Annotated in this window: 51 protein-coding genes and 1 pseudogene (2 of these 52 only partly in view); 22 read left to right on the forward strand and 30 right to left on the reverse strand. The window is 70.9% G+C overall.

The genetic code is table 11. The features are described from left to right. On the forward strand, positions 1-805 hold the final stretch of the coding sequence (locus IE198_RS25375) for an NHL domain-containing thioredoxin family protein (protein WP_189890489.1). The gene continues 989 nt to the left of window position 1, outside the view; 805 of the gene's 1,794 nt are visible here — the last part of the coding sequence; the start codon falls outside the window, past its left edge; the stop codon is at positions 803-805. Between the two features lie 262 nt (positions 806-1,067). Here IE198_RS25375 and IE198_RS25380 read toward each other — a convergent pair whose 3' ends face one another. Together IE198_RS25380 and IE198_RS25385 are read right to left on the reverse strand one after the other, a co-directional pair. After that, positions 1,068-2,363: a M18 family aminopeptidase gene (locus IE198_RS25380; RefSeq protein WP_189890492.1), complete on the reverse strand. Its 1,296-nt coding sequence runs from the start codon at positions 2,361-2,363 to the stop codon at positions 1,068-1,070. Positions 2,364-2,553: 190 nt separating this feature from the next. Then, positions 2,554-4,380, reverse strand: a complete 1,827-nt coding sequence (locus tag IE198_RS25385) for an acyl-CoA dehydrogenase (RefSeq protein ID WP_189890494.1) — start codon at positions 4,378-4,380, stop codon at positions 2,554-2,556. A 131-nt stretch (positions 4,381-4,511) separates the two neighbouring features. Between IE198_RS25385 and IE198_RS25390 the strand changes: the two genes are divergently transcribed. The 4 genes and pseudogenes from IE198_RS25390 to aspS all read left to right on the forward strand — a co-directional run bounded on the left by IE198_RS25390 (position 4,512) and on the right by aspS (position 8,967). Next, complete coding sequence (locus IE198_RS25390) at positions 4,512-4,964, forward strand: SseB family protein (protein ID WP_100108162.1); 453 nt, start codon at positions 4,512-4,514, stop codon at positions 4,962-4,964. A gap of 188 nt (positions 4,965-5,152) precedes the next feature. Next, positions 5,153-5,854, forward strand: a pseudogene (locus tag IE198_RS25395) (pirin family protein); the annotation flags it as partial. A gap of 47 nt (positions 5,855-5,901) precedes the next feature. Further along, positions 5,902-7,029 carry an AI-2E family transporter gene (locus IE198_RS25400; RefSeq protein ID WP_189890496.1) on the forward strand — a complete coding sequence of 376 codons (1,128 nt, stop codon included), beginning with the start codon at positions 5,902-5,904 and terminating at the stop codon, positions 7,027-7,029. A gap of 165 nt (positions 7,030-7,194) precedes the next feature. Further along, positions 7,195-8,967, forward strand: coding sequence for an aspartate--tRNA ligase (aspS, locus tag IE198_RS25405; protein WP_189890498.1), 1,773 nt, complete (start codon positions 7,195-7,197; stop codon positions 8,965-8,967). 191 nt (positions 8,968-9,158) lie between these two features. Here aspS and metG read toward each other — a convergent pair whose 3' ends face one another. After that, positions 9,159-10,766: a methionine--tRNA ligase gene (gene metG, locus IE198_RS25410; protein ID WP_189890500.1), complete on the reverse strand. Its 1,608-nt coding sequence runs from the start codon at positions 10,764-10,766 to the stop codon at positions 9,159-9,161. Positions 10,767-10,877: 111 nt separating this feature from the next. Further along, the gene (locus IE198_RS25415; protein ID WP_189890503.1) at positions 10,878-12,635 is read right to left on the reverse strand and encodes a VWA domain-containing protein; all 1,758 of its coding nucleotides are present in this window, start codon (positions 12,633-12,635) and stop codon (positions 10,878-10,880) included. A gap of 274 nt (positions 12,636-12,909) precedes the next feature. Between IE198_RS25415 and IE198_RS25420 the strand changes: the two genes are divergently transcribed. Then, the gene (locus IE198_RS25420; protein ID WP_189890505.1) at positions 12,910-14,967 is read left to right on the forward strand and encodes a PhoX family protein; all 2,058 of its coding nucleotides are present in this window, start codon (positions 12,910-12,912) and stop codon (positions 14,965-14,967) included. Positions 14,968-14,979: 12 nt separating this feature from the next. On the opposite strand, the gene IE198_RS25425 is transcribed toward IE198_RS25420, so the two are convergent. Together IE198_RS25425 and IE198_RS25430 are read right to left on the reverse strand one after the other, a co-directional pair. Beyond that, complete coding sequence (locus IE198_RS25425; protein ID WP_189890507.1) at positions 14,980-15,939, reverse strand: hypothetical protein; 960 nt, start codon at positions 15,937-15,939, stop codon at positions 14,980-14,982. Positions 15,940-16,031: 92 nt separating this feature from the next. Continuing rightward, complete coding sequence (locus IE198_RS25430) at positions 16,032-17,507, reverse strand: APC family permease (RefSeq protein ID WP_189890509.1); 1,476 nt, start codon at positions 17,505-17,507, stop codon at positions 16,032-16,034. Positions 17,508-17,709: 202 nt separating this feature from the next. On the opposite strand from IE198_RS25430, the gene IE198_RS25435 reads away from it, so the two are divergent. After that, complete coding sequence (locus IE198_RS25435; protein WP_189890511.1) at positions 17,710-18,114, forward strand: RNA-binding S4 domain-containing protein; 405 nt, start codon at positions 17,710-17,712, stop codon at positions 18,112-18,114. A gap of 58 nt (positions 18,115-18,172) precedes the next feature. Here IE198_RS25435 and IE198_RS25440 read toward each other — a convergent pair whose 3' ends face one another. The 3 genes from IE198_RS25440 to IE198_RS25450 form a co-directional block, all read right to left on the reverse strand. Beyond that, positions 18,173-20,134: an FUSC family protein gene (locus IE198_RS25440; RefSeq protein ID WP_189890513.1), complete on the reverse strand. Its 1,962-nt coding sequence runs from the start codon at positions 20,132-20,134 to the stop codon at positions 18,173-18,175. Between the two features lie 79 nt (positions 20,135-20,213). Next, the gene (locus IE198_RS25445) at positions 20,214-20,483 is read right to left on the reverse strand and encodes a DUF2630 family protein (RefSeq protein WP_189890515.1); all 270 of its coding nucleotides are present in this window, start codon (positions 20,481-20,483) and stop codon (positions 20,214-20,216) included. Positions 20,484-20,555: 72 nt separating this feature from the next. After that, a complete protein-coding gene (locus IE198_RS25450; RefSeq protein WP_189890517.1) occupies positions 20,556-21,554 on the reverse strand; it encodes an endonuclease/exonuclease/phosphatase family protein in 999 nt (332 codons plus the stop codon). 195 nt (positions 21,555-21,749) lie between these two features. Here IE198_RS25450 and IE198_RS25455 point away from each other — a divergent pair, with 195 nt between their 5' ends. From IE198_RS25455 to IE198_RS25470, 4 genes are all read left to right on the forward strand, one after another. Further along, positions 21,750-22,154, forward strand: coding sequence for a hypothetical protein (locus IE198_RS25455; protein WP_189890519.1), 405 nt, complete (start codon positions 21,750-21,752; stop codon positions 22,152-22,154). A 94-nt stretch (positions 22,155-22,248) separates the two neighbouring features. Further along, positions 22,249-23,220, forward strand: a complete 972-nt coding sequence (locus IE198_RS25460) for an ATP-binding cassette domain-containing protein (protein ID WP_189890525.1) — start codon at positions 22,249-22,251, stop codon at positions 23,218-23,220. After that, positions 23,217-24,074, forward strand: coding sequence for an ABC transporter permease (locus IE198_RS25465; RefSeq protein ID WP_189890528.1), 858 nt, complete (start codon positions 23,217-23,219; stop codon positions 24,072-24,074). The genes IE198_RS25460 and IE198_RS25465 overlap by 4 nt, the downstream gene beginning before the upstream one ends. A gap of 131 nt (positions 24,075-24,205) precedes the next feature. Continuing rightward, positions 24,206-25,300 (forward strand): MerR family transcriptional regulator, encoded by a 1,095-nt coding sequence (locus tag IE198_RS25470; protein WP_189890530.1) that lies wholly within the window; start codon positions 24,206-24,208, stop codon positions 25,298-25,300. A gap of 19 nt (positions 25,301-25,319) precedes the next feature. Here the strand turns inward: IE198_RS25470 and IE198_RS25475 are convergent, their stop codons facing one another. From IE198_RS25475 to IE198_RS25495, 5 genes are all read right to left on the reverse strand, one after another. Continuing rightward, positions 25,320-25,769: a universal stress protein gene (locus IE198_RS25475; protein ID WP_189890532.1), complete on the reverse strand. Its 450-nt coding sequence runs from the start codon at positions 25,767-25,769 to the stop codon at positions 25,320-25,322. 45 nt (positions 25,770-25,814) lie between these two features. After that, positions 25,815-26,429 carry an FMN reductase gene (locus tag IE198_RS25480; RefSeq protein ID WP_189890534.1) on the reverse strand — a complete coding sequence of 205 codons (615 nt, stop codon included), beginning with the start codon at positions 26,427-26,429 and terminating at the stop codon, positions 25,815-25,817. Next, on the reverse strand, positions 26,426-27,526 hold the full coding sequence (locus IE198_RS25485) for an LLM class flavin-dependent oxidoreductase (RefSeq protein WP_189890536.1): 1,101 nt from the start codon (positions 27,524-27,526) through the stop codon (positions 26,426-26,428). The genes IE198_RS25480 and IE198_RS25485 overlap by 4 nt, the downstream gene beginning before the upstream one ends. 99 nt (positions 27,527-27,625) lie before the next feature. Further along, entirely contained in the window at positions 27,626-28,432 is an 807-nt protein-coding gene (locus tag IE198_RS25490) for a bestrophin-like domain (RefSeq protein ID WP_189890538.1), read from the reverse strand. Positions 28,433-28,478: 46 nt separating this feature from the next. After that, positions 28,479-28,646 carry a hypothetical protein gene (locus IE198_RS25495; RefSeq protein ID WP_189890540.1) on the reverse strand — a complete coding sequence of 56 codons (168 nt, stop codon included), beginning with the start codon at positions 28,644-28,646 and terminating at the stop codon, positions 28,479-28,481. Positions 28,647-29,298: 652 nt separating this feature from the next. On the opposite strand from IE198_RS25495, the gene IE198_RS25500 reads away from it, so the two are divergent. From IE198_RS25500 to IE198_RS25515, 4 genes are all read left to right on the forward strand, one after another. After that, complete coding sequence (locus IE198_RS25500; protein ID WP_189890542.1) at positions 29,299-31,353, forward strand: NADPH-dependent 2,4-dienoyl-CoA reductase; 2,055 nt, start codon at positions 29,299-29,301, stop codon at positions 31,351-31,353. A gap of 165 nt (positions 31,354-31,518) precedes the next feature. Then, entirely contained in the window at positions 31,519-32,403 is an 885-nt protein-coding gene (locus tag IE198_RS25505; RefSeq protein ID WP_189890544.1) for a septum formation family protein, read from the forward strand. An 88-nt stretch (positions 32,404-32,491) separates the two neighbouring features. Beyond that, positions 32,492-33,058 carry a PadR family transcriptional regulator gene (locus IE198_RS25510; RefSeq protein WP_189890546.1) on the forward strand — a complete coding sequence of 189 codons (567 nt, stop codon included), beginning with the start codon at positions 32,492-32,494 and terminating at the stop codon, positions 33,056-33,058. Positions 33,059-33,085: 27 nt separating this feature from the next. Next, positions 33,086-33,268 carry a hypothetical protein gene (locus IE198_RS25515; RefSeq protein WP_189890548.1) on the forward strand — a complete coding sequence of 61 codons (183 nt, stop codon included), beginning with the start codon at positions 33,086-33,088 and terminating at the stop codon, positions 33,266-33,268. Positions 33,269-33,278: 10 nt separating this feature from the next. On the opposite strand, the gene IE198_RS25520 is transcribed toward IE198_RS25515, so the two are convergent. From IE198_RS25520 to IE198_RS25530, 3 genes are all read right to left on the reverse strand, one after another. Beyond that, on the reverse strand, positions 33,279-34,142 hold the full coding sequence (locus IE198_RS25520; protein ID WP_229834315.1) for an SAM-dependent methyltransferase: 864 nt from the start codon (positions 34,140-34,142) through the stop codon (positions 33,279-33,281). A gap of 113 nt (positions 34,143-34,255) precedes the next feature. Continuing rightward, positions 34,256-34,801: a potassium channel family protein gene (locus IE198_RS25525; protein WP_373299972.1), complete on the reverse strand. Its 546-nt coding sequence runs from the start codon at positions 34,799-34,801 to the stop codon at positions 34,256-34,258. 151 nt (positions 34,802-34,952) lie between these two features. Then, positions 34,953-35,732 carry a DUF72 domain-containing protein gene (locus IE198_RS25530; RefSeq protein WP_189890549.1) on the reverse strand — a complete coding sequence of 260 codons (780 nt, stop codon included), beginning with the start codon at positions 35,730-35,732 and terminating at the stop codon, positions 34,953-34,955. 217 nt (positions 35,733-35,949) lie between these two features. Between IE198_RS25530 and IE198_RS25535 the strand changes: the two genes are divergently transcribed. The 5 genes from IE198_RS25535 to IE198_RS25555 all read left to right on the forward strand — a co-directional run bounded on the left by IE198_RS25535 (position 35,950) and on the right by IE198_RS25555 (position 44,137). Beyond that, a complete protein-coding gene (locus tag IE198_RS25535) occupies positions 35,950-37,647 on the forward strand; it encodes a ricin-type beta-trefoil lectin domain protein (RefSeq protein ID WP_189890550.1) in 1,698 nt (565 codons plus the stop codon). 144 nt (positions 37,648-37,791) lie between these two features. Further along, complete coding sequence (locus IE198_RS25540; RefSeq protein WP_189890551.1) at positions 37,792-38,214, forward strand: SseB family protein; 423 nt, start codon at positions 37,792-37,794, stop codon at positions 38,212-38,214. Then, positions 38,214-38,861 (forward strand): hypothetical protein, encoded by a 648-nt coding sequence (locus tag IE198_RS25545; protein ID WP_189890552.1) that lies wholly within the window; start codon positions 38,214-38,216, stop codon positions 38,859-38,861. The genes IE198_RS25540 and IE198_RS25545 overlap by 1 nt, the downstream gene beginning before the upstream one ends. A gap of 3 nt (positions 38,862-38,864) precedes the next feature. After that, positions 38,865-43,607: a putative T7SS-secreted protein gene (locus tag IE198_RS25550; RefSeq protein ID WP_189890553.1), complete on the forward strand. Its 4,743-nt coding sequence runs from the start codon at positions 38,865-38,867 to the stop codon at positions 43,605-43,607. 2 nt (positions 43,608-43,609) lie between these two features. After that, a complete protein-coding gene (locus IE198_RS25555) occupies positions 43,610-44,137 on the forward strand; it encodes a hypothetical protein (protein ID WP_229834317.1) in 528 nt (175 codons plus the stop codon). Positions 44,138-44,166: 29 nt separating this feature from the next. Here IE198_RS25555 and IE198_RS25560 read toward each other — a convergent pair whose 3' ends face one another. The 3 genes from IE198_RS25560 to IE198_RS25575 form a co-directional block, all read right to left on the reverse strand. Then, the gene (locus tag IE198_RS25560; protein WP_189890554.1) at positions 44,167-44,376 is read right to left on the reverse strand and encodes a DUF5988 family protein; all 210 of its coding nucleotides are present in this window, start codon (positions 44,374-44,376) and stop codon (positions 44,167-44,169) included. Positions 44,377-44,483: 107 nt separating this feature from the next. Next, positions 44,484-45,602, reverse strand: a complete 1,119-nt coding sequence (pstS, locus tag IE198_RS25565; protein ID WP_189890555.1) for a phosphate ABC transporter substrate-binding protein PstS — start codon at positions 45,600-45,602, stop codon at positions 44,484-44,486. A gap of 406 nt (positions 45,603-46,008) precedes the next feature. Next, positions 46,009-46,368: an ArsR/SmtB family transcription factor gene (locus tag IE198_RS25575; protein ID WP_189890556.1), complete on the reverse strand. Its 360-nt coding sequence runs from the start codon at positions 46,366-46,368 to the stop codon at positions 46,009-46,011. A 152-nt stretch (positions 46,369-46,520) separates the two neighbouring features. Between IE198_RS25575 and IE198_RS25580 the strand changes: the two genes are divergently transcribed. Further along, a complete protein-coding gene (locus IE198_RS25580; protein WP_189890557.1) occupies positions 46,521-47,882 on the forward strand; it encodes an NAD(P)-binding domain-containing protein in 1,362 nt (453 codons plus the stop codon). A gap of 36 nt (positions 47,883-47,918) precedes the next feature. Here the strand turns inward: IE198_RS25580 and IE198_RS25585 are convergent, their stop codons facing one another. Then, positions 47,919-48,188, reverse strand: coding sequence for a hypothetical protein (locus IE198_RS25585; RefSeq protein WP_189890559.1), 270 nt, complete (start codon positions 48,186-48,188; stop codon positions 47,919-47,921). Positions 48,189-48,725: 537 nt separating this feature from the next. Next, positions 48,726-49,064, reverse strand: a complete 339-nt coding sequence (locus IE198_RS25590) for a helix-turn-helix domain-containing protein (protein ID WP_189890561.1) — start codon at positions 49,062-49,064, stop codon at positions 48,726-48,728. Positions 49,065-49,730: 666 nt separating this feature from the next. On the opposite strand from IE198_RS25590, the gene IE198_RS25595 reads away from it, so the two are divergent. Continuing rightward, entirely contained in the window at positions 49,731-50,105 is a 375-nt protein-coding gene (locus tag IE198_RS25595) for a GvpU-like protein (protein ID WP_100108196.1), read from the forward strand. Positions 50,106-50,247: 142 nt separating this feature from the next. Here IE198_RS25595 and IE198_RS25600 read toward each other — a convergent pair whose 3' ends face one another. From IE198_RS25600 to IE198_RS25635, 8 genes are all read right to left on the reverse strand, one after another. Continuing rightward, positions 50,248-50,556 (reverse strand): SCO5918 family protein, encoded by a 309-nt coding sequence (locus IE198_RS25600; protein ID WP_189890563.1) that lies wholly within the window; start codon positions 50,554-50,556, stop codon positions 50,248-50,250. 6 nt (positions 50,557-50,562) lie between these two features. Beyond that, positions 50,563-51,006, reverse strand: coding sequence for a CBS domain-containing protein (locus tag IE198_RS25605; RefSeq protein WP_189890565.1), 444 nt, complete (start codon positions 51,004-51,006; stop codon positions 50,563-50,565). Between the two features lie 46 nt (positions 51,007-51,052). After that, the gene (locus tag IE198_RS25610; protein WP_189890567.1) at positions 51,053-52,570 is read right to left on the reverse strand and encodes a DEAD/DEAH box helicase; all 1,518 of its coding nucleotides are present in this window, start codon (positions 52,568-52,570) and stop codon (positions 51,053-51,055) included. 369 nt (positions 52,571-52,939) lie between these two features. After that, a complete protein-coding gene (locus tag IE198_RS25615) occupies positions 52,940-53,143 on the reverse strand; it encodes a cold-shock protein (RefSeq protein ID WP_004986771.1) in 204 nt (67 codons plus the stop codon). 539 nt (positions 53,144-53,682) lie between these two features. Then, on the reverse strand, positions 53,683-53,856 hold the full coding sequence (locus tag IE198_RS25620; protein ID WP_189890569.1) for a hypothetical protein: 174 nt from the start codon (positions 53,854-53,856) through the stop codon (positions 53,683-53,685). Between the two features lie 25 nt (positions 53,857-53,881). Further along, complete coding sequence (locus IE198_RS25625) at positions 53,882-54,307, reverse strand: hypothetical protein (RefSeq protein WP_189890571.1); 426 nt, start codon at positions 54,305-54,307, stop codon at positions 53,882-53,884. Next, a complete protein-coding gene (locus IE198_RS25630; RefSeq protein ID WP_189890573.1) occupies positions 54,307-55,773 on the reverse strand; it encodes a phytoene desaturase family protein in 1,467 nt (488 codons plus the stop codon). Before IE198_RS25630 ends, IE198_RS25625 begins: the two co-directional genes overlap by 1 nt. Then, positions 55,770-57,076: the 3' portion of an ABC transporter ATP-binding protein gene (locus IE198_RS25635; RefSeq protein ID WP_189890575.1), read on the reverse strand. The gene runs 412 nt beyond the window's last position; only the last 1,307 of its 1,719 coding nucleotides appear in the window; its start codon lies beyond the right edge, outside the window; its stop codon occupies positions 55,770-55,772. Before IE198_RS25635 ends, IE198_RS25630 begins: the two co-directional genes overlap by 4 nt.

Below are 57,076 nucleotides of genomic sequence, written 5' to 3' on the forward strand. Positions count from 1 at the left end.
TGCGACCGAGGCGTGGTTCGCGCAGCCGTCGGGGCTCGCGGCGACCGAGGACCGGCTGTGGATCGCCGACTCCGAGACATCGGCGGTGCGCTGGATCGACCGTGATCTGGTCGTCCACACCGCTGTCGGTACCGGGCTCTTCGACTTCGGGCACCGGGACGGCGAGGCCCGGCAGGCGCTGCTGCAGCACCCGCTGGGCGTGACGGCGCTGCCCGACGGCTCCGTGGCGGTGAGCGACACGTACAACCACGCACTGCGCCGTTTCGATCCGGCCAGCGGTGAGGTGACGACCCTGGCCACGGATCTGCGGGAGCCCAGCGACGCGGTGCTCGACGGCGAGGACATCGTCGTCGTGGAGTCGGCGAGGCACCGGTTGACCCGGCTGCGGCTGCCCGAGGAGGCAGTACGCGTCGAGGCCGTCGCCCACCGCACGCAGCGTGCCGCGACCGACGTGGCGCCGGGCACGCTGAGACTGGATGTCGTCTTCGAGGCTCCGACGGGGCAGAAGCTGGACACCCGCTACGGCCCCTCGACGCGGCTGCTCGTGTCGTCGACGCCGTCGGAGCTGCTGCGCTCCGGCGACGGCGCGGGGACGGACCTGAGCCGTGAGCTGGAGATCGACGCGGCGGTCGGGGAGGGCGTGCTGCACGTCTCCGCGATGGCTGCGTCCTGCGACGACGATCCGGACAACCAGTACCCGGCCTGCCATGTGCACCAGCAGGACTGGGGCGTTCCGGTGCGGGTCACCGACGGCGGCGCGTCCCGGCTGCCGCTGGTGCTGGCGGGGATGGACCGGGAGCGGTAACACCTGGCCGGGCCCTCGCCGGGGTGGTGGGCCAGCGTGCCTCGGCCGCCTCGGCGATGCCCTTCATCAGGTCTTCCCTGTTCATGCACGGCGTTCATGCACGGCTGGATCTCGACATGTGCGCCGAGTTCTTGGAAGAGCGGTTCTCCGACCGTGTCGTGCCGGGTGGCCCGCCGCCGCCCCGGCGTCGACCGCACCGGGGGCGGCGGCATCACTTCCCGCGCCGCCCCGGCGGAGCACCTGCCTGCCGGCCCTCGAGGAATCAGCCCTCGAGGAAGGCGACCAGCGCGTTCGCCAGCAGATACGGGTCGTCGGCGCCGCAGAGTTCGCGGGCGCTGTGCATCGACAGGATCGCGACGCCGATGTCCACGGTGTGGATGCCGTGGCGGGCGGCGGTGATGGGGCCGATGGTGGTGCCGCAGGGCATCGCGTTGTTGGAGACGAAGGTCTGCCACGGCACCCCGGCCTTCTCGCAGGCCGCGGCGAACACTGCCCTGCCGTGGCCGTCGGTGGCGTACCGCTGGTTGACGTTGACCTTGAGGATGGGGCCGCCGTTGGCGCGGGGGTGGTGCGTGGGGTCGTGCCGCTCGCTGTAGTTGGGGTGCACGGCGTGGCCGGTGTCGGAGGAGAGGCAGACGGTGCCGGCGAAGGCGCGGGCCCGGTCCTCGTGGCTGCCGCCGCGGGCGAACACCGAGCGTTCCAGTACGGAGCCGAGCAGCGGGCCGTCGGCGCCCGTGTCCGACTGGGAGCCGTTCTCCTCGTGGTCGAAGGCGGCGAGCACGGGGATGTACGGCAGGTCGGAGGAGGCGGAGACCACTGCCAGCGCGGCCGTACCGGCGTGCACGGAGATGAGGTTGTCCATCCGGGGGCCGGCGACCAGTTCGCGGTCGCGTCCCAGATAGGCGGGCGGCTCGATCGAGTGCGGCATCAGGTCCCAACCGGCGATCTCGCCGTCCGCGAGGCCGGCCTCCTCCTCGAGGAAGCGGATCAGGTCGCCTTCCTCGACGTCGCCGAGTCCCCAGATCGGCTGCATGTGGCGCTGCCGGTCGAGCTTGAGGCCGTCGGTGTTGACGGAGCGGTCGAGGTGGACGGCGAGCTGCGGCACGCGCAGCAGTGCCCGGTCGACGTTCACCAGCCGGTGGGTGCCGTCGCGCAGGGTGAGCCGGCCGGCGAGTCCGAGGTCGCGGTCGAGCCAGGTGTTGAGGAGGGTCCCGCCGTAGACCTCGACGGCGATCTGCCGCCAGCCGTGGGCGCCGGTGTCGGGGAGGGGCTTGACGCGCAGGTTCGGCGAGTCTGTGTGGGCGCCGACGATACGGAAGGGGGTGTGGGGGGAGGCGCCCTCCGGCACGTACCAGGCGATGAGCGCGCCACCGCGCTGCACGTACTTGCCGCCGGCAGTCGCGTCCCAGGCGTCCGTCTCCAGCACCTGTCGGAAACCGGCCTTCTCGAGCCGCTGGGTTGCGGCGGCGACTGCGTGGTACGGCGTGGGTGCGGCCGTGAGGAAGGACATCAGGTCGTCGGTGTGGCCGCGATCGAAGCGGGCAGGTTCGCTGCTCATGAAGTTCACCTTAACGAGGGGGGCGAGTCGCCCGGTTGCCGATCAGTGACACCTGGTCCACGGGGTGTCGGCGGTGGCCGGAAACGGTCCCGTCGTCGGCCGGGCACCGGCCAGGGTACCGAGGGGACGCAAGAGGGCCGCCCTTCCGGACGAGTCCGGAAGGGCGGCCCTGTGTGCAGGCGGGCGACGACTAGAACGCGGCCTCGTCCAGGTCCATCAGCGAGCCGTCGACCGTCTCGGCGAGCGTGCGCTCGACCGAGACGCCCGGCAGGACGTTGGCGGCGAAGAACTTCGCGGCCGCGATCTTGCCCTGGTAGAACGGCACGTCCTTGGCGGAGGCGGTCTCCAGCTTCTCGGCGGCGACGGCCGCGCCGCGCAGCAGCAGGTAGGCGACGACCACGTCACCGGAGGCCATCAGCAGGCGGGTGGTGTTGAGGCCGACCTTGTAGATGTTCGTGACGTCCTCGCCGGTGGCGATGAGGTCGTTCGTCATCGTGCCGACGATCGCCTCGAGGTCCACGGCGGCCTTGGCGAGTGCGTCGCGGGCACCGGCCAGCTCCTCGCCGCCGGTGCCGACCGCGAGGAACTTCTTGATCTCCTCGGAGAGGGCGTTCAGCGCCTGGCCCTGGTCGCGGACGATCTTCCGGAAGAAGTAGTCCTGACCCTGGATGGCGGTGGTGCCCTCGTAGAGGGTGTCGATCTTGGCGTCGCGGATGTACTGCTCGATCGGGTACTCCTGCAGGTAGCCGGAGCCGCCGAAGGTCTGCAGGGACTGGGCCAGCTGCTCGTACGACTTCTCGGAGCCGTAGCCCTTGACGATGGGGAGCAGCAGGTCGTTGAGGGCGACGAGGGCCTTGGCGTCCTCGCCTGCGGCCTCCTTGACGGCGATCTCGTCCTGGATGGAGGCGGTGTAGAGCACCAGGGCGCGCATGCCCTCGGCGTACGCCTTCTGCGTCATCAGGGAGCGGCGCACGTCGGGGTGGTGCGTGATGGTGACCTTGGGGGCGGTCTTGTCCGCGAAGTTCTTCAGGTCCGGGCCCTGGACGCGCTCCTTGGCGTACTCCAGTGCGTTCAGGTAGCCGGTGGAGAGGGTGGCGATGGCCTTCGTGCCGACCATCATTCGGGCGAACTCGATGATCATGAACATCTGGCGGATGCCGTCGTGCTTGTCGCCGATCAGCCAGCCCTTGGCGGGGTGCTGGTCGCCGAAGGTCATCTCGCAGGTGTTGGACGCCTTGAGGCCCATCTTGTGCTCGACGTTCGTCGCGTAGACGCCGTTGCGCTCGCCCAGCTCACCGGTCTCCCAGTCGAAGTGGTACTTGGGCACGAGGAAGAGGGAGAGGCCCTTGGTGCCCGGACCGGCCCCCTCGGGGCGGGCCAGCACGTAGTGGAGGATGTTCTCCTCCATGTCGTGCTCACCCGAGGTGATGAAGCGCTTCACGCCCTCGATGTGCCAGGAGCCGTCCTCCTGCTGGATCGCCTTGGTGCGGCCGGCACCGACGTCCGAGCCGGCGTCCGGCTCGGTGAGGACCATGGTGGAGCCCCAGCGCTTCTCGACGGCTATCTCGGCGATCTTCTTCTGCGCCTCGTTGCCCTCGTCGAAGAGGACGCCGGCGAAGGCCGGGCCGGAGGAGTACATCCAGACGGCAGGGTTCGAGCCGAGCAGCAGCTCCGCGTAGGACCAGATCAGGGAGCGGGGCGAGACGGTGCCGCCGATCTCCTCGGGCAGGCCGAGACGCCAGTACTCGGAGTCCATGAAGGCCTTGTAGCTCTTCTTGAAGCTCTCGGGGACCGGGGCCGTGTTGGTCGCGGGGTCGAAGACCGGCGGGGTGCGGTCGGCGTCGGCGAAGGACTCGGCGAGCTCGTTCTCCGCGAGGCGGGCGATCTCCTCGAGGATCGACTTGGCGGTGTCGACGTCCATCTCCGCGAACGGGCCGGTGCCGTAAAGCTTGTCGCGCCCGAGGACCTCGAAGAGGTTGAACTCGATGTCGCGGAGATTCGACTTGTAGTGCCCCATGGCGACGGCTCCGTAAAGATCGGAAGTTGGATTTCTCATCCACGTACCAGCAAGTAGCTACGATGATGCTACCCGTCGGTAATAAGATGCAAGCCCTCTGGTGGCATCTGTGACTCGTTACTCTTGCGGGCATGTACGGCTACGACCAGACCCCGGGCGCTCAGCAGCAGCAGTACGTGCCCCAGCAGCCCTCCTACGGGGAGCAGCCGCTGTACCCCGAGCCGTCGCCGCCGTCCCTGGCGGACGCGGTGCGGGCCTTCACGACGGGGTCGATGTCGGCCGAGGACTTCCAGCAGATCTTCGCGACGTCCAAGGTCTACTGCCCGCGCGGCGAGAACCCGGGCTTCCTGGCGCTCCACAACACTCAGCAGCCGGTCATCCCGATGTTCACCACGCTCAAGGAGCTGCGCAGATACGCGGGCAAGGAGTCGAAGTACTTCGTGATCACCGGCGCCGAGGTGATCGACCTGCTGCCCACGGGGTACGGATTCGTGCTCGACATGGAGGGGGACCATCGGATGGTCTTCGACGCGAAGGCGGTCGAGCAGATGGTCGACTTCGCGATGCGCCGGATGTACGGCTGAGCGCCGACAGCCGGCAGGCCCTTGTTCTCGCGCCCGGGAGGAATTCCTCCCGGGCGTTCGTCGCTGCAGGTGGCAAGAAGTTCATTGTTCAACTAAACTCGTCGAACAAGGAGGTCCCGCCATGCCCGCAGTGACTGTCGAGAACCCGATCACCCTGCCGCGCGTCGCCGCGCCCGCAGAGGCCGTGCCGCGGGGTCACCTACCTGATCGACGGCACCTTCGTGCACCAGGACAGCAACGGCGGCGGCGGGACCATCCGCAACGGCGACACGCAGTGGATGACAGCAGGCAGCGGTCTGCTGCACATCGAGGCGCCGCCGGAGTCGCTCGTCGTGTCCGGCGGGCTGTTCCACGGGCTGCAGTTGTGGGTGAACCTCCCCGCGAGCGACAAGATGATGAACCCGCGTTACCAGGACATCCGCGGCGGCCATGTGCGGCTGCTGACCTCCCCGGACGGCGGTGCGCTGCTGCGGGTGATCGCCGGTGAGCTGGACGGCCACGAGGGTCCGGGCATCACGCACACGCCGATCACGATGATCCACGCCACTCTGGCGCCGGGTGCCGAGATCACCCTGCCGTGGCGCGAGGACTTCAACGGTCTTGCCTACGTCCTCGCCGGCCGCGGTGCGGTCGGGCAGGAGCTGCGGCCGGTGCGGACGGGGCAGACGGCCGTCTTCGGTGACGGCGGTTCGCTGACCGTCCGGGCGGACGAGGCGCAGGACTCGAACACGCCCGACCTGGAGGTCGTGCTGCTCGGCGGCCGTCCGATCCGTGAACCGATGGCGCACTACGGCCCGTTCGTGATGAACACCCAGGCGGAGCTGAAGGAGGCCTTCGAGGACTTCCAGAAGGGTCTGCTCGGCACCGTCCCCGCGGTCCACGGCATGTGAGCGAGCACGCGCCGACGGATTGACGATCCGTCACCCATGCGGACCGGATGGGCGGGACGGGTGGTGACGGCCGTGGTCGGGTGGGAGCTGTGCCCCCGTCGAAGCCGCTGCTGCCCGAACCCGCGAAGCGCCTCGCCGCCTGGTGCGTCGTCGCGCTTCTGGTGACGGGGGTCGCGGGCGTCGGGGTCTGGCTCGTCGTCAGGTTCCAGACCGCCGTGACGCCCGTGCTCCTCGCACTGCTGGGAACCGCGCTGCTCGGACCGCTGTACCGGCGGCTGGTACTGATGAAGGTGCAGCGGTCCCTGGCCGCCGGGCTGACCTGCGCCGCCGTGGTGGCCGTCGTCGGCGGTGCGATCTACATCATCGTCAACGCGCTGATCGAGACCGGCGACCAGATCATCGCGTCCCTTCGGCAGGCCGCCTCCGACCTGTCCCGGCACTTCGGAGCCGCCGGGACCTCCCTGGACGACCTCGCCTCGAATGCCAGGGGACTGCTCGGCAAGTTCGGCGGAACGGCCGCCTCCGGGGTGATCTCCGGGCTGAGCGTGGTGAGCGAGATGATCGCGATCGCCGTGCTGGCGCTGCTGCTGATCTTCTTCTTCCTGCGGGACTCCGACCGGGCCGTCGGAGCGCTGCGCTCCCTCGCTCCCGGTGACGCCGGTGACCTGGTCGAGGCGATCGGGCGCCGTGCCTTCGGCGGCGTCGAGGGCTTCATGCGCGGCACGACGTTCATCGCGCTGATCGACGCGCTGTGCATCACGGTCGGGCTGCTGATCCTGCGGGTGCCCGGCGCGATCGGGCTCGGGGCGCTCGTCTTCGTCGGCGCGTACATCCCCTACCTCGGGGCGTTCATCTCCGGCGCGGTCGCCGTCCTCGTCGCCCTCGCCGACCGGGGGTTCGTCATCGCGCTGTGGGTGCTCGGAGTGGTGCTGGCCGTGCAGGTGCTCGAGGGGCACGTGCTCCAGCCGATGATCCAGAGCCGTACGGTCCATATGCATCCGGCGGTGGTACTACTGGCGATCACGGCGGGGGCGAGCCTCGCGGGCATCCTCGGGATGCTGCTCGCCGTGCCGGTGACCGCGGCCGCGTTCGGTGTCGTCCGCGAACTGCGCGCCCGCTACGGCCCCGCCGGCACCCCGGGCCGCTCCGGGCCGGCCGGCGCGCCCGACTCGTAGAGGTCGAGCCGGATCACTTGCCCTCGCCCCCGGACCCCCACGCGACGGGACGCTGCCGGACACCGTCGGCGGGTGTCGCGTCTATGTCAATGGGCCGGGCGGGGGCCGGGCGGTAACCTTGCACAGGTTGTGCCCACCAAAATCGCTAAGACTGGATGAACGACGATGCATCGGTACAGGTCCCACACCTGCGGCGAGCTCCGCGCCTCTGACGTCGGAGCCGACGTCCGGCTGAGCGGCTGGCTGCACAATCGCCGAGACCTGGGCGGCATCCTCTTCATCGATCTGCGCGACCACTACGGCATCACGCAGCTCGTCGCCCGGCCCGGCACCGCGGCCGCCGAGGTCCTCGACAAGCTGACGAAGGAGACCGTGGTCCGCGTCGACGGCAAGGTCGTCTCCCGCGGTGCGGAGAACGTCAACCCCGAGCTGCCCACCGGCGAGATCGAGATCGAGGCAGCCGAGGTCGAGGTCCTCGGCGCCGCCAAGCAGATCCCGTTCACCATCAACGCCGACGACGGCGTCAACGAGGAGCGCCGCCTGGAGTACCGCTTCCTCGACCTGCGCCGCGAGCGCATGCACCGCAACATCATGCTGCGCACCGCCGTCATCTCCGCCATCCGGCACAAGATGACCGCCCTCGGCTTCAACGAGATGGCGACCCCGATCCTCGCCGCGACCTCCCCCGAGGGCGCCCGTGACTTCGTGGTGCCGTCCCGCCTCAACCCGGGCAAGTTCTACGCGCTGCCACAGGCCCCGCAGCAGTTCAAGCAGCTGCTGATGATCTCCGGATTCGACCGCTATTTCCAGATCGCGCCGTGCTTCCGCGACGAGGACGCCCGCGCCGACCGCTCGCCCGGCGAGTTCTACCAGCTCGACGTCGAAATGAGCTTCGTCGAGCAGGAGGACGTCTTCCAGCCGATCGAGAAGCTGATGACCGAGATCTTCGAGGAGTTCGGCGGCGGCCGCCACGTCACCTCCCCGTTCCCGCGGATCCCGTTCCGCGAGGCCATGCTGAAGTACGGCTCCGACAAGCCGGACCTGCGCGCCAAGCTGGAGCTCGTCGACATCTCCGACGTCTTCGAGGCGTCCGAGTTCAAGGCGTTCGCCGGCAAGCACGTCCGTGCGCTCGCCGTGCCGGACACCGCCGACCAGACCCGTAAGTTCTTCGACGGCCTCGGCGACTACGCCGTCGAGCAGGGCGCCAAGGGCCTTGCCTGGGTGCGCGTCGGTGAGGACGGCGGCCTGACCGGCCCCATCGCCAAGTTCCTCACCGAGGAGAACGTCAAGGTCCTCACCGAGCGTCTGGGCCTTGCGCCCGGCCACGCGGTGTTCTTCGGTGCCGGTGACTTCGACGAGGTCTCGAAGATCATGGGAGCGGTCCGCGTCGAGGCCGCCAGGCGCGCCGGCCACTTCGAGGAGAACGTCTTCCGCTTCTGCTGGATCGTCGACTTCCCGATGTACGAGAAGGACGAGGAGACCGGCAAGATCGACTTCTCGCACAACCCGTTCTCGATGCCGCAGGGCGGCCTGGAGGCCCTGGAGACCCAGGACCCCCTGGACATCCTGGGCTGGCAGTACGACATCGTCTGCAACGGCGTCGAGCTCTCCTCCGGTGCGATCCGGAACCACGAGCCCGAGATCATGTTCAAGGCCTTCGAGATCGCGGGCTACTCCCGCGAGACGGTCGAGCAGGAGTTCGCCGGCATGCTCCGCGCCTTCGAGTACGGCGCCCCGCCGCACGGCGGCATCGCCCCCGGCATCGACCGCATCGTGATGCTCCTGGCGGACGAGCCGAACATCCGGGAGACGATCGCCTTCCCGCTGAACGGCAACGCCCAGGACCTGCTGATGGGCGCGCCCTCCGAGCTGGACGAGGCCCGTCTGCGCGAGCTGAACATCCAGTTGCGCAAGCCGGTCGCCAAGTCCGGCGAGTAGCACGCGCACAAGGGCCCTGGAACCTCGCGGTTGCAGGGCCCTTCGTCGTGTCCGGGCGGTGGCGGTGACGGAGGACGCGGAGGCACCGGTCCGCCGACCGTGGGGGCGGGTCCGTCCTGGTGACCGGATTCAAGCGGAAGGGGCCGCCCGGCGTACGGCCGGACAGCCCCTCACGCAGGCCCGAGGAGGACCTAGTCCTTCTTCGGCTCCTCCAGACGTGGGAACAGCACCGCGCCCTTCGTGACCGTGGCGCCGGCAGGGAGCCTGCCCCATTCGCCCGCCTCCTGGACCCTCTGGTCCTCGAGCGCGCCCAGCGCGGCCTCGGCGCCCAGCGAGTCCCACAGCTTCTGGGAGGTGTCGGGCATCACCGGGTTCAGCAGGACCGCGACGGCGCGCAGCGACTCGGCGGCCGTGTACAGGATGGTCGCGAGGCGGGCCCTGCCCTCCTCCGACTCGTCCTTGGCGACCTTCCACGGCTCCTGCTCCGTGATGTAGCCGTTGACCTGCTTCACGAAGTCGAACACCGCCAGGATGCCGCCCTGGAAGTCCAGCTCCTCGCCGATCTTCCGGTCCGCCTCCGCGACGGCCTTCGCGAGACCGTCCTGGACCGCCTTCTCCGCGTCACCCGCGGCCGTCGCCTCGGGCAGCGCACCGCCGAAGTACTTGCCGACCATCGCCGCGACGCGCGAGGCGAGATTGCCGTAGTCGTTGGCGAGCTCGGAGGTGTACCGGGCGGCGAAGTCCTCCCAGGAGAACGAGCCGTCCTGGCCGAACGCGATCGCGCGCAGGAAGTACCAGCGATATGCGTCCACACCGAAGTGCGAGGTCAGGTCCTGCGGCTTGATACCCGTCAGGTTCGACTTCGACATCTTCTCGCCGCCGACCATCAGCCAGCCGTTGGCGGCGACCTTGCCGGGCACCGGCAAGCCCTGTGCCATCAGCATCGCGGGCCAGATGATGGCGTGGAAGCGCAGGATGTCCTTGCCCACGAGGTGGACGTTCGCGGGGAAGGTCTCGTCGAACTTGGCCTGGTTGGAGCCGTAGCCGACGGCCGTCGCGTAGTTGAGGAGCGCGTCGACCCACACGTAGATGACGTGCTTCTCGTCCCACGGGACCGGGACGCCCCAGTCGAAGGTCGACCGCGAGATGGAGAGGTCCTGCAGACCCTGCTTGACGAAGTTCACCACCTCGTTGCGGGCGGACTCGGGCTGGATGAAGCCCGGGTTCGCCGCATAGAAGTCGAGCAGCTTCGGACCGTACTCGGAGAGCTTGAAGAAGTAGTTCTCCTCCTTGAGGATCTCCACCGGCTTCTTGTGGATCGGGCACAGCTTGGTGCCGTCCTCGGCCTCCACGAGGTCACCGGGGAGCTTGTACTCCTCGCAGCCCACGCAGTACGGGCCCTCGTATCCGCCCTTGTAGATCTCGCCCTTGTCGTACAGGTCCTGCACGAACTCCTGCACACGGTCCGTGTGCCGCTTCTCCGTGGTGCGGATGAAGTCGTCGTTCCCGATGTTCAGGTGCTCCCAGAGAGGCTTCCAGGCCTCCTCCACGAGCTTGTCGCACCACTCCTGGGGCGTGACGCCGTTCGCCTCCGCGGTGCGCATGATCTTCTGACCGTGCTCGTCCGTGCCGGTGAGGTACCACACCTTCTCGCCACGCTGACGGTGCCAGCGTGTGAGCACGTCGCCTGCGACGGTCGTGTAGGCGTGGCCCAGGTGAGGAGCGTCGTTGACGTAGTAAATGGGGGTCGAGACGTAGTACGCCTTCGCCCCCTGCTTCTCGGATCCAGTGGCCGCCATGGTCGAAATCCTATCGGGCCTACGAAGATCGACTCACACGCGTACGCGGGGGTGCGCGGTGGCGTCCGGGCGGTGGGCCGCCCGGACGCCCCGCGGGGCGCGGCGCCGGAGCTACGGGCGCCAGGTCCCGAGGATGCCCTTGAACAGCTCCGCGTGCGGAAGCTCGAGGGGCGCGGGACCGGCGTGGAAGAACGCGGCGTTGTCCACCTGGAGCTTGCGGAGGTAGTCGAAGGCCTTGGCGTCGTGCTCGCCGAAGGCCACGAACTGCCAGAACACCGGCTTGCCGGCGGCCGCCGCGAGGGCGGCGGTGGCGGCGGTCTTCGACTCGGGAGCGCCGTCGGTCTGGAAGATCACGAACGCGGGTGCGTCGGTGGTCTTCTTGGCGTGCAGGGCGAGGACCTCCTGGATCGCGAGGTGGTAGTTGGTACGACCCATCCGGCCGAGCCCGGCGTGCAGCTCGTCGATCCGGCCCTCATGGGCGTCGAAGGTGAGCTCGCCGGTGCCGTCGATCTCGGTCGAGAAGAACACGACGTCGACGGTCGCGTCGGCGTCGAGGTGCGCGGCGAGTGCGAGCGCCTGCTCGCCGAGACGCTGGGCGCTGCCGTCCTTGAAGTGCGGGCGCATCGACCCGGACCGGTCGAGCACCAGGTACACGTGGGCGCGCGCCCCGGTGAGCTCTGCCTTCTTGAGCGCAGCGCCGGCGGCCTTGTACGCGTCGACGATCCGCGGCGCGCCGGCCCTGACCTTCGCCAACCCATTGGCGGCCCGCCCGCCGGGCACGCCCTCCACGACGGACGCGTCGTCCTCGGCAGGGCTGTCGGCTTCGGCTGCGTCGGCCGCGACGAGAGGGGCTTCGGCCTGCGGCTCGGGTGTGCTGTCTTCCGCGGTGGGGGCTTCGGCCTGCTGTTCGGGGGTGCTGTCTTCCGCGGCGGGCGCGGCTGCTACGGGCGCGTCGTTCTGCGGCTCGGGGGCGTCCGCCTCCGGGGACTCGGTTGCCGTGCCTTCCGCAGCGGGGGCATCCGCTTCGGGTGCTTCGGCCGCAGGGGCGACGACCTCCACCGGCTCGGTCGCGCCGTCCTGAGCAGCGGGTGCGTCGTCCTCGGCGGGGCTGTCGGCTTCGGGTGCTTCGGCCGCGACCGGTGCGTCGTTCTGCGGCTCGGGGGCGTCCGCCTCCGGAGCCGAGGGCTCGGCCGCGCTGTCCTCGGCAGCGGCGGCGTCCGCCACGGGCGCTTCGTTCTGCGGCTCGGGGTTGCCGGCCGCGGGCGCGACGGGGGTGGGCTCGTCCTCGGTGGGCGTGGCCGTGGCCGGGGTGACGGTTGCGGCTTCGTCTGCGACGGGCGTGTCGGCCGCCGCGGCGACGATCTCCGCCGGCTCGGCCACGCCGTCCTCCGCGACCGGCGCGTCGGACTGCGGCTCCTGGGCGTCCGCCTCCGGGGCCGGGGACTCGGCCGCGCTGTCCTCCGCAGCTGAGGCGTCCGCCACGGGCGCGTCGCTCTCCGGCTCGGCGTCGCCGGTCTCGGCCGCGGCGGGAGTGACGGTTGTGTCGTCCGCGACGGGTGCGTCGTTCCGCGGCTCCGCCGCGGACGGCGTGGTGCGTGCGCTCTGGGGCGGGACCGAGGTGCGGCGCGGCGACGGGTTGTCGAAGGCCGCGGAGACCAGGTCCGACGCGCGGTCCGACGTTCGGTCCGAAGGCGTCTGCGTGGGCACCGTCGTGGCGGAGGACGTGGCGGACGTGGCGGGCGTGGGGGACGACGTGTCCGTGGCCGGTTCCGTGCGCTCGGTCTGGGCCGGAACGGAGGCTGTCGCCGGCTCGTCACACTCAGCACGGTCGCGTCCGAACACCTTGCGCAGCAAGCTCCGAATACCCATGGGCGAGGCCTTTCGCATGCGTTGTGTGCGGTGACTGTCCGCTCCTGCCCGGGCAACGCAGGCCAGGGCGGACACGTAAGGTTAGCGGCCGCCCCGCCCGCTCTCGGGGAGGGCACCCACAACCTCCGCACACACACCCCAACCGCGCCTCGTCCGTGCCGCATTCATCCGTCGTTCATCCCGCGTCCGCCGTCGTGCACTGCTGCGCACCTAACGTCATGGCCGGAATCATTCCGACACCATGTCGGCGCAGGCTGCGCCGAAGGAGGACGAAGTGCGCAAACTGCTGCCGCTGTTGAACACGACCCCGCACGCGGGCGGACGTTCTGCCCTCACCTGTCGCTACCGCTGCGGCGACGCCTGCTTCCACGAGGTCCCGAACACCAGCGAGAACGAGTACGTCGGCGACGTCATAGCGAGCGCCCTCTCGCGTCGTTCGATGATGCGCGCCGCCGCGGTCGTGACCGTGGCCGCCGCGGCCGGCGGGGCGGCCGTCGTGCAGGGGGCGACCCCGGCCGAGGCCCACGGTCACAAGCCGGGCAAGCCGGGCGGTCCCGGCACCTTCGACGGCGCCCGTGGCCTTCGCTTCGCACCCGTCGCGCCCAACAGGGACGACAAGGTCACCGTCCCCGAGGGCTACACCCGATGCGTCGTCATCCGCTGGGGCGAGCCGATTCTCCGCGGGGCCCCCGCCTTCGACCCGGACAAGCAGTCGGCGAAGGCGCAGGCGGGCCAGTTCGGCTACAACAACGACTTCCTCAGCCTGCTCCCCCTCAGGGGCGAGCGCGGCCGCCAGGTGCTCGTGGCGAACCACGAGTACACGGACGAGGTCCTGATGTTCAAGGGCTACGACTCCGAGAACCCGACCCGCGAGCAGGTCGAGATCGCCTGGGCCGCGCACGGTCTGTCCGTCGTCGTGGTCCAGGAGGAGCACCGCTCCGGCAAGCTCTCCCCCGTGACGCGTCACCCGCTCAACCGCCGTCTCACCGCGACGACCGAGTTCGAGCTCACCGGACCGGCCGCCGGCTGCGAGCTGCTGCGCACCAGCGCCGACCGGTCGGGAACGACCGTGCTCGGCACGCTCAACAACTGTGCCGGCGGCACCACCCCGTGGGGCACGATCCTGTCGGGCGAGGAGAACTTCAACCAGTACTTCGCGAACGGCTCCAGCGCGACGGACAAGCGTTACGGCGTCGGCACGGGCGCGACCGAGCGCAAGTGGGAGCGTTTCGACAAGCGCTTCGACCTGAAGCAGGAGCCGAACGAGGTCCACCGCTTCGGCTGGGTCGTCGAGCTGGACCCGTACGACCCCGAGTCCACGCCCGCCAAGCGCACCGCTCTGGGCCGGTTCAAGCACGAGGCCGCGCAGCCCCGGCTCACCGACGACGGCCGCCCGGTCGTCTACATGGGCGACGACGAGCGCTTCGACTACTTCTACAAGTTCGTCTCGTCGAAGCGGATGAAGAAGGGCGACAGCCGCGCCGCGCGCGAGCACAACCGCACGCTGCTCGACGAGGGCACGCTGTACGTCGCCAAGCTCACCGGCGACTCGCCCGGTCAGATCGACGGCACCGGCAAGCTCCCGAACGACGGCGAGTTCGACGGATCCGGCGTGTGGATCCCGCTCGCCACGGGCGACGTGTCGCACGTGCCGGGCATGACCGCCGAGGAGGTGTACGTCTTCACCCGGCTCGCGGGCGACAAGGTCGGCGCGACGAAGATGGACCGCCCCGAGGACGTGGAGCCCAGCCCCCGTACGGGCCGGGTGTACGTCGCCCTGACCAACAACTCCAACCGTGGCAAGGGTGACAACCCCGGCGCGGACGAGGCCAACCCGCGCAACCTCAACAAGCACGGCCAGGTACTGGAGCTGGCCGAGCACTGGGACGACCCGACGTCCGAGGGTTTCTCGTGGCGCCTCTTCCTGGTCGCCGGCGACCCGAACGACCCGGCCACCTACTTCGCGGGTTACCCGAAGGACAAGGTCAGCCCGATCTCCTGCCCGGACAACATCGCCTTCGACCCGTACGGCAACCTCTGGCTGTCCACGGACGGCAACGCGCTCGGCAACCACGACGGTCTGTTCGGCGTCGCGACCCACGGCGAGCGCCGCGGTGAGCTCAAGCAGTTCCTGACCGTGCCCACCGGTGCGGAGACCTGCGGTCCGATCATCCAGGACCGCCGGGTCCTGGTGGCCGTGCAGCACCCGGGCGAGGTCGACGGCGCGTCCGTGGAGAAGCCGGCGAGCGCATGGCCCGACGGACCGGGCAAGCTGGTCCGTCCGTCGGTCGTCGCCGTCTACCGCAAGGACGGCCGCGACATCGGCGCGTAAGCCGTGACGGGTTCACGGGGTGGCGTCCATCTGCGCGCGCCACCTCGTGAACTGCTCGGCGGCGTCTCCCGTGTACGCCCACGGGAGATGCGCAGCGCGGCGGCCCAGCAGCCGGAACAGTCCGCTCGCCTCCAGGCGCAGGCCCGCGTGGCAGGCGGCGTGGACCAGGTAGTTGAGCTCGCCTATCTCCTGCGGGGCGACCGGCCCGTCCGTACGCCACAGGATCCATCGCTCCCAGGTGCGGCGGATCTCGGTGATCGCCAGTTCGTGCTTCCAGTGCTGGTCGAAACCGCGCACCACGCGGCCCTGCGCCGCGTCGGCGACGTACCGGTACTCCTCGGCCCGGGCAATCTGCACCAGCACGGGCAGCGGTGATCCGGGCGGTGAAGCCCCGGCCGCGTCCCGGGCGAAGTCGTACATCCTGCCGTGCGTGCCGTGCCAGCGTGCCGAGTGGTAGCGCAGCAGCTGCACATGGCCCTCGACGTTGTAAGGGTCGCGCCGGCGCATCTCCTCCCACCAGCCCCGCAGTTCGCGCCGTGGCACCCCGTCCTCGTAGAGCCGGGCCACCGTCAGCAGCGAGATCCACGGCATCGGGTCGGTGGGGTGGGCGTCGGCGGCCTTGAGGCAGGCCGTCACCGCGGCGTCGAGCCGCGTACGGTCGGTGCCGGTACCGCGGCCGGCGGCGATCGCCAGCTGGAAGAGGCGCACGACCTCGGTCGCCGCGCTCACGACCGCAGCGTCCGGACCCGACGGCTCCGCCGCGCGCCAGATCTCGGTCGCGCGGGACCCGGCCGCGGCATGGGCGAGCAGGCGGATCCGGTGGGTGCGCAGCGGCCAGTCGTCGCCGGTGTCGTGCAGCAGCTCACGGACGCCCTGCCATCTGCCGATCACGATGTCGTGCAGGGCGTCGGCCAGCGGCCGGTCCCCGAAGGCGGGATCGAAGTCGGGTACGAAGCGGCGGCGTACGACCATGTGCGGCACTTCCCTCGGCTGTGCACGGTGCGACTGGCGTTCAGCGGTGGCCGGCGTTTCGCAGCCGGGTGGTGGGCAGCGGCCCGGTGGGCTCAGTAATCCGTGGCCAGCGCCTTGTCGGCGTAGTCCCCGCCGTGCGGGCCGTGGCCACCGTGGTCGTCGCCGGAGGCGGCCGCAGAGGCGGCGTCAAGCCTGGCCGGCCGGTAGTACGCACTCCCGCGCCGCCAGTGGACGACCATCGGCACCAGCCCGATGGCGAGACCGCCGAGACCGATCGCGACCGCCGCGCCGCTCAGCTCACCGAGCGACTCGAAGAAGATCCACAGCATGAACAGCGCGCCGAGCAGCGGCCAGACACCGCCGAGCACGAAATCGCCCACGGACGTCAGCAGCGTCCTGCGGTACGCGACGACGGCGGCGATCCCCGCCAGCCCGTAGTAGAAGGCGATCTGCAGGCCCATCGCGGCGACCGCCGCGGCGACGACGTCACCCACCGAGCCGAGCGCCATGGACGCCACGAACATGGCGAGTGCGACGACCCCGACCGCGGTGACCGCCACCCAGGGTGTCTTCCACCGGCGGTGGACGCGTCCCAGCACGGCGGGCATCGTACGGTCGCGGCCCATCGCGAACAGCGAGCGGGTGACCTGGATCAGCGTGGTCTCCAAGGTGGCGACCGTCGACAGCAGCACGGCCACGACCAGCAGTTTCCCGCCCACGCCGGGCCAGATCGCGGCACCGAGCACGGCCAGCACGTTCGATCCCGCCGCCTGGATCTCCCCGGCCGTCAGGATGACGTTGACGGCGATCGTGAACGCCTCGAACAGCAGGAAGACGACACCGACGCCGACGAGAGCGCTGAGCCCCGCCGTGCGGCGGCTGTCCCGGGTCTCCTCGCTCAGGTTGCTGGTGACGTCCCAGCCCCAGAAGTAGAAGGCGGCGATCAGCGCCCCGGAGGCGAACCCGGCCGTCCCCTCGAAGTGGGAGAAGCCGAACCACGACCAGTCGAAGGCGGCGGCCGCTCCGTCGTGCAGCAGGGCCGCACCGACGAAGAGCAGCAGGATCACCATCTCCACGCCGGACAGCAGTAGTTGGGCCCGTACGGTCAGCCGGACCCCGCCCAGCACGACGAGCAGCATCGCGAGGAACCAGGCAGCGCCGACGGCGGTCGAGAGGGCCGTGTTCTCGGCGAGTGCCGGATCGAAGAGCGCCAGCGTCATCGCCCCCGCCGGCAGCGAACCCGCCACCATGAAGATCGTCGCCGAGACCACCAGCGCCCACCCGGAGAGGAAGCCGAGGAACGGATGGAGGGTCCGGCCGACCCAGGAGTACGCGGCGCCCGCGTTGACGTCGATGCGGCCGAGTCTGCCGAAGGCCAGGACGATGCCGAGCATGGGTATCGCGCAGTACAGCAGCGCGGCGGGGCCCGCGAGGCCGACCGTGGCGACGAGCACGGCCGTGGTGGCCGCGATCGAATAGGCAGGGGCACTGCCCGCCACGGCCATGACGGTGGTGTCGAACGTCCCGAGGACACCTGGCCGAAGCCCTCTGCCGGAGCTGCTGCGCATGGAAGTCTCCGAATGCCCTTGCGCCACGCGGTGTGTGCCGACGCATCAAGAAGGGGTCGCCCGAGTGCGGAGGGAGCGCCTCCGTCACAGGGATCGTGCGCATCGTAGTCGGATGTGTGCGCTGTGGTGAGGGGAGGGGGCCGCCCCCACCCGCACGTGGCTGTGCGGGCGGTCCGCAGGCGCCAGGTCGTAGAGTCGAGGCATGGCTGCAGAGGGATCGTCCGCGTCAGGCGAGGGGACCGTACGGGTCGACGTCTGGATCTGGTCCGTACGGCTCACCAAGACCCGCTCGCAGGCCTCCGCAGCCTGCCGCGCGGGCCATGTCCGGGTCAACGGCGACCGGGTCAAACCCGCCCAGTCGCTGCGTGCCGGGGACCAGGTGCGGATCTTCCACGCGGGGCGCGAGCGCATCGTGGTCGTCTCGAAGATCCTTCGGAAGCGGGTCGGCCCGCCGGTCGCGGTACAGGCTTACGTGGACAACAGCCCGCCGCCCCCGCCCAAGGAGTTCACGGCCCCGGCGGCGGTACGGGACCGGGGGGCCGGCCGGCCGACGAAGCGCGACCGGCGCGAGCTGGAGCGGCTCCACGGCGGGCGTCCGAAGGCCTGAGGCGACCGGCCGGGCCTCGTGGCCGAATGCCTGAGGCACGGCTCGCCGGGGCCGGTCGTCATCGGCGCGGCCGGGGGGACGCGATCGCCCGCGCCGCCCTGACCTCCTGCCGCAGCGGTGCCAGCACGCCCTCGTCGTCGCCCGGCAGGTCGGCCCGCACCTCGACCAGCACCTCGCTCGAGCGCAGACCGTCCGCCAGTTCGTGCAGCTGCCGCTCGATGCCGGCGACCTCCTCCGGACCAGGAGGCTCGGCCCCGTGGTCGACGCGGACCCGCGCCGCTGTCGTCGCGTCCACGATCCGCTCGGCCGCGACGACCAGCGGCCACCAGGCCGCGGCCCGGGTACCGGTCGGCGGCGGCTCCGTCAGGGCACGCTGGAACTCCGAGCGAACCGAGGACAGGTCCCGGTAGATGCGACGCCGTGCCTGCGCCCGCCCCGTCTGCTCCAGGCCGCCGAACGCGCACACCACATAGCGCGCCGTGTCCTCGACGCATTGCGCGAGCCGGTCCCCGATCCGGGTGTGCCAGCTCTCCGGCCACAGCAGATACCCGGCCACCAGCGCGATCCCGCACCCGACGAGGCTGTCCACCAGACGCGGAAGCACCAGGTGGAAGCCCTGGTGGCCCAGGATGTCGGACAGCATAAGGATCACCGGAGTGATCGCCGCGGTCTGGAAGGCGTACCCCTTCACGGAGAACGCCGGGATCAGCGCCGCGAGCACCATCATCACCGGCACGTCCCACCAGCCGCGCTCCACCGCCGCCAGCACGGCGGCAGCCACCAGCAGCCCGGCGGCCGTGCCGAGAGCGCGCAGCACCGCACGGGAGAACACCGACCCGAAGTCCGGCTTCATGACGAACGTGACGGTGAGAGCCACCCAGTAGGAGCGCGTCACGGGCACCAGCGACACCAGCGTCTGCGCCAGCCCGATGCAGAGCGCGAGCCGCAGCCCGTAACGCCACGACGGCTCCGACAGCAGCATGTTGCGGATCGCCCGCCGTGCCCGGACACCGAGCGCGGCGGGCCGGCCGAGCCGGTCGTCCATGCCTTCCGGCTCGGGGCCCGTGTGGTGCACCACCGCCGAGGCGTGGCGCAGCGCGCTGTTCACCGCACGGTCGGCCGGTCCCTGTGGCGGCGGGAGGACGAGTTCGGGCGCGCTGCCGCGCCCCTGCTCGAGTGAGTCGGCCAACTTGCGCACCGCCTCCGCGATTTCCGGTCGGCGGGATGCCCGTCCGTACAGATGGGCGGCGGCGGCCGCCTCGACCAGCGGGATCACCACGTTGAGCTGGGCGAGGAGCTGCACCAAGGGGCTGCGCCGCCCGTGGTCACGGGCCCGCCGGGCGAGAATCAGGTCGTACGAGGTGTTGAGCGACCGGGTGACCTCCTGCCGGCGCGCGTCGTAGTCGGTCGTGCCCGCCGCGGCCAGCAACTCGGCGACACTGCGGTACGTCGCGACGACCGCCGACTGCTCGGGCACCCGGGCGCGCAACGGCCAGGCCAGCAGGGTGAGTACGAGGACGAACAGCCCGCCGAGCGAGAGCAGGAGCGGGGCCTTCCACCAGGGGCCGGGCATCGGCAGCCCCGCTCCGACCACCGCGTTCAGCAGGAGCAGGAGCCCGGACACGGAGGCCACTGCGCCGATCGACGAGATCATGCCGGACACCAGGGCGACAAGGGTGAGCGCGCCGACCGCGAGCCAGCCCTCCCCGTACACCAGGATGCCCAGCGTGACGCCGACAGCGCCGAAGAACTGCGGGACGGCGATGTTCAGCAGCCGCATCCGGTAGGCGTCTGCGGTGTCGCCGATGACGCCGGACAGCGCGCCCATCGACACCAGCGCGCCGTACTCGGGGCGTCCGGCGGCGAGCCCGGCGGCCAGCGGCGCGGCGAGGGCGACGGCGGCACGGCCGACGGCGGCCTTGGGGACGGGCGCCGGCTGGGGCCGCAGACCGTGCGTCAGCCAGTCCGGCGGTGTCAGGCGTCCAGTGTGTCCGCCGGTGCCGTCCTCGCGTCGTCCCATGGCTTCAAGAGACCCCGAACGGACCTGCGGGCGCAAGCTCCGCCGCGTCCTGGCCGGTGGCGTCCCGTTACGGGACGGCTCAGCTGCGGTAGTTCTCCACCTCTTCCGCGGGGCGCTCCTTCACCGTGCCGGGGTCCTCGCCGAACTCGGTCTTGGCCCGGCGCCGCCGCAGCAGGTCCCAGCACTGGTCGAGCTGGATCTCCAGCTCGCGCAGCCTGGCCATCTCGTCGGGGGCGAGGCCCTGCTCGTCGGTGGAGCGGTTGCGCAGGGCGCGCTCCTCCGCGACGAGGTTGCCGATGTTGTCGATGATCTGCTCGTCGACGCTCTCGCTGCTCTGCTCGTGGTCCATGGCGTCCGCTCCGTGCGTGTTGCTCGCGCTCAGTGCGCAGTGCTCTCGCTCGACTCTCGCGCGCGGGGGCCGTCAGCGCACATCGTGCAGTGCCAGCTCCACGAGCAGGGACCTGTGGTCGGTGTCCGGAAGGTCGAGGAAGCGGGCCTTGCGCACCGAGAAGTCCTCGCTGACCAGCACATGGTCGATCTGGGTACCCAGTGGCCGGCGCAGGTCTGCCGGCCAGGAGGGGGTGCGGGCCGCGCCGACCACGGTGGCGCTGTCGCTCAGCCGGCCCGCCCGGAGGATGTCACGGAAGGCTGCGTGGTCCTGACCGGCGTTGAAGTCGCCCGCGACGATGCTCGGACCGTCCTTCGCTTCGGCCGCGTGCTCCCGCAGCAGGCCCAGCTCACGGCGCCAGTCGTCCACTGCGTCCGGGACCGGCGGCAGGGGGTGCGCGAGCTGGAGGGCGACCTGACGCCCGGCGACGTCGGCGACGGACCCCGGCATGGCCAGCGCGCCCGCGACACCGGGCGCCGGACGCAGCGGGTGCCTGCTGAGGATCGCCGAGCCGGACGCCGTGCCACCCGCGACGACGTTGCGGTACGGATAGTCGGTGCGCGGCACGTCCGACTCCAGGGCGTCGGCGCACGCGTAGTCGCATTCCTGCACGAACACCAGATCCGGCTGTTCGCGGCGCACCGTCTCCACCAGCGCGTCCGTCGCCCGCCCGAACTCGACGTTCGACGTGAGCACCGTGAGGCGGGCCACGGCCCGGCCCGGCGGCTCCTCGGTCAGGCCGGTGTCGTACGGCCTGACGAACCACCCGATGAGGACGAGCACCGTGACCGCCCAGCCGACGAGGAAACGCATTCGCGCCAGGAGGGCGAGCAGCGCGGCGGCACCCGCGGGCACCAGCAGCCACGGAAGGAAGGCCAGCAGTTGCGGCACCGGCGTGACACCGTCCGTGTCGGCGGCGCGACAGGCGGCGACGACGGTCGGAACGACGAGCAGCAGCCCGGCCGACCACCCGCCGCCGCGCCGGGCGCGGTGCGTCGTCTGTGAGGTGGCCCCGTCCGAACCGGTCTCCATATGTGCGGTCCCCCGTGCGTGCGTCTGCTCGTCTTCCGGTCTCTCCTGAGACGCCGGGGTCTGCCGATCCGTTGCAAGTGCCGGGCGACGGCGCGGCCGACCGGTCGGAGCGGGCGGTCCCAGGACTTGCCCGCGACCGCGTGCGGGTGTGCCCTGTAGAGGGGGCGCGGGGGGAGAGGGAAGGAGCTCTCGGCCATGGCCACACACGCAGCGATGCCGCACCGTCGGCGCCGGACGCACGAACCCCGGCATCACAGTCCTCTCGCCTGGGCACTGCCCGTCACCCTGGGCCTGACCTTCGGTATCTGGGCCGCCGTCATCAAGCGTGTCGAGGAGGGCGGCGTCGCCACCGGCGGCCAGTGGGTCCTCGGTGTGATCACCGCGCTGGTCCTCGCGGGCCTGGCCTTCGGACTGGGCCGCATCCAGCACCGGCTGCCACGAGAACTGCGCGCCCTCGCCTACGGGGCGTTGACCGCGGCGACCATCGGCTTCCTGACCAGCCTCGCCGGAGGGAGCGTCCTGAGGGCCGCGGGGATCGGTGTCGCGGTGGGTGTGGGTGTGGGCATGGCGGTCTTCTACTTCTACTACACGCGCGAGTGACAACCGGCGGCCGTGCGACCGATTACTTCGGGCATCGGATCGCGTCTGCATTGCACGGACGGCGAGACGGAACCGAAGGACGGACGAACGGACGATGAGTACAGAACTGGCAATCGAGACCACGGGACTGGTGAAGGTCTTCGGCGACAACCGCGCCGTGGACGGCGTCGACCTCCGGGTACCCGCAGGGACGGTCTACGGAGTCCTCGGTCCGAACGGTGCGGGCAAGACGACCACCGTCCGGATGCTCGCCACCCTGCTGCGGCCCGACGGCGGCGAGGCCCGTGTCTTCGGCAAGGACGTGCAGAAGGACGCCGACGCGGTCCGCAGCAGGGTCAGCCTCACCGGGCAGTACGCCTCGGTCGACGAGGACCTGACCGGCACCGAGAACCTGGTCCTGCTCGGTCGGCTGCTCGGCCACGGCAAGCCGGCTGCCCGTGAGCGGGCGGCCCAGCTGCTGGAGGCGTTCGGGCTGCGCGACGCGTCGGAGAAGCAGGTGAAGAACTACTCGGGCGGTATGCGGCGCCGTATCGACATCGCGGCCTCCATCCTCAACACGCCGGATCTGCTGTTTCTCGACGAGCCGACCACGGGCCTCGACCCGCGCAGCCGCAACCAGGTCTGGGACATCGTCCGCGCCGTCGTGTCCCAGGGGACGACGGTGCTGCTGACCACGCAGTACCTGGACGAGGCCGACCAACTCGCCTCCCGTATCGCCGTGATCGACCACGGAAAGGTGATCGCGGAGGGCACCAAGGGCGAGTTGAAGGCCTCCGTCGGCTCCGGGGCCGTGCATCTGCGGCTGCGGGACGCGCAGCAGCGGCCGGAGGCCGAACGGGTGCTCGCCGCCGCGCTTGGCGCCGAAGTGCTGCTCGACGCCGACCCGGTCGCCCTGACGGCCCGGGTCAACGGACACGGCACGGAGCGCGGCGCCGCCGAGCAGGCGGCCCACGCACTGGCCGAGCTCGCCCGCTCCGGCATCACCGTCGACAACTTCGCGCTGGGACAGCCCAGCCTGGACGAGGTCTTCCTCGCCCTGACCGACAAGAAGGGGGAGGCGGCATGACGACCGCGACCACCACCAAGGACCTCGGCGATGCCGAACTCGAAGCACCGAGGACGAAGGACCTCGCCTCGCTGCTGGTGGCCACGGAGCGGCCGCCGAGGCCCAGCGCGTGGTCGGCGTCGCTGACGTTCGGCTGGCGGGCCATGCTCAAGATCAAGCATGTGCCGGAGCAGCTCTTCGACGTGACCGCCTTCCCGATCATGATGGTGCTGATGTACACGTACCTCTTCGGAGGCGCGATCGCCGGCTCCGTCGACGCGTACATCCAGTTCCTGCTGCCGGGCATCCTCACCATGAGCGTCGTGATGATCACGATGTACACGGGGGTGGCCGTCAACAACGACATTTCCAAGGGCGTCTTCGACAGGTTCCGTACGCTGCCGATCTGGCGGCCCGCGCCGATGGTCGGCTACCTCCTCGGTGACGTCGTCCGCTATCTGATCGCCTCGGTCGTGATGCTGGCCGTCGGGCTGCTCATCGGCTACCGCCCCGACGGCGGACCGGTGGGCATCGCTCTCGGCGTCGCGCTGCTGATGGTCTTCTCGTTCTCGTTCTCCTGGATCTGGACCATGTTCGGTCTGCTGCTGCGCACCGAGAAGTCGGTGATGGGCGTCAGCATGATGGTCATCTTCCCGATGACGTTCCTGAGCAACGTCTTCGTCGACCCGAGCACCATGCCGGGCTGGCTCCAGGCCTTCGTCAACAACAGTCCCGTCACCCATGTGTCCACGGCTGTCCGCGAGTTGATGGCCGGCAATTGGCCCGCGGCGGACATCGCCTGGTCGCTGGGCTGGTCGGCGGTGCTCGTGGTCGTCTTCGGCTCTGTCACCATGCGCCTGTACAACCGCAAGTGACCTTCGAGCCGCCCCGAAGGTGCCCCCGGCGATCCGGGGGCACCTTCGCTTGACCTTCTCCCTGAGGGAAAGCCCAGCATCGACAGTGCCGGGCGAAGGCGCCCGGCACGAGGAGAAGAGCCGGGGGACCCATGGGCCTGCTGACCATCGGGGCGTTCGCCCGTGTCTCCCGGCTGTCCGCGAAGGCACTGCGCCGCTACGACGACATGGGCCTGCTGCGCCCGGCACGTGTCGACCCGTTCACCGGCTACCGGTACTACGACGAGGCGCAGTCGGAACGCGCCCGGCTGGTGGCGTGGCTGCGGCGGATCGGCATGCCGCTGGCCCGCATCAAAGAGGTCTGCGACCTGGCCGAGTCGGACGCGTCCGCGGCGGCCCGGGAGATCCGGGCCCACTGGGCCCGGGTGGAGGCGGAGACCTCCGCGCGCAGGGACCTGGCGGACTTCCTCGTGAACCAGCTCTCGGGGAAGGACACCGACACGATGTCCCAGCTCACCACTCCTCTGGCGATCCGCTACGCCGCCCGCTCGGACCGCGGACTCGTCAGGGACTCCAACCAGGACGTGGCCTACGCCGGGTCCCGTCTGCTCGCTGTCGCCGACGGGTTCGGCGCGGACGGCGGACGGGCCGGCTCCGCCGCGGTCGACGCGCTCAAACCGCTGGAGACCGAGGCGGCGGAGGCCCTCGGGGACGCGGCACCGCCGCGCGCCGGCGACCTGCTCAACGCCCTCGAGGACGCCGTCCGGCGTGCCGACGCCGCTGTCCACGGCCTCGGCGACTCCGGTACGACGCTGACCGCGATGCTGTGGACGGGATCGCGCCTGGCGCTCGTCCACATCGGGGACACCCGTGCCTATCTGCTGCGCGACGGGACGTTCTTCCAGATCACGCACGACCACACGGTCGTCCAGTCGATGATCGACGAAGGCACTCTCGACGCGGAGGAGGCGGCCTCGCACCCCCAGCGGGCCATACTGCTGCGGGCACTGGACGGGAGCGAGGGGCCCGCGAGGCCGGATCTGCGGCTGCACGAGGCGAAGCGCGGCGACCGGTATCTGCTCTGCTCCGACGGGCTGTTCGCCGCTGTGCCGCACGCCGGCATCAGGCGGACCGTCGAGGCGGCCCCCGACCCGGACGCCGCGGTCGCCGCCCTGATCGCGCTCGCCCACGACGCCGGCGCGCCGGACAACGTCGCCTGCGTGGTCGCGGACGTCGTGCCTGCCTGACCGGGCGGGCGCCGGAGGGTCATGCGGCCTCCTCGCGCACCACCACGACCGGGCAGGGGGCGTGCTGGGCCAGGTGCAGTCCGACGGAGCCGAGGAGGGTCGCCTTGAAGCCGCTGTAGCCCCGGTGGCCGACGACCAGCAGGGAGGCGCCCTGCGACCGGTCCAGCAGCGCCTGTGCCGGGTTGCCGATGAGGACGGTGCGGGCCACGGCGGCGGCCGCCTCCGCGCCGAGCGTCTGCTCCAGGCTCTCGTCCAGCACCTGGGCCGCCAGCTTCTGGGGGTCGAAGTCGGACGGGATGGCGGCGACCATGCCGGCCCAGCCGGCGGCCGGGTACTCCCAGCTGATGACGGCCTCCAGGGAGTCCCCGGTCAGCCCGGCCTGCCGTACGGCCCAGCGAAGGGCCTTGATCGACGGCTCCGAGCCGTCCACGCCGACGACGATCCTGCCCGCCGCTGCCTTGTCCGCCATTCCGGCCACCTCCGTAGCTGTAGCTCGGTGCAAGCCTACGTAAAACTACGCAAACAGGTCGGCGGTGGCCGTGGCGCGCCGAGGCTCGTCGGCCACCTGCGCGCCCATCAGCGCCGCGAGCTCGCGGCCCGCACGGGAGATGCGGTCCGGCAGAGTGGCGGTCATCGAGTCGCCCGTGCCGCCCCAGTCCTCGGACGCCGCGTAGACGGCGGTCGGCAGCACGAGGGCCCGCAGGTAGGCGAAGAGCGGACGCAGCGCGTGCTCCAGCACCAGCGAGTGCCGTGCGGTCCCGCCGGTCGCCGCGATCAGCACCGGCTTCCCGGTGAGTGCGTCGGGCTCGATCAGGTCGAAGAACGACTTGAACAGCCCGCTGTACGAGGCGGTGAACACGGGCGTCACGGTTATCAGCCCGTCCGCGCCGGTCACCGCCTCGACCGCGTCGGCGAGCGCGGGCGCGGGGAAGCCGGTCACCAGGTTGTTGGCGATGGCGACGGCGAGGTCGCGCAGCTCGACGACCCTCACCCGCACCTCACGGCCGGTGCCCGCGAGTTCGCGGCGTACGGACTCGGTGATCCGGTCGGCCAGCAGCCGGCTGGACGACGGGACGCCCAGTCCTGCCGAGACGACCACGAGGTTCAGGGGGCGGGTCGGCTGCGTCATGACGTCTCCTTCGTGCTGTGGTCACTGTCCTGGCGGAGGACGGCGGGATGCAGTGGCGCGGCCTCGGGGACACCGGCCGGCCGCAGCTTCGCGAACTCCTCGCGCAGCACCGGCACGACCTGCTCGCCGAGGATGTCGAGCTGCTCGAGGACCGTTTTGAGCGGCAGGCCCGCGTGGTCCATGAGGAACAGTTGGCGCTGGTAGTCGCCGACCGCGTCACGGAAGCCGAGCGTCCGCTCGATGACCTGCTGCGGGGAGCCCACGGTCAGCGGCGTCTGCTCGGTGAAGTCCTCGAGGGACGGCCCGTGCCCGTAGACCGGCGCGTTGTCGAAGTACGGCCGGAACTCACGCACAGCGTCCTGCGAGTTGGCGCGCATGAACACCTGACCGCCGAGCCCGACGATGGCCTGCTCGGGGGCGCCGTGGCCGTGGTGGGCGTACCGCTGCCGGTACAGCTCGACCATCCGCTGTGTGTGGGACATCGGCCAGAAGATGTTGTTGTGGAAGAACCCGTCGCCGTAGTACGCGGCCTGCTCGGCGATCTCGGGCGACCGGATCGAGCCGTGCCAGACGAACGGCGGGACGCCGTCCAGCGGGCGCGGGGTCGCGGTGAAGCCCTGCAGCGGCGTACGGAACTTCCCCTCCCAGTCGACGACGTCCTCCCTCCACAGCCTGTGGAGGAGCGCGTAGTTCTCGACCGCGAGAGCGATGCCCTGCCGGATGTCCTGCCCGAACCACGGATACACCGGCCCGGTGTTGCCGCGGCCCATCATCAGGTCGACACGGCCGTCGGCGATGTGCTGGAGGTACGCGTAGTCCTCGGCGATCTTCACCGGGTCGTTGGTGGTGATCAGCGTGGTCGAGGTCGAGAGGGTGATCCGCTCGGTCAGGGCCGCGACATGGCCGAGCAGGGTGGTCGGGGACGAGGGGACGAACGGCGGATTGTGGTGCTCGCCGGTCGCGAAGACGTCGAGGCCGACCTCCTCCGCCTTGCGGGCGACGGCGACGGTCGCCTTGATCCGCTCGTGCTCGCTCGGCGTACGGCCGGTGGTCGGGTCCGGTGTGACGTCGCCGACCGTGAAGATGCCGAACTGCATGGCGGCTCACCTCTCGAGTAGTGGTTGAACGTTTAACTACTGTACCCGCTCAACCCTCCCACCCCCGCTGCTATTCCTCGCCCCCGGCGAGGGGCTGTGTCAGCCGGTGCCGGTGCCCGCACCGGTGGCGGTCGGGAAGAGCTGGCGGAAGGCGTCGGCAGACTCGGAGCCGGAGCGGCCGAAGGGGGCGTCGAAGTCCCACACGAGGAAGAGCAGGAACGCGATCAGCGCGCTGAAGAGCGCGGCGAGCAGCAGCTCGCGGAACGAGCGGCCGATCTGCATGGTGAAGATCAGCCCCACCGTCACGACGGCCCCGCTGATCAGGCCGAACCACACGATGCCGGGCAGCGTCTCGCCGGCGCCGGCCGCCCGGGCGTTACGGGCGTCCTCCGCCGTGGCCACCTGGTCGAGCATCGGCTGGTAGGCCTGCGCCTCCAGCTCGTTCTTCGGTTCGCGCTCCGCGATGTCGGAGCGCACCGCCGCCAGCAGTTCGGTGCCGCGCGGCGACAGCTCCTCGTGGTCGACCATCCGCGGCCACTCGGCCTCGACGACCTCCGACACATACGTGTCGATGTCGGTACGGAGCTGATCGCGGAAGTCGGCCGGATAGACCTGGGCCCGCTGGGTGACCTCGTGCAGCGCCTGAGCCTCCGTGCGCACCGCGTCCTGTGCCGCTCCGCGCGCCTCCCAGACGCCGGCGATGGCGAGGCCGAGCACGATCGCGTAGACGACGCCGACCATCATCACCATGTACTCGAGCACGTCCGGCGTCTCGGGCGCCTCCCGCTCGTCGAGGCCGACCGGCGCCGCGGTGCCGCGCGGCCTGCGCTGACTGAGCACGGTGACGACGAGGACGACGGCGCAGGCGGCGGCCATCACGATGGTCAGGACCAGCCATTCGGACATGGGGGTCTCCGGTGGTGTGGTGAGGGGTGTGGTGTGCGGGTGTTTCTCAGGCGCGGCCGCGCCGCCCGGAGGCGGACTGCGAGCGGGGACGCAGCAGGGCCGCGGCGAGCACGGCCGGGGTGGTCGTCACCAGCATCAGAACCGTGAGCGGCGTTCCCGAACGCTCGGGTGAGCCGGCCGAGGGCCGGTACGTGCGGATGGCGACGGCTGTCACGGGTGCCGGCGAGGGAGCAGCGGCGGGCGGCTGTGCGGGGGCTGGTTCCCCGGGGGGCGCCGCGGCCGGTGGGCCGGCCTGTGCGGAGGGTGGTGACGGCGGCGCCCCGGAAGGCGAGGGTGAAGGGGAGGGTGGGGGCGAGGGGGTGGCGGGCCCCGGGAGTGAGGGCACCGGCTCCGGCGGCTCCGGGGCGGGTGGCGCGGGAGGCGGCGATGTGGGCGTCGGCAGGCAGTCCCCGAGGACGAGGGTCACGGAGAGCGTGACCCCGGCCGGACCGGGCACCGCCGCCGACACCGAAAGAAGCGGCGCAGGCCGGCCCGTCTCCCCCGGCTCCGGCGCCCGTCCGAATGCGGAGACCGACACCCGGGCGGTCCAAGATCCGTCGGCCCCACCGGACGGCGAGGCCACGAGGCCCGCCCCTTGTGTTCCGAGAACCGCTGCGATTCCCAGTGCGCTCACGTGCTGCCATGCCGCCACGACGCCACGGTAGAGGTCCGGAACGCGGTCGTATGACCGGGATCACCCGTATGGCTGATCAGCGCATTTGTCCGACCGCTCGCCGATCTGTGGCGCGTGTCATTTTGCACTTTGTTGCATAACCGCTCCGGTCCCGCTAGAAATTCAGTCGACACCCCGTGCGAGGAGGCACCCGATGACGACGAGTACGAGCACCACCACGGCCGCGCCGACGCCGTACCCGCATCTGCTGAGCCCGCTCGACCTCGGGTTCACGACGCTTCCCAACCGGGTGCTGATGGGCTCCATGCACGTCGGCCTCGAAGAGGCCGAGCGCGGTTTCGAGCGCATGGCCGCCTTCTACGCGGAGCGCGCACGCGGCGGCGTCGGCCTCATCGTCACTGGGGGCATCGCCCCCAACGACCGTGGCCGCCCCTACGAGGGCGGGGCCAAACTCACCACCGAGGAAGAGGCCGCGCAGCACCGGGTCGTCACCGACGCCGTGCACGCGCAGGGCGGCCGGATCGCCATGCAGATCCTCCACTTCGGCCGGTACGCGTACCACCAGGACCTCGTCGCCCCGAGCGCGATCCAGGCGCCCATCAGCCCGTTCGTTCCGCACGCCCTGACCGACGCCGAGGTCGAGGAGACGATCGAGGACTTCGTACGGGCGGCCCGGCTCGCGAAGTCCGCCGGCTACGACGGCGTCGAGATCATGGGCTCCGAGGGCTACTTCATCAACGAGTTCATCGCGAGCGCCACCAACCGGCGCACCGACCGCTGGGGCGGCAGTTACGAGAACCGCATCCGGCTGCCCCTGGAGATCGTCCGCCGCACGCGTGAGGCGGTAGGGGAAGACTTCATCCTGATCTACCGGCTCTCCATGCTGGACCTGGTCCCCGGCGGCTCCTCCCTCGAAGAGGTCGTCACGCTCGCCAAGGCGATCGAGGCGGCCGGCGCCACGATCATCAACACCGGCATCGGCTGGCACGAGGCCCGCATCCCCACCATCGCGACGTCGGTGCCGCGCGGCGCGTACACCTGGGTGACCCGGAAGCTGATGGGCGCCGTCTCGGTGCCGCTGGTGACCAGTAACCGCATCAACACCCCCGAGGTCGCCGAGCAGGTGCTCGCCGAGGGTCGCGCCGACATGGTCTCGATGGCCCGCCCGTTCCTCGCCGACCCCGAGTTCGTGGCCAAGGCGCGGGCCGGCCGCTCGGACGCCATCAACACCTGCATCGGCTGCAACCAGGCCTGCCTGGACCACACGTTCAGCCTCAAGATCACTTCCTGTCTGGTCAACCCGCGCGCCTGCCACGAGACCGAGCTCGTGCTCGCCCCGACCCGGCTGAAGAAGCGCGTCGCGGTCGTCGGCGCCGGACCGGCCGGGCTCGCCTGCGCGGTCTCCGCGGCGGAACGCGGCCACGACGTGACCCTCTTCGACGCCGCCGACGAGATCGGCGGCCAGCTGAACATCGCCAAGCGCATCCCGGGCAAGGAGGAGTTCGACGAGACGCTGCGCTACTTCCGCACCCAACTGCGCGAACGCGGTGTCCAGGTCCGCCTCGGTGTCCGCGTCACCGCCGACGACCTGTCGGAGGCCGACTTCGACGAGGTCGTCGTCGCCACCGGCGTCATGCCCAGGACCCCCGAGATCGACGGCATCGACCACCCGAGCGTCGTCAGCTACCTCGACGTACTGCGCGACGGCGCGCCCGTCGGCGAGCGGGTCGCCGTCATCGGCGCGGGCGGCATCGGCTTCGACGTCGCCGAGTTCCTCACCGACGGCGGCGAGGGCGCCAGCCAGGACCCGCGGACGTACTTCCGCCAGTGGGGTGTCGACATGGACTACGTGGCCCCCGGCGGGCTCACGAAGCCCGTGCGCCCGGCACCGCCGCGCGCCGTGCACCTCCTGCAGCGCAAGACCAGCAAGGTGGGCGCCGGGCTCGGCAAGACGACGGGCTGGATCCACCGCACGGAGCTCAAGCACCGCGGGGTGACCATGACGGCCGGTGCCACGTACGACCGGATCGACGACGAGGGCCTGCACCTGACCGTGGACGGCACGGCGTCCGTCCTGGCCGTCGACACGGTGGTGCTCTGCACCGGCCAGGAGCCGCAGCGTTCGCTGTACGAGGAGCTGACCGGGGCCGGCCGGACGGTCCATCTGATCGGCGGCGCGGATGTGGCCGCCGAACTCGACGCGAAGCGCGCCATCGACCAGGGCACCCGGCTGGCGGCCACCCTGTGAGCCGACGGCCCCGACGCGCCGTCACGACGTAGGTGTCCGGGCGGGGCGGGCGACCTGTACGCCTCGCCCGCCCCGGCCGTCACAGGTGCGGTCACGACCCGGTCGCACGGGTGACATACCATGCGCACGACATTTATAAGAATTCCGTAAGAGGATGTACGCGCCATGGCCGTTGGTACCCCGTCCCGTTCCCTGCGCGGCATATCTGCCGTCGTCGCTCTGCTCGCGGTCGGCGCGGTGGGGTGCTCGGAAGTCGTCGACAGCGCCAAGGACGGCGCCGAGAAGGTTGCCCGGCAGCGGTCGGTGTTCTCGCTCGACATCGGGGACTGCTACAACCCGAACAGCAAGGCGGCCGAGGGCGAGGCGTTCTCCATCGAGGTGGTGCCCTGCGCTGAGCCGCACGAGGGCCAGGTCGTCGGTGAGTTCAAGCTCGACGACGGGAACACGTTCCCCGGCAACGAAGCCATTTGGGCGATCGCCGACGAGCGCTGCCCGGCCGAGGCGGGGAAGTACGCCCCGGACACCTGGGCCCTTCCCGCGGGCGTCGACATCTTCTACTACACCCCGACCAAGGAGAGCTGGGCGACCGGCGACCGCGCCGTGAGCTGCTCGTACACCAAGGAGAAGGGCACGTTCAGCGGCTCGCTGAAGCTCGACGCGGATGCGGCGAAGCCCGGGCAGACCGAGTACCTCAAGGGCGCCAACGCCGTCTACGAAGCCCTGTGGACGACCCAGCCGGAGGCGGAGACCGTCGACGACGACCTCGACGGCTACAAGGCACAGGCCAAGGCCGTCGCCGCCGCCCTCGACGCCCACCTCAAGGGCCTTGCGACCGTCGAGGGCACGGAGACGGGCAAGCTGCGCGCGGAGCTGGAGAAGACCGCCGCCCACTGGAAGAAGGCCGCGAACGCCGCCGACGTCGACGCGTTCTACGTCTCCTACGACCCGGCGTTCACCGGCCTCGACCCGAACAAGACGGTCGCCGCCCGCAAGGAACTCGGCCTGGCCACCACCGTCCCGGCCGACGAGGCCGAGGTCTGGGCGGGCTGACGTCCCGAGCAGCGTGCGGGACCCCCGCCCGCGGGGCCCCGCCGCCCGTCCCCGGTCACTCGGCGGGGCGGGTCCTACGATGCGTGCCATGTCCCTGCCCCACGCGATCCTCACGGCCCTGCTCGAAAAGCCATCGTCGGGCCTGGAGCTGACCCGCCGCTTCGACAAGTCGATCGGCTACTTCTGGTCGGCCACCCACCAGCAGATCTACCGGGAACTGGGCAAGCTCGAGCAGGCCGGGCACATCCGGGCCCTGCCGTCCGAACAGCCGACCCGCGGGCAGAAGAAGGACTACGAGGTCCTGCCCGCGGGCCGGGAGGAGCTGGCAGCCTGGGTCACCCGCCCCGAAGACCCCCGGCAGGCCCGCGACCCGCTGCTGCTGCGGCTGCGCGCGGCGGCGGTGGTGGGCGGAGCGGACATGGAGGCGGAGCTCGTACGCCATCTGGAGCTCCACCGGACCCAGTTGGCGGGATACCTCGCGATCGAGGAACGCGACTTCCCGCCGGAACGCCGGGTGAGCAGGGAGGACAGGCTGCGCCATGTGGTGCTGCGCGGCGGCATCGAACTGGAGACGTTCTGGACGAAGTGGCTGACGGACACGCTGACCGAGCTCACGGACCCGGTACCGGGGGGCGAGCCGTCCCGGGATGCGTGACCTGACACCCCGTGAGATCGTCGCCCCGTGACGGACTCCTTGATCGCGGTCTACTGCGTGGCCGCTCTCGCCCTGTTGCTGAAATCCGCCGTGGCCTTCGCCCGGGTCGGCGGCACCGACCCGGGCGCGGAGGCCCGCGCCGTGACGCCGGCCCTGTACGGCTTCGGCGTCGCCGTACTGACGCTGGGTCTGTTCATCATGCTGACCTGACGGCCGTCCGTCAGCTCCGCGCCCGGGGCGCGGTGAGTATCCCGCCGTATTCGTAGATCCCCTTGCTGCCCTTGGTGGCGCCGAGGTACGGGGCCAGATCCGGGTGCACCGGGGCGAGCGGCGGCTGGTCGGGGTCGGGCTGCCAGTCGACCAGGTCGACCATTCCCGGATCCACCGGCACCAGCCCCTCCACCAGCGCGTCGACCTCGGCCGGAGTCCGCGTCTGCCACGGGATGCCGCTCGACGAGATGTGCGCCGTCATCTCCGCGCCACGGACGGGATCGTCGCAGACCACGTGCGAGAAGCCGATACAGCTGCCCGGCGCCGCCCGGTCGATGACCGTGCGCAGGATCCGGCGCGGGTCGTCGGCATCGACGAGGTGGTGGCCCACGGACAGGAACAGCACCGCCACCGGTTTCCGGAAGTCGATCAGCCGGCGCACGTCGGGATGGTCGATCACCGACTGCTGGTCCCGCATGTCGGCGGTGATGACGGTGGTGGTCGCGTCGTCGGCGAGCAGCGCCTGTCCGTGCGCGAGCACGATCGGGTCCATGTCCACGTACACGACGCGGGCGTCCGGTGCGAAGCGCCGGGCCACTTGGTGGACGTTGTTGTCCGTGGGCAGTCCGCAGCCCATGTCCAGGAACTGACGGATTCCCAGGTCCTGCGTCAGATGACGGACCGCCCGGAAGAGGAACTGCCGGTTCTGTCGGGCGATGTCCACGCACTCCGGGAAGGCGGGCAGCGTGGAGAGGAGGAACGCGCGGTCGACCTCGTAGTTGTCCTTGCCGCCCAGCATCCAGCCGTAGGCCCGTGCGGAAGTCGGCACGTCGTACGGTATCGAGACCTTCTCGGGCCGGTTCTCATCGATCACAGCGCGCTCTCCGCCTCTTCCGAGCTGTCGGTGTGCCTGGCCACGTCCGTGGCGAGACTACTTCGCTCCGCCGGGCGGGCGCCCGTATCCGGCCGGCCAACTGTGGCCGGTCGTCAACCGGCCCCGCCCCCTTTGCCCTCCTGCCCGCGGGCGGTCATACGGACGCGCAGCCAGCGGGAGAGGGCCGTGGCTGCCGCGGTGAGGAAGACGAACGTGTAGAGGATCTGGAGGATCGTCACCAGGCGGGCACTCTGGCCCTTCGGGGTGATGTCGCCGTAGCCGACCGTCGCCAGGGTGGTGATGGTGAAGTAGAGGGCGTCCACCCGGGTGGTCAGGCCGATGAACTCGCCGGGATCCCTGGCGAGGGCGTGATAGGCGCCGGAGAAGACGAGCACGGACAGGCACATCAGCAGAGGCAGGGCGACCCCGGGGCGGGTGCCGGGGCGGTCCGTGAGGACGTCCCTGACCTCGAGGAAAAGCAGCAGCGCGATCGACATCAGGGTCAGGGTGAAGAGTGTCCAGCTGACGGCGGGGCGGTCGGGGCCGAGCTCTTCCATGGGGAGCACGAAGTACACGACCGTCATCAGGACACCCCCGCCCACGGCGGCCAGCCTCAGCCGTGTCCGCCCCGGGCGGCGCGGTGTGCGGTCGTCCGTCATCCGTGCGCCTCCCGCCCCGGTTCCTCGTGCCCCGACCGGCACCCGTCGTCGCCCACGATCGGCCGGGCCTTCCGCCCGCCGCCACCCGGGCGCGGCCGAACGGCGCACACACCCCACGGGTGCGGGAGAGCACCGCATCCGGCCCCAGGTCTCAGCGCCGGCCACCCGGTGCCGGAGGCGTACGGCTCACGGTCCTGCCCAGTGCGCCCGCGGCCCGTGCGAACTCCGCCGCGTCCAGGACGGCCGCGCCGCCCGCATCGTTGTTGAAGTAGACGTACACGTCGTCCGCGTCCGGCCATGCGTCGGCGATGCGGCCGGCCCAGGACCGCAGCGCCTGGCGGCCGTAGCGTGGCGCGGGCCGTGCGAGGCCGGCGTGGAAGCGTACGTAGCCCCATGACGCCGTGCGCCACAGCGGCGTCACCGGGCGGGAGCCGCGGTCCGCCCAGCACAGGGCGCTGCCGTGCCGTTCCAGCACCGCGCGGAGCCGTGGCTCTGCCTCCCACCACGACGGGTGCCGGAGCTCGACGGCCACGCGGACCGTACGGGGGAAGTGGTCGAGGCAGTTGTCCAGGGCGCCGACGTCCGCCCGGAAGTTGGGCGGCAGTTGGAGCAGCACGGGCCCCATCCGGTCACCGAGGCCCGCGGCGCGGTCGAGCAGCCGGTGCACCGGCTCCGCGGGGTCGCGCAGCCGTTTGAGATGCGTCAGATAGCGGCTGGCCTTGACCGCCATGACGAAACCGTCGGGCGTCCGCTCCCGCCACGAGGCGAAGATCTCCGTGGTCGGCAGCCGGTAGAAGGCGTTGTTGTTCTCCACGGTGGTGAACTGCCCGGCGTACTCTTCCAGCCACAGCCGCTGCGGAAGGCCGGGCGGATAGAGAATGCCTCGCCAGTCCTTGTACTGCCATCCGGACGTTCCGACCAACAGGGGCATGGGGTGATACCTGCCCGTGCCGGGCGCCGGCGTACCGCCTTCGGGGCCGTGTCGACCCGGTCGCCGTTTGATTACGCCCTCTCCTGTTACCTGAGGAAACTCTTTCCCTGATCATTCCCCTGCTCCACTATGGGGCCTGTTTCCGGCCGGTAACCCGGGCGGGCTTCCGATCGCGGTCGGGCGGTGCCGCGTCGCAACTGAACGAGGAGTCAACAGGGTGTCCAAGCTCCGACACGTCGCCGCGGACACCGCGGACGAGGACCCCGGCTACGCCGCTCTGTCCGACGCGGAACTCACCGAACGCATACGGGCCGGTGCGCCGACCGCGTACCTGGCCACCCAGGAGCTCAAGCGCCGCCACATGCCGTCGCTGCGCGCCTATGCCATGCTCTGCGGCCGCAGCACCCTCGCCGGCAACCAGCTCGCGGTGCAGGCCTTCGACCTCGCCACCCAGGAGGCGTGCCGGGGCATCGACCCCCAGGGCAGCTGGGGGCACCACCTGCTGACGGTGCTTCAGCGCATAGGGCTTGCCTGGGCCGTCGGCAGCCGCCGGGCCAGGCTCGAACCCGACTTCGCGGCGTGGCTCGACGACAACATCGACCCCACAGCGCCGTATACGCCCGAATCGCCGCGCCCACGGCTCCGGGCGACGTCCCCGATGCTCATCGGCTTCCACCGGCTGCCGGAAGAGAGCAGAGGGATCCTCTGGTACGCGACGGTGGACGACGAACCGGACACCACGGTCGCAACCTTCGTCGGCGTCCGGACGGACACCGTTCCCGAACTGCGGGTCAAGGCGCAGGACGCCATGCGCCGGGCCTACATCCAGGCGTATCTGGAGCACGGCGGCGACAAGAAGTGCCTGGGGTTCCGGCGCATCATCGATGCCGCGTCCCGGCCCGGGGACGGGCGGCGCAGCAACGACCTGACGCTCCATCTGGGGGAGTGCTCCAGTTGTGCGCGGCTCATGGGGGAGCTGGCGCGGATGGCCGACGCCCCCCGGGCCGTGCTCGCGGAGGGCCTGCTCCGGTGGGGCGGCGCGGCCTACGCGGCCGGCGGCCCCGTACGGGCGCGGCACAACCCGACGGCCCTGACCGAACGGTGGGAGAGCAGGGCCTCCCTGCCCGCGCCCATCGCCTCCGCGAACCCTCGCCGACCGAGTGGGGCGGCGCGGAGCGGGGACCGGCGTCGCTCCAGGCTCGCCCTTCTCGTCGCGGTGGCGGCCGTGGCCGTCGCCGCGGGCACCTGGGCGGCGACGGCGTCCGGTGACTCGGCCCCGGACCGCGAACGCGACCGCGCCCGTACCAAGGAGCCCGCGGGCTGGGAAGCACGGCCGCCCGCCACGCTGCCCACGCCCGCGCCTTCGGCGACCGCCACCGCGAAACCCTCCAAGAAGCCGTCGCCCGCACCGAGCCCCGCCACCTCGGCCCCCAGGACGGCGACCCCCGCTCCCAAGCCCCCGCCGCCGCCCGCACCTTCGAAGAGCAGCCCGCCCCGGACGGTGCCCATCGCCGTCGGCGGCGGCTGGACCCAGGTGGTCAACGCGGACAGCGGGCTGTGCCTGGACATCGAGGGCGGCGTCATGGCCGACCGCACGGACGTCCTGACCGTGCCCTGCGACGGGACCTCCACCCAGCGGTGGCGGCTGGACCCCGTCGGTCTGCTGCGCAGCAGCGCCGACACCGACTACTGCCTGGACTCCCGCGGCGCCACCGACCGCGGCGTCGGCATCTGGTCCTGCGACTCCGTCAACGGCAGGAACGGCATCAACCTCCTCTTCGTCGTCGACTCCGCGGGAACGATCCGGCCCAGGATCGCCCCCGACTTCGCCCTCGAACCCCTGGGCGGATCCGGCACCCTGGACTTCGACCCGGCGGACGGGGACAGCGACCAGCGCTGGATCGCGCGCGGATGACCGGCTGACACCGCGGGACCGGGCCCGACCCGGGTGTCCGTGACGCGCCGCGAGGGCGCTCCTCGGAACCGCGCGGTCGCCGTTCTGCGTGGTGTCGGACGTATACGGGAGGGGAAGTCTGCCACCGTCCGGGAGGAGCTTCAGGTGAGCGACGGCACGGCACTTGCGGAGCGGATCGCCGAGCGGCGGGACGGCTCGGGCGACCCTCGTGAGCTGGTGGGCGAGTTGCGCCGGGCCCTTGTCCTGGTTCCCGTCGAGGCGGGCGGCCTGTGGACCGCCGAACTCGGCGGTGTGCGCTGGATCTGCGCCTTCACCGACGAGGCGGCCCTGGCCCGGTTCGCCCGCGCACGGGACACCGGCGACGGTCGGGAGACCGGCCGGTCATGGGAGTTCGCCGAGATGCGCGGGGCGCGGCTGCTCGACGAGATCGTCCCGGCGATGGGCGTGCCGGCGGGCGTCGCGGTCGACATCGCCGATCCGGAGGGGGCGATGGTGTTCCCGCCGGTCCGGGGCATCGTGCCCGACGCGGTCGCGGTCGACGTGCCCGGCGAGGACGGTGATGCCTGATGGGCGGCGGAGGGGAGGACCTGCGACTCGATCCGGAGAGCGCGGGGCGCATCACCGCGGGTCTGCGCGGCGCGATCGCGGAGCTGCGGGACGTCGGCAGCGGTACCGGAGCTGTGCTCGGGAAGGGCTTCTCCGACCTCGCGATGACCGGCATGGAGGCCGGACATCACGGACTGTCGGTGGACTTCGAGGACTACTGCGAGCGCTGGGAGTGGGGGGTCCGGGCGCTGATCCAGGACGCCAACACCATCGCGGCGACGCTGGGGCTGGCTGCCGGAATGGTCTGGGAGGAGGACCAGTACATCCAGGGCACCTTCAAGATCGCCGTCAATGCCGCCGTCGGCAACCCGCACGCTTCCGAAGAGGACATCGTCAAGCAGAACTGGGGCGATGTGCTCACCCCGGACTATCTGAACCCGGACTGGAGCGCGGAGTCGTTCCGGCGGGCCGGCGACGAGGCCGCACAGACCTGGAAGGACACCGGCCGGGCCGTGCTGACGGAGGGCAACGGCGGCCGCCAGTCGCGGATCCTGAACGAAATGCTCGGCGTGGACCAGGAGGCGTTCGACCGCGCGGTGGACGACACGTTCGGCCCTTCACCGCAGGAGCGGGCCGCACAGCAGCAGCCCGGCAGCGGGGGGAACTGAGTCGTGGGTATCGGGGATTTCGTCAGCGACATCACGCCGGACGTGGTCGAGGACGCGGTCGAGGACGGCGTCGAGTGGGCCGGCAATCGCGTTGAGGACGCGGGGAACTGGACCGCTGACCGGCTCGAGGACGTCGGCTGGGAGTCCGGCGCGGACTGGGTGCGCGAGCAGTCCCGTTCCCTGGCCAACCGGATGGGCGCAGAGGTCGACGAGATGGACCTCGGGCAGACCGAGGACAAGACCAAGCTGATCTACGGCAGCCCGTCCAAACTGCGGTCGACCGCCTCGCACCTGCGGGATCTCCGGACCTCGTTCGACCTCGTCGGCAAGGGCCTCAAGGGCCTCGACTCGTCCGCCATCAAGGGTGAGGCGGCGGACGCCTTCCGCGAGACGGTGTCGATCGAGCCGCCGAAGTGGTTCAAGGGCGCGGACGCCTTCGGGAAGGCGGCGGACGCGCTGACGAGTTTCGCCTCGACGGTGGAGTGGGCGCAGCGACAGGCGCAGACCGCCATCGACAAGTGGAAGGCCGGCACCAAGGCGTCCTCCGACGCCCTGGACGCGCACAACAAGAAGGTCGACGACTACAACAAGGCCGCCGACCGCTACAACGCCCAGCCGGCGGACGAACGCGACCCGTCCACCCTGCCGCCGAAGCCGGGTGCCTTCAGTGACCCCGGCAAGGCGCAGATGGAGGAGGCCCAGGAGCTCCTCGCCGAGGCGCGCAAGCAGCGCAACGCGGCGGCGGAGACCGCCCGTACCGCGGTACAGGCCGCCCGGGACGCGGCGCCGCCGAAGCCCTCGTACGGAGAGCAGGCGACGGACGGCCTGGAGGAACTCCAGGTGATGCGGACCCACTTCGGGGCCGGCATCGTCAAGGGCACCGCGGGCCTGGTCAACTTCGTCCGCAGCGTCAACCCCACGGACCCGTACAACCTCACGCACCCCGCCGAGTACCTCACCAGCCTGAACAGCCTGGCCTCCGGTCTGGTGCTGGTGGCCAACGACCCGTGGGGTACGGGCAAGCAGATGCTCGACAACTTCATGAAGGACCCCGCCGAGGGCTTCGGCCGCCTCGTGCCGGACCTGCTGCTGACCGCGGCCACCGGCGGTGCCGGCGCGGGAGTCAAGGGCGTGCGCGTCGCCGCGGAGGCGGCGGACCTGGCCTCGGACGCCAACCGGGCCCGCAGGGTGCTCGACGACGCCCCCGAAGGCACCCACAACCGCCCGGACGGGCAGCGCCACTCCGGCGAGACCGACCCGGTGGACCTCGCTTCCGGCCGCATGTACCTGCCGCACACGGACGTCGTCCTCCCCGGCACGCTGCCGCTCACCTTCACCCGCCGTACCGAGTCCGGCTACACCTGCGGTCGCTTCTTCGGACCTTCCTGGTCCTCGACCGTCGACGAACGCCTTGAGGTCGACGGGCGCGGTGTGGTCCACGTCACCGACGACGGCCTGCTGCTCACCTACCCGCATCCCGTGCCCGGCGTCGCCACTCTCCCCGAATCCGGTACGGTGCGCCGGCTGCTCACCCGTGAAGAGAACGGCGACTACACACTCACCGACCCGGAGAGCGGCCTGACACGCCACTTCGCCGCACCGTCCGGCGCCGAGCCCGGCGACGACGGGGACGCCTGGCTCGAGCGGATCAGCGACCGGGGCGGCCACACCGTCACGCTCGACCGCGGTGACGACGGCATGCCCCTCGCCCTCGTCCACTCGGCGGGCTACCACCTGGACGTCCAGGCGGCCGACAGCCTCGTGACCGGCCTGTCGCTGCTGCTTCCCGACGGGACCGCTCAGCCCGTCGTCCGCTACGGCTACACGGACTGCAACCTCACCACCGTCACCAAGCCCTCCGGCGCCACCCTCACCTTCGAGTACGACGACCGCCGCCGGGTCATCGCCTGGATCGACTCGAACCGCAGCCGCTACGACTACGTCTACGACGACCAGGACCGGGTCATCGGCGAGGGCGGTCAGGCCGGGCACCTTCAGCTCACCCTCTCCTACGGCCTCCCGGACCCGTCCACCGGCCATCGGGTCACCACACTGACCACCGCCGACGGCCGGACCACCCGCCATGTGATCGACCGCGCCTGCCGGGTGGTCGCCACCACCGATCCGGTCGGCAACACCGTCCGTTACACCCATGACGAGCACGGCAACCAGCTCACCCGGACCGACGCCCTCGGCCGCACGACCGGCTTCACGTACGACGAGCAGGGGCGGATGCTCACGATCGTCCGTGCCGACGGCAGCCGGATCAGCACCGTCCGGGACGAGCGCGGCCTGCCGGTCGAGTTCACCGACGCGGACGGAGCGCGGTGGCAGCGGGAGTTCGACGATCGGGGCAACCCCACCGCCGTGACCGACCCGGCCGGACACACCACCACGTACGTCTACGACGCGCACGGGCACCTCGTCTCGTCCACCGATCCGCTGGGCGCCGTCACCACGTTCCGCTGCGACCCCGCCGGTCTGCCCCTGGAGGTCACCGACCCGCTCGGCGGCACGACCCGCTGGGAACGCGACGCCTTCGGCCGGCTCGTGCGCATCATCGATCCCCTCGGTGCGGTGACCACCCTCGAATGGACTCCCGACGGCGAACTGTCCAGGCGCGTCCGCCCGGACGGCAGCGCCGACATCTGGACGTACGACGGCGAGGGCAACTGCATCGCGCACACCGACGCCGCCGGCCTGACCACCCGCTTCGAGTACACGCACTTCGACCTGCTCGCGGCCCGCACCGGGCCGGACGGGGTGCGCCACGAGTTCGAGCACGACGCGGCGCTGCGCCTGACCAGGGTCACCGGCCCGCACGGACACAGCTGGTCCTACACGTACGACGCGGCCGGCCGGCTGGTCGCCGAGACCGACTTCGACGGGCGTACCGTCCACTACACGACCGACGCGGCAGGGCAGGTCACCGCCCGCACCGACGCGCTCGGCACGACGGTCTCCTACCGGCGGGGCCCACTCGGTCAGGTGCTCCGCAAGGACGCGGCCGGAGCGGTCACCACGTACACGTACGACGCCACAGGGCGGCTGCTGGAGGCCACCGGCGCGGACGGCGACCTGATCCGGCAGTACGACCGCCGCGGCCTGCTCAAGGCCGAAGTCGTCGACGGCCGCGCCACCACGTACGCCTACGACGCCGCGGGCCGCAGGGTCCGCCGGGTCACCCCCACGGGCCGGGCCACCTCCTACGGATACGACGCGGCAGGCCGGCCCACCCACCTGACCAGCGGCGGCCACCGGATCACCTTCACGCACGACGCCGCGGGCCGCGAACGGCACCGGGCCTTCGGCGACAGGCTGGCCCTGGCGTCGGAGCGGGACGGGACCGGCCGTCTGACCACCCAGCACCTCACCAGCGGCGACCGCACCGTCAACCTGCGCGCCTACACCTACCGTGCCGACGGACACCTGACCGTACTCGACGACGCCCTGCGCGGCTCCTTCCGCTTCGACCTCGACCCGGTGGGCCGGGTGACCGCGGTGACCGCCGCCGGCTGGACGGAGACGTACGCCTACGACGCCGCCGGCAACCAGACGTCGGCGTCGTGGCCGGCCTCGCACCACGGCCACGAGGCGACCGGTCCCCGCAGCTACGAAGGCACCTCCCTCACCCGCGCCGGCTCTGTGCGCTACGAGCACGACGGCGGCGGCCGTACGACCCTGCGTCAGAAGACCCGGCTGTCGCGGAAGCCGGACACCTGGCGCTACACATGGGATGCCGAGGACCGCCTCACCGCAGTGGTCACCCCCGACGGGACGCGCTGGCGCTACCGGTACGACCCGCTGGGCCGGCGCACTGCGAAGCAGCGCCTGGCCGGGGACGGGGAGACCGTAGTCGAAGAGGTGCTGTTCACCTGGGACGGCACGACCCTGTGCGAACAGACGACGAGGGCTCCCGATCTGCCCCGGCCGGTGATCCTGACCTGGGACCACCGAGGGCTGCAACCACTGGCCCAGACGGAGCGTCTGCTCGGCACGGACGCGTCGCAGCAGACCTTCGACGAGCGGTTCTTCGCCATCGCCACGGACCTCGTCGGAACACCTACCGAACTCGTCTCCGAATCGGGCGAGATCGCCTGGCGTACGCGCACCACGCTGTGGGGCACGACCGCCTGGCCGTCGGACAGCGCCACGTACACACCGTTGCGGTTCCCGGGCCAGTACTACGACCCCGAGACCGGGCTGCACTACAACCTGCACCGCCACTACGACCCGCGGACCGCCCACTACCTGACGCAGGACCCCCTCGGCCTTGCCCCCGGCCCCAATCCGGTGGCCTACGTCCACAACCCGCACACCTGGGCCGACCCGCTGGGCCTCGCCCCGTACGACCCGCTGCGGGAGGGGTACACCTCGTCCCCCGGATTCGAGAGGGACCCGTACCACCCGGACGTCGTCGAGCGCCGCATCAGGGAGAACCGCGAGCTCTACGGCATCAAGGACCCGGACGGCCCGGGCATGATCGGCGCGAACGGCGCGCAGATCACCAGCAAGACGCTGTGGAACCATGGGCCGTACCGGATCGACGTGGAGAATCCGAACCCGGGCCAACGACCGGGCCAGTTGCACTTCCAGGACCAGAGCAACAAGGGCGCGAAGTACCAGTACAACTTCGAGACCGGCAACTTCGACGGGCTTCCGCGCAGCATCGAGAAGGCCGTCGGCAACAACCCCGGCTTCATCGCCGGCATCAGAAAGGGGCTCGCCGCACTCGGCGAGGGATAGAAGTGCGCAGCAACCAGCAGATGGCGAACCTCCTGGCGGACGCCGACGTCACCGGCCTGTCCGCCCGGGACATCCCTCCGATGTTCCGGGAAATCGCCGAACGGGGGTGGTCCGTCACGGAGAGCGGCGCCCGCGTGCTCACCGACCTCCGCTCCGACGAGGGCCGCTCCTACTTCGACCGGCTCGCGGAGGAGACCACGGTCAACGGTCGCGGCATGACCGACTACGACCTTCCCCTCGACGCGGCCGGGGAACGCACCAACGTGCTGTTGCGCCGGTCCCTGGCGTACATCGCCGCCTGCCTGCGAGCGGCGGAGCAGGAGTTCGGCGATGGGCAGGTGCTGGCGTATCTCTCACTGTCGCTCGGCGGTACGGACGACGACCTCCTGACGGCCCACGTCACCTTCTGCCGGCCCCTGCCCGACACGCCGCCGTACATCGCCGACCTCGAGCAGGTACGGGACGCCGCGGTGGCCGAGATCTCGGTGGAGGACTGCCCGGCCCCGTCGGACCACGGCCTGCGTTCCTGATCCGGCGGGGACCGGCCTGCCCGGTGCCCTCAGCCGGGGAGTTCGGTGCGCTCCCACCATTCGTAGACGGGCAGCGGGCCCTCTGCGGTCTCCTGATGACGCGTCGTCGCCCTGAAGTGCTCGTACCCGCCACGGAACTGGACCTTGACGTCTGCGCCGGGTCCGGTGACGGAGACGACCCGCTCGGGGAGGTCGGCGGGGCCGCCTTCCAGGACTGCTTTCGTTGTGTCGTCGTTCATGGCTGGAAGTCTTCCCGGGAGGACGGCCCGGCTCCTTCATGACGCGCCGAGAGGACCGGGCCCGGGAGATCGCGGCGCTCGTGCCGGCGAGGACGTGATCCTGCGGGTCAGGACAGCGTGCTCACCACCTGCCGAACCCGCGCAGCGACGTTCGGGGGCAGCGGGGCGTAGTGGATCCGGGCAAGGTCCTTCTGCCCTTCCTCACTCGCGGTGTAGGTCAGGAAGGACCTGAGCGCCGGGAGCACGTCGGACGGGGTCCCGGCGGCGCACACGATCTCGTAGGTGACCAGCACGATCGGATAGGCGCCGGGAGCCTTGGTGCGGTAGTCGAACTTCAGCGTCACGTCGTTGCCGTCGCCGGACACCTCGGCGGCCGCGATACCGGCGGACGCCGTCTGCGCGGACACGACGACCGGCTCCGGCGCCCCGGTGTCCAGCCGGACGGTCGACAGGCCTTCCGCCTCGGCGAAGGACAGCTCGAAGTAGCCGATCGAGCCGTCGGTCGCGAACATCGTCGACACGACTCCGTCGGAACCGGCCGCCGAGTGGCCGCCCTTGGCCTGCCACGCCTTCGCCTTCTCGTACGGCCAGTCCTTCGGCGCCGCTTCCGCCAGATAGGCGTTGAGGTTCTGAGTCGTGCCCGAGTCGTCGGAACGGTGAACGGCCGTGATCTCGGTCGCCGGCAGCCGCACCCCGGGATTCAGCCGCTGGATCTCGGGATCGTTCCACCTGGTGATCTCCGAGTCGAAGATCCTCGCGACGGTCGAGGCGTCGAGGACGAGGCTGTCCACGCCGTCGATGTTGTAGCCGATGGCCACGGGGCCGCCGACCATCGGCAGGTCGATCGCGGTGCTGCCGGGGCACACGTCACGGGAGTACTCGAACTCCTCCTCCGACAGTGGGGTGTCCGTCCCGCCGAAAGCCGTGGCCCCGCGCAGGAACTGGGCCACACCGCCACCGGATCCGATGGGCGCGTAGCGGATCTGCACCCCTGGGCACGCGCTCTCGTACTCCCGCATCCAGTGCTTCATCGCGTTCTGCTGCGCGGTGGAACCGGAGCCTGCGATCTTCCCCGTCTCCGCGCAGTCGATCCTGCTGTTATGTGTCTCGGACGGCCGGGCGTCGCTCGCTCCACCACGCCCGCACGCCGTGAGGCACAGTGCCCCGACCACTGTCGCCGCCGCGACGCCGTACAGCCGCTGACGGTGGATCGGTCGATGCTGCACCTGGGTTCCTCTCCGGAGAGCCACGCACCTGGATGCTTGCCGATGGTCGCGTGTCCGGGTGACGCGCCGACGAACACCGGCCGACGCGATGCGGCCCGAGGGATGGCCGACGCATGACGCGGCGGACCGCTGTCATGACCGCCGACCGTCGTTCGATGTGCTGGTCGTGGGTGCGGGGCCGACCGGTCGCTCGGCTTGCGTCTCGAGACCAGTGGCAGGCCCGCGGGCGAGGCACCGAGCTGCTGGATTCGACATCCGAAGGCGGGTTCGTCTCCTGCCTGTTGAGGCATCGCGACGGAGCCGAGGAGAGCGTGAAAAGCCCGGTACGTGGTCGGCCGCGACGGTGCGCGCAGCACCGTGCGGGAGCGCGCCGGCAGCGGCTTCGAGGGGCACGCCACCCGCCGGGTCAGGCGGCGTACCGGCCGAGGATGTGACCCATGGCCGCCAGGACGGAAGGTTCGACCCGGTAGTAGACCCAGGTGCCGCGCCGCTCGGAGGTGAGCAGGCCCGCCTCCTTCAGCTTCTTCAGGTGGTGGCTCACCGTGGGCTGGGAGACGCCGACGTCGGAGATGTCGCAGACGCACGCCTCGCCGCCCTCGTGGGAGGCGACGGCGGAGAACAGCCGCAGCCGTACCGGGTCACCGAGCGCCTTGAACATCGCGGCCGTGCGGATCGCCTCCTGTGCCGTGAGGGGCCGCTCGGTCAGCGGCGGGCAGCACGGCTCGACGGCCGGCTCCAGAACCGGGAGCACCTTGGCATTCGACATACAGCTATGTTGACACATATCGAATCAACGGGCGAGGGTGCACTGCCGGACATGGATTCGATGAACGTCTATGTTGACGCTTATCGAATCAACTGCCATGCTGATCCCTCAAGGCATCGACGGATCTCGAAATAAGAGAGAGGCCCTCACCCATGAGCTCGCACCCCTCCGCACTGCCCGTCGTCGTCATCGGAGCCGGTCCCGTCGGTCTGGCGGCCGCCGCCCACCTGGTCGAACGCGACATCGAGCCCCTGGTCCTGGAGGCGGGACCGACCGCGGGCAGCGCCGTGCGCGAGTGGTCGCACGTGCGGCTGTTCTCCACCTGGGCCGAACTCGTCGACCCGGCGGCCGAGAAGCTGCTGGCCCCCACGGGCTGGACCGCCCCCGACGGTGCCACGTGTCCCACCGGCGGCGACTGGGCCGAGCGCTACCTCCAGCCGCTCGCCGATGTTCTCGGCGAAAGGATCCGCACCGAAGCCCGCGTCACCGGAGTCTCGCGCCTGAGCCGTGACCGCGTCGTCGACGCCGACCGCGAGCAGCAGCCCTTCACCGTGCACGTCTCGTACGGCGACGGGACGGAGGCGCGCATCACGGCGCGTGCCGTCATCGACGCCTCGGGCACCTGGAACGCCCCCGGCCCCATCGGCGGGGACGGGCTGCCCGCCCTGGGCGAGCGCGCGGCCGCCGACCGTGTCTCGTACCGCGTCCCGGACCTCAGGGACCCCGCCGTACGCGCTCGTTACGCGGGCAGGCGCATCGCCGTCATCGGCTCCGGCGCCTCCGCCTTCACCGCCCTCGCGTCCCTGGCCGACCTTGCCGAGGACGAGCCGGGCACCCACGCGGTGTGGATCCTGCGCCGCGGTATCAGCGGCTCCACCTTCGGCGGCGGCGAGGCCGACCAACTGCCCGCCCGCGGCGCGCTCGGTCTGGCGGCCAAGGCGGCTGTGGACAACGGGGACGCCGACGCCGTCACCGGCTTCCGCACCGCCCATGTCGAGAACGACGGCGACCGGCTGGTGCTGGTGGCGGAGGACGGCCGGCGCCTGGACCCGGTCGACGAGGTCATCGGCCTCACCGGCTTCCGTCCCGAGCTGTTCTTCCTCGACGAGCTCCGGCTGGGTCTCGACGAACGTCTTCAGGCCCCGGTCGAACTCGCTCCGCTGATCGACCCCAACCAGCACTCCTGCGGCACGGTGTACCCGCACGGCGTGAACGAGCTCTCCCACCCCGAGAAGGACGTCTACCTCGTCGGCATGAAGTCCTACGGCCGCGCCCCCACCTTCCTCGCGATGACCGGCTACGAGCAGGTCCGTTCCATCGCGGCGGCGATCGCGGGGGATCGCGAGGCCGCCGAGCGCGTCGAACTCACCCTCCCCGAGACCGGGGTCTGCGGCGGCGCCGGCCTCTTCGACGAGCCCGCGGCGGCTCGGTCGGCCGAGGGCGGCGGTTGCTGCTCGACCCCCGCCGCCCTCCGGATCGGCGCCCCGGCGCCCTCCGCCTCCGGTGGCTGCTGAACCGCTGGACCGCGCTGGAGGCATGGAGCGGCTGCGTCAACCGCGGCCCTCCTCCTCGGCCTCCATGAGCCGGATTCCCTGATGCGTCAGCGTGACCGTTGCGGGCGAGTTGTGCGTCGTCCAGTCGACCAGGAGCATTCCCTCGTCCGCCAGGTAGGTGCACGCCGTGGCCAGGTCCGGCTCAGGTATGCCGAGGTCGTCGCGCAGGTTGGCCCCCGTCACACTCGAGCGGTTGGCCTCCATGGCGGCGTAGAGCGTCTTCATGATCCTCATCCGGTATTCCTGTCGCTCGTGCAGTGTCGCCATGGCACGGCTCCTCCTTTCCGGCACCGCCGCGGTGTGAAGTTGGGTGATGCCCCCCACCTGGCGCCCCACTTCGGGGGACGCGGCGACGACACGTACGTCGGCGCGTCCGGGCGGGAGCGGCTCCTGTGACGCACGGCCGCCTCACGGAGGTTCCCGATCGGTCCGGCCCGGGTCGCAGAGAGGCGGCCGGTGACAAGGCGCCGCGTTCGTCGAGGTCGGACGGCCGATGATCACGGTCATGAGGATCCGGCCCGGGCCGTTTTTCGACATCCCGGTGCAACTGTTCGCAGAGAACGAGGCCGGCACGAGAGCCGGCGTGAGACACGTTCCTGGTGGTCTCAGCCTACTCCGGCAGCCGACCGCCAGGGTGTACGCAGCCACTCGGGCGCGGGGCCACCGGCTGCATCGGCGGCCGGTGGCCCCGGGGCAGCGGACAGGGCGCGGCGCGCACGGCACTGTCGGACTCCGTCCCTGCCCGCGACGTTCCGGGGGGCGACGAACCCGTGGGCTCCAGCCGGGCTCCGGGCCCGGGCGGGCTCACTGGGACCCGTCGCGCTCTGCGGCCGCCGCGCGGCGGAACTCGGCGTTGATGCGCTGGGCCTCCTCGAGCTGGTCCTCGAGGATGACGATGCGGCAGGCGGCCTCGACCGGCATGCCTTCGTCGACGAGTTCGCGGGCGCGGGCGGCGATCCGAAGCTGGTAGCGGGAGTAGCGGCGGTGTCCGCCCTCCGAGCGGAGCGGGGTGATGAGCCGGGCCTCACCGATGGCGCGGAGAAAGCCGGGAGTGGTGCCGAGCATCTCGGCGGCACGTCCCATGGTGTACGCGGGGTAGTCGTCGTCGTCCAGGCGACCACCGAGTGGAGTGTCTGCTGTCATTCTCACCTCGTTGTGCAACGCGTCGAGGGGCCCTGGTGCCGTACAGCACCAGGGCCCCGAAGGAAATTCAACACCATCTGTCGGCTCTACTTGCTGTGCCGACCTGCTGTGTCCGCCACTCCGCCCTGGAGAGGGCGAGTGTGCGGGGATCGCGGATGCGTGACCGGGGACCACCTTCCATTCCGGGGTCTTGCGGTACCCGGGCGGTTCCTCCTTGCCCGGGCGATCCTGATGGCGTCTGCTTCCTCCATTCCTCTGTCGAACTTGCTACTGGCTGGTGATGCGAACTGCTGGTGTTGCTGTCGGCAGCCCCTCGACCTGCGGGCTGCCCGGTGCGCCTGCCAGTCCCGTCGCCGTCCTGCGAAACATCGTGGCTTCGGAACTCCGCAGTCGCACCGTCCTGCGAACTTCTCGTACTGCTACCCGCCAGTTCGTCTCTGCCGGGTCTCATTGACTCCGTCTACGGAAGAAACGTTAGCCGGGCAGCAGTCCAATGTCTACTGTGGCAAGCATAGATTTTGGACGTCCGTGGCCGAGGTAATCTCCGTGCAGCGAGGGGAGTTTCCCCGCTCGTCCGGTCCGGGTCACCGCACGCCGCGGGGAGTGCCGCCGCGTGCGACGGCCGGTGGGCCCCGCCCGACGCGGCGATGAATAGAATCGGCTCTCATGTCGAACGCTGACGAACTCCTCGTTGACATCGCCGCCACGGTGGAGTCCGAGCAGAGCAATCAGATGTCCCTGACCGTGGTCATCGGCGGCGCCGTCATCACCGGACGGCTGGCACCCGAAGCCGTGTGGCGGGAGCGTGTGTCGGAGGTGCTGAGGGACTCGGAACGCCTCCGCCCGTTCTCCGGCGTCTTCTCCGCCGAGCAGACCCGAGGGCGGCCCCACCGCGGCGAGCCGCCCACTCATCTGCACTTCCATGTCGCCCGGATCCTCCAGGGCAGCGTCGGGATTCCCGAGACGGGCGGGATGTACCGCGTCGCGATCAAGGACGTCAGCGGCTGGACCGTCGGCGACTTCAGCTACTCCGACCACTGAGCCACGGCCACCGGCCCTACGGGGCCGGCCCCGGCCGGCGCCGTCGTGCCGACCGGACGCCGAACGCGACAAGGGCTCGACCGGCCTGTGCCGGTCGAGCCCTTGTCGCGTCCTGTCTCCCTGCTTTCGCCTCTTCTGCCTGCTACACGGCGGAGGAGTTGCCGAGCATGGCGACCGCTTCCTCGAAGGGAGTGAGGTCACGCGCGGGCGTGGCGACGGGTTGGGTACGGCACGTGAAGCCGAGGCGGGTCACAGCCCTGGTGACTTCGCCGGCGGTGAAGTCACGACGGTCCTGCCGGGTGATGACTTCGCCCACTTGCATCACGGGGTAGTGGCGGCGGCCGATGATCACGGAGTCACCCGTGATCGGTTCGGGCCTGACGCCCTTCATCGACGCCAGCACCCCGCTCTTGGACAGGTCGAACGGGAAACGGGCGATGACGCAGCGCATGGTGCCTCACAGGTTGACGGAGAAGGGTCCGGCCGGGGGAACGCCGGCAGATCGGTGCGGGAGGGTGAGAACGCCCACGGCGCAACCGTGTTCGTCGACCACGGGCGACGATCCGAGCTGCCGGTACCGCATCGCGTGCTCCGCTTCGACCAGCATGGTCACGGGCGAGGGGAACGGTCCTGCCTCGCCGAGGACGTCCCGCAGACGGACCCGGTCCGTGTAGGCGCAGCTGTCGCGGACGCCAGTGAGCTGGGACCGAGTGATCAGGCCCGTGCACCGGCCGTCCTCGTCACTGACCAGCAGGTGCTGCGCACGGGCACCGGCCATGACGGACAGGGCCACCTCCACCGTCATGTCGTCCCAGACCTGCGGTCCGGGCGCGTCCATGGCGTCGACCACGGTCCTTGCGGTGGAACGCGCCGGGCGCGGCTTCGTCTGGACCAGCGTCAAAAGTGCCTCCTGCGGAAGTGGGTCGAGGTTTCTGGGCGCGGAAGTTCTAGGCCGCCGCGTCGAAGGCGGACTGCCGCTGGGCCGTGCGGCGCGCCGCCTGGCCGGTCCGGCCGTTCCTTGCGGTACGGCCGCGGCGACCACGCGAGGCGGAGGCGCTGCGTCCTGGGCGCTCGGTCACGGGTGCCGTGATGACGACGGGGACGCCCGAGGGAGTCCGCGCGCCGGTGATGCGGCTCAGTTCGGCCTCGCCCGAGCGGACCTGGGTGGTGTGCGGGCGGATGCCGGCATCGGACATCAGGCGGGTCATGCCGCGGCGCTGATCGGGCGTCACCAGGGTGACGACGAGACCGGACTCGCCGGCGCGCGCCGTGCGGCCTCCGCGGTGGATGTAGTCCTTGTGGTCGCTGGGCGGGTCCACGTTGACCACGAGGTCGAGATTGTCGACGTGGATCCCGCGTGCCGCGACATTCGTCGCCACCAGGACCGTCACATGCCCCGTCTTGAACTGGGCCAGGGTCCGATTGCGCTGCGGCTGCGACTTTCCGCCGTGGAGGGCGGCGGCCCGTACACCGCTGTTCAGCAGGTGGCCGGTGAGCCGGTCGACGGCATGCTTGGTGTCCAGGAACATGATCACCCGGCCCTCCCGGGCCGCGATCTCCGTCGTCGCCCGATGCTTGTCCGCACCGTGCACATGGAGCACGTGGTGCTCCATCGTCGTGACCGCACCCGCGGACGGGTCGACGGAGTGGACCACCGGGTCGGACAGGTACCTGCGGACCAGAAGGTCGACGTTTCGGTCCAGGGTTGCCGAGAACAGCATCCGCTGCCCCCCGGGACGTACCTGGTCCAGCAGCGCCGTGACCTGCGGCATGAAGCCCATGTCCGCCATCTGGTCGGCCTCGTCCAGGACGGTGATGTCCACCTGGTCCAGGCGGCAGTCGCCCCGCTCGATGAGGTCCTTCAGCCTGCCCGGCGTCGCGATGACGACCTCCGCCCCACCTCGCAGCGCACTGGCCTGCCTGCCGATCGACATCCCGCCGACCACCGTGGCCAGCCGCAACCGCACGGAGCGGGCGTAGGGAGTGAGCGCGTCGGTGACCTGCTGCGCCAGCTCCCGGGTGGGCACCAGCACCAGGGCCAGCGGCTGCCGGGGCTCGGCCCGCCGGCCGGCCGTACGGGCCAGCAGCGCCAGGCCGAAGGCGAGGGTCTTGCCGGACCCGGTGCGTCCGCGGCCGAGTACGTCACGAACCGCGAGGGAGTTCGGGAGGGTCGCCGCCTGGATCGGGAACGGGACGGTCACGCCTTCGGTGACGAGCGCGGCCAGCAACGGCCGAGGCATGTCGAGATCGGCGAACGCCTCGACGGCGGGCAGCGCGGGGGTGACCGTCACGGGCGGGGCGAACTCGCCCTGGGGCGCGGCGGGACGGCGCCCGTAGCCACCGGAACGGCCCGCCGTGCGGGAGCGGTTGGAGGCCGAGGTGCCCGAGCGGCTGCCGCCCTTTCCGGAGTAGGAACCGGCGTTACGGGTGCGGGTGGAACGGTCGTTCGTACGTGTGCGGTTCATGCAGAACCTTCCTCGAAGCGGCACGTATCAAGGAATTTCTGCTGGATGAACGGCGCAGAGAATCGCAAGAACGGGCCAACATGCGAAAGCAGATCGACCGGCGAGGAAATCCTCGGGGTCGGGGCGCTGAAAATGGGTGGCGCCATCCGGTGCGGAGGGACCGGGCGCCGAGTACGGGGAGCTCTGGACAGACTGGAGGCCCGGAGCCTCGAGTGGAGCATCCGCCGTACTGAGAGGCTGCGGAGCTCTCGAAATCATGTCGCCGGTGAAATCGCCACGGCATGACAAAAGGGCCTGTGCCCTGGAGTGGAACGTAGCTGGGGCCCGCACCCAAGGTGCGGGCCCCAGCTACGACTGTGCGCGTCAGCGTCAGGCGGGAACGATGTTCTCCGCCGTCGGGCCCTTCTGGCCCTGCGCGATGTCGAAGCTCACCTTCTGGCCTTCGAGCAGCTCGCGGAAGCCCTGGGCGGCGATGTTCGAGTAGTGGGCGAACACGTCAGCGCCGCCACCGTCCTGCTCGATGAAGCCGAAACCCTTTTCCGCGTTGAACCACTTCACGGTGCCAGTAGCCATTTTTGAATCTCCTTCGGGGCAGTGCATCGGATTCCACACTGTGCGGATTCCACGTCGCCGCGATGATTGCCCTGCCCGGGTAATGACCGGAAATACAAAAGCACTCTCGTTGGCATCCAAAGCCGATGAGGGCGCTTGAAGTTCTGGGAACCACAACTGCAACTGATCTCGACAGTAGCACGCCGCGATCGGCTGTGCGCGGCGCATGATTTCGCTCCGCCTGTTGCGTCAGAAAACCTCATCAGGTGTTGCGTCGATTTCTCATTTCGCGGCCACAGATATTGGTTCGTCCGGAGCACAGCGTTTGGCTCGAGGGGCGGTGCCCCGGCAATGCGGTGCGACTCGTCCGGCCGGCCCCGGACCCGCCGCCGGACCGGCCGCCGAGGGCCTGGGAGGGCGGGGGCCGGGCCCACCATTCACCCACGGTGTCCCACCGGTCCGGCTCTCGCTGCTCTGGCTGCGCGACAGCGGCCGCGTACGCGAAAGCGTCGGTCCTTCAGGCCGCGATCGGGGCCTGGAGGACCGACGCTCGGCGATGACTAGCGAGCGACCCGCTCCTCGGACAGGATCTGCTGCCGCAGCTCCACCAGTGCCCGCAGGGCACCGCTGTACATCTGGAGGCTCTTCTCGCTGTGCGTGTTCACGGCGGTCTTGACCTCGTTGAAGGTCTTGGCGATGACCTCGTCCAGGTCGTTCCTGTCGATGCCGTTCATGTTGTTTCTCCTTCGATGGGCGTGGTCAGTCCCGGTTGACCGGCCACGACGTGATGTTCTGCCAGGGACCGCAGTCCTTGACATCCTCAGTGCCCTTGCACACCGTGAGCCGGCCGGTGGTGGTGGGCCGGTACGCCTGCCGCACATGGACGTCGACAGCGCCGGCGCCGCACACCTCGGCCTGCTTCCTGAGCGGACCAGGGGCGAAGTCGTTGACGAAGCGGGTCCACACGGAGTAGCAGCCCTCACCGGTGTTGGACAGCTTTCCGCTGATCACCAGGTCGCCGGGCTGCTCGATCCACCGTTCACCGGCAGCGCCGGCGCTCTCGTGTCCGGCCGACCACGCGACGGTCCCGGCCGGCTTGCCGCCGTCCTCGGCGGTGGCCGGGGTGGCGACGGCGAGCAGGGCGCCGACGGCGGCCGCCGCGGCGACCGGGGTGCGAGCACGCATCAGATCAACTCCTTCTTCCGTGGGGACAGGTCGGGCGCGGTCCGTATGCCGTGGTGGCGGCGAAGCGCGGACAGGGCGGCGAGATGGCCGCACATGCCGTGCACGGAAGGCCCGGGAGGCGTGGACGCCGAGCACAGGTACACGCCGGGCAGCGGGGTGGTGTACGGGTCCCGGCGCGCCGTCGGGCGCGCCAGCGACTGGCGCAGCGTCATGGCACCGGCGGCGATGTCCCCGCCGACGTAGTTGGGGTTGTACGTCGCGTACTGGGCGGCCGAGACGCCACGGGAGGCGATCACCGTGTCGGTGAAGCCCGGTGCGTACTCCTCGATGCGCCGGCGGATCAGGTCGACCGGGTCGCGGGTGTCGCCGTTGGGGACGTGGGCGTAGGCCCATACGGGCCGCCTTCCCCCAGCGGCCCGGGACGGGTCGGTGACGGCCGGGTCCACGACGAGGACGAACGGGTCCGGGACCGGCTTGCCGGCGGCCGTGGCGGTTTCCTGGCGGAAGATGTCCGCCCGGGTGCCGCCGAGGTGGACCGTGCCGGCCTGCCGCACGAGCGGGTCGACCCACGGTACGGGGCCGCACACGAGGAAGTCGGCCTTTGCCGCTCCGGGTCCGTAGCGAAAGCGGCGCAGGGCACGACGGTAGCCGGAGGGCAGCCGCTCACCGGCGATGGCCAGGAGTTCCCTGGGGCCCACGTCCAGCAGGACGAGCGGGAAGTCCCCGAGCTCGGCCAGGTCCCTGACGCGATGTCCGGTGTGGAAGACACCGCCGTGAGCTGCGATGTCGGCCGCCATGGCATCGGCGATGCGGGCGCTGCCGCCCTGGGGCAGGGGCCAGCCGCTGCTGTGCGCGGTGTGCGCGAGGAGCATCGCGACGGCCGCCGACGCGACCGAGGGGAGCTTGCCGACGGCGTGCGCGGCCACGCCCGCCAGCAGCGCCCTCGCCGGCTCGGTGGTGAACGGTGTGCGCCCGGTGGCGTGGGCCAGCACCCGCCGGACGAGCAGCAGGGGTGTCAGAAGGTCCGCCGGCAGGGTGCGCTGGTCGGACAGCAGGAGGTCGACCACGGACCGGGACCGGTCGGCCAGCGGCTGCATGAGCCGGGCCCAGCGCGGGCCGTCGGCGCCCAGGTGGTCCGCGGTGCGGGTGACGCTGCGCCAGGCGGCCGCCGCCCGCCCGTCGGGCAGGGGGTGGGCGTACGGCATGTCGGGCTGCAGCAGCCGCACTCCGCGAGCGGGCAGGTCGAACTGCCGGAAGAACGAGGAGGCGGCGGCCATCGGGTGGACGGCCGAGCAGATGTCGTGCACCACGTCCTGGTCGAAGAGCGGCTCGGTGCGCAGGCCGCCCCCGATGGTGTCGGCCGCCTCGAACAGGGACACGCTCAGGCCGGCCCGGGCGAGGGTCACGGCGGCGGCGAGCCCGTTGGGCCCGGTGCCTACGATCGCGGCGTTCGTCGTGAGGCTCATGTGGCGGCCCCGGCGGGGGCGAGCTGCCGGCCGGCGAGCCGCCGGTAGGTGCTGTCACCGTCCATCAGCTCGTCGTGCGTGCCCATGGCGCGCAGGCGCCCGTCCTCGATGACCAGGATGCGGTCGGCGCCGATGGTGGTGGACAGGCGGTGCGCGATGGTGAGGACCTGGCAGCGGCCGCCGATGGTGGTGATGGCGTCGCGCAAGGCAGTCTCCGAGTCGGAGTCGAGGTTCGAGGTGGCCTCGTCGAGGAGCAGCACATCGGGCCTGGTCAGCAGGGCTCGGGCGATGGCGAGGCGCTGCCGCTGCCCGCCGGACAGACCGGTGCCGCCTTCGCCGAGCTCGGTGTCCAGGCCGTCCGGCAGGGCCTCGACGACCTTGGTCAGATGGGCAGCCTCCAAGGCCTCCGCAATGTCGGCGTCGGTGGCGTCCGGGCGGGCGTACGTGAGGTTCTCCCGCACCGTGCCGCGCATCAGGGGGGAGTCCTGCTCGACGAGGCCGATCCGGGCGCGCAGCTCGCCGAGCGGCATCGTCGCGGTGTCGGCTCCGGCCAGGCGGATCGTGCCCCGGTCGGGGGTGAAGAAGCGCTCGACGAGCTGGAACAGGGTGGTCTTGCCGGCGCCGGACGGGCCGACGATCGCGGTCACGCCGGTGGCGGGCAGGGAGAACGACACGTCGCTCACGGCCGGGGCCGCGGTGTCGCCGTAGCTGAAGGTGACGGTCTCGAACTCGACCGCCGGTGCCCCCTCGACGGTGCCGGGGCCCATCGCGGCACCGGTCTCCTCCTGCTCCACGGCGGCCAGTTCCCGCACCCTGTCGATGGCGGCACGGCCCTGCTGGAACTCCCCGAGCGCCATGAACAGCATCACCAGCGGAGACACCAGGTAGAAGAGGTACATGATGAACGCCGTCAGCTGCTCGACAGGGAGGGCTCCGGTGGCGGTGCGCGCCATGCCCCACGCGATCACCACCGCCAGTGACACCTGCGTGCCGACGTTCATGGCGGGCATCAGCATGGCCGACAGCCGGGTGACGCGCAGCCCACTGTCCCGTGCGGCGTCGGCGAGAGTGCGCAGGCGCTCCTCCTCGCGCTGCTCCGCCCGGGACGCCTTCACCGTGGTCAACGCTCCCAGCACCCGCAGCAGTCCGGAGCCGTAGTCGCTGGTGTCCGTCCGGTTTTCCACCGCCGCCCTGCGGACCGCGCGGGCCAGCCCGAGGGCTGTCGCCGAGGCGGCACCGAGGCAGCCGGCCGTGGCCAGCAGCATCTGCCAGTCGATCCACGCCATGACGGCGATGCAGCCGA

The sequence above is a fragment of the Streptomyces xantholiticus genome (assembly GCF_014651015.1).
In the GTDB taxonomy this organism is placed as follows: domain Bacteria; phylum Actinomycetota; class Actinomycetes; order Streptomycetales; family Streptomycetaceae; genus Streptomyces; species Streptomyces xantholiticus.

Bases quoted from the DNA above. Each gene is read 5' to 3' on its own strand.
- IE198_RS25380 (WP_189890492.1), bottom strand. From the start codon at position 2,363: ATGAGCAGCGAACCTGCCCGCTTCGATCGCGGCCACACCGACGACCTG.
- IE198_RS25385 (WP_189890494.1), bottom strand. From the start codon at position 4,380: ATGGGGCACTACAAGTCGAATCTCCGCGACATCGAGTTCAACCTCTTC.
- IE198_RS25390 (WP_100108162.1), top strand. From the start codon at position 4,512: ATGTACGGCTACGACCAGACCCCGGGCGCTCAGCAGCAGCAGTACGTG.
- IE198_RS25400 (WP_189890496.1), top strand. From the start codon at position 5,902: ATGGGCGGGACGGGTGGTGACGGCCGTGGTCGGGTGGGAGCTGTGCCC.
- aspS (WP_189890498.1), top strand. From the start codon at position 7,195: ATGCATCGGTACAGGTCCCACACCTGCGGCGAGCTCCGCGCCTCTGAC.
- metG (WP_189890500.1), bottom strand. From the start codon at position 10,766: ATGGCGGCCACTGGATCCGAGAAGCAGGGGGCGAAGGCGTACTACGTC.
- IE198_RS25415 (WP_189890503.1), bottom strand. From the start codon at position 12,635: ATGGGTATTCGGAGCTTGCTGCGCAAGGTGTTCGGACGCGACCGTGCT.
- IE198_RS25425 (WP_189890507.1), bottom strand. From the start codon at position 15,939: ATGGTCGTACGCCGCCGCTTCGTACCCGACTTCGATCCCGCCTTCGGG.
- IE198_RS25430 (WP_189890509.1), bottom strand. From the start codon at position 17,507: ATGCGCAGCAGCTCCGGCAGAGGGCTTCGGCCAGGTGTCCTCGGGACG.
- IE198_RS25435 (WP_189890511.1), top strand. From the start codon at position 17,710: ATGGCTGCAGAGGGATCGTCCGCGTCAGGCGAGGGGACCGTACGGGTC.
- IE198_RS25440 (WP_189890513.1), bottom strand. From the start codon at position 20,134: ATGGGACGACGCGAGGACGGCACCGGCGGACACACTGGACGCCTGACA.
- IE198_RS25445 (WP_189890515.1), bottom strand. From the start codon at position 20,483: ATGGACCACGAGCAGAGCAGCGAGAGCGTCGACGAGCAGATCATCGAC.
- IE198_RS25450 (WP_189890517.1), bottom strand. From the start codon at position 21,554: ATGGAGACCGGTTCGGACGGGGCCACCTCACAGACGACGCACCGCGCC.
- IE198_RS25455 (WP_189890519.1), top strand. From the start codon at position 21,750: ATGGCCACACACGCAGCGATGCCGCACCGTCGGCGCCGGACGCACGAA.
- IE198_RS25460 (WP_189890525.1), top strand. From the start codon at position 22,249: ATGAGTACAGAACTGGCAATCGAGACCACGGGACTGGTGAAGGTCTTC.
- IE198_RS25465 (WP_189890528.1), top strand. From the start codon at position 23,217: ATGACGACCGCGACCACCACCAAGGACCTCGGCGATGCCGAACTCGAA.
- IE198_RS25470 (WP_189890530.1), top strand. From the start codon at position 24,206: ATGGGCCTGCTGACCATCGGGGCGTTCGCCCGTGTCTCCCGGCTGTCC.
- IE198_RS25475 (WP_189890532.1), bottom strand. From the start codon at position 25,769: ATGGCGGACAAGGCAGCGGCGGGCAGGATCGTCGTCGGCGTGGACGGC.
- IE198_RS25480 (WP_189890534.1), bottom strand. From the start codon at position 26,429: ATGACGCAGCCGACCCGCCCCCTGAACCTCGTGGTCGTCTCGGCAGGA.
- IE198_RS25485 (WP_189890536.1), bottom strand. From the start codon at position 27,526: ATGCAGTTCGGCATCTTCACGGTCGGCGACGTCACACCGGACCCGACC.
- IE198_RS25490 (WP_189890538.1), bottom strand. From the start codon at position 28,432: ATGTCCGAATGGCTGGTCCTGACCATCGTGATGGCCGCCGCCTGCGCC.
- IE198_RS25500 (WP_189890542.1), top strand. From the start codon at position 29,299: ATGACGACGAGTACGAGCACCACCACGGCCGCGCCGACGCCGTACCCG.
- IE198_RS25505 (WP_189890544.1), top strand. From the start codon at position 31,519: ATGGCCGTTGGTACCCCGTCCCGTTCCCTGCGCGGCATATCTGCCGTC.
- IE198_RS25510 (WP_189890546.1), top strand. From the start codon at position 32,492: ATGTCCCTGCCCCACGCGATCCTCACGGCCCTGCTCGAAAAGCCATCG.
- IE198_RS25525 (WP_373299972.1), bottom strand. From the start codon at position 34,801: ATGACGGACGACCGCACACCGCGCCGCCCGGGGCGGACACGGCTGAGG.
- IE198_RS25530 (WP_189890549.1), bottom strand. From the start codon at position 35,732: ATGCCCCTGTTGGTCGGAACGTCCGGATGGCAGTACAAGGACTGGCGA.
- IE198_RS25545 (WP_189890552.1), top strand. From the start codon at position 38,214: ATGGGCGGCGGAGGGGAGGACCTGCGACTCGATCCGGAGAGCGCGGGG.
- IE198_RS25560 (WP_189890554.1), bottom strand. From the start codon at position 44,376: ATGAACGACGACACAACGAAAGCAGTCCTGGAAGGCGGCCCCGCCGAC.
- IE198_RS25575 (WP_189890556.1), bottom strand. From the start codon at position 46,368: ATGTCGAATGCCAAGGTGCTCCCGGTTCTGGAGCCGGCCGTCGAGCCG.
- IE198_RS25580 (WP_189890557.1), top strand. From the start codon at position 46,521: ATGAGCTCGCACCCCTCCGCACTGCCCGTCGTCGTCATCGGAGCCGGT.
- IE198_RS25585 (WP_189890559.1), bottom strand. From the start codon at position 48,188: ATGGCGACACTGCACGAGCGACAGGAATACCGGATGAGGATCATGAAG.
- IE198_RS25590 (WP_189890561.1), bottom strand. From the start codon at position 49,064: ATGACAGCAGACACTCCACTCGGTGGTCGCCTGGACGACGACGACTAC.
- IE198_RS25595 (WP_100108196.1), top strand. From the start codon at position 49,731: ATGTCGAACGCTGACGAACTCCTCGTTGACATCGCCGCCACGGTGGAG.
- IE198_RS25600 (WP_189890563.1), bottom strand. From the start codon at position 50,556: ATGCGCTGCGTCATCGCCCGTTTCCCGTTCGACCTGTCCAAGAGCGGG.
- IE198_RS25610 (WP_189890567.1), bottom strand. From the start codon at position 52,570: ATGAACCGCACACGTACGAACGACCGTTCCACCCGCACCCGTAACGCC.
- IE198_RS25615 (WP_004986771.1), bottom strand. From the start codon at position 53,143: ATGGCTACTGGCACCGTGAAGTGGTTCAACGCGGAAAAGGGTTTCGGC.
- IE198_RS25620 (WP_189890569.1), bottom strand. From the start codon at position 53,856: ATGAACGGCATCGACAGGAACGACCTGGACGAGGTCATCGCCAAGACC.
- IE198_RS25625 (WP_189890571.1), bottom strand. From the start codon at position 54,307: ATGCGTGCTCGCACCCCGGTCGCCGCGGCGGCCGCCGTCGGCGCCCTG.
- IE198_RS25630 (WP_189890573.1), bottom strand. From the start codon at position 55,773: ATGAGCCTCACGACGAACGCCGCGATCGTAGGCACCGGGCCCAACGGG.